Source organism: Thiomonas sp. FB-6 (assembly GCF_000377645.1).
Lineage (GTDB): Bacteria > Pseudomonadota > Gammaproteobacteria > Burkholderiales > Burkholderiaceae_C > Thiomonas_A.
The window spans coordinates 1-55,980 of the sequence record NZ_KB898478.1 but is presented as its reverse complement, the minus strand read 5'-3'; the positions used below and the strand labels follow the sequence as shown (position 1 = coordinate 55,980).

At 71.2% G+C, this 55,980-nt stretch carries 49 protein-coding genes and 2 pseudogenes; 25 read left to right on the top strand and 26 right to left on the bottom strand.

The window, feature by feature from the left end; all coding sequences use genetic code 11:
* The first annotated feature begins 79 nt into the window (after positions 1–79).
* Complete coding sequence (locus tag D466_RS0108910) at positions 80–1,153, top strand: NAD/NADP octopine/nopaline dehydrogenase family protein (protein WP_018913367.1); 1,074 nt, start codon at positions 80–82, stop codon at positions 1,151–1,153.
* Between the two features lie 7 nt (positions 1,154–1,160).
* The gene (locus D466_RS0108905; protein WP_018913366.1) at positions 1,161–2,174 is read left to right on the top strand and encodes a 3-hydroxybutyryl-CoA dehydrogenase; all 1,014 of its coding nucleotides are present in this window, start codon (positions 1,161–1,163) and stop codon (positions 2,172–2,174) included.
* Positions 2,175–2,202: 28 nt separating this feature from the next.
* On the opposite strand, the gene D466_RS0108900 is transcribed toward D466_RS0108905, so the two are convergent.
* Positions 2,203–2,667 carry a MarR family winged helix-turn-helix transcriptional regulator gene (locus D466_RS0108900; RefSeq protein WP_018913365.1) on the bottom strand — a complete coding sequence of 155 codons (465 nt, stop codon included), beginning with the start codon at positions 2,665–2,667 and terminating at the stop codon, positions 2,203–2,205.
* 119 nt (positions 2,668–2,786) lie between these two features.
* Between D466_RS0108900 and D466_RS0108895 the strand changes: the two genes are divergently transcribed.
* From D466_RS0108895 to D466_RS0108825, 15 genes are all read left to right on the top strand, one after another.
* Positions 2,787–3,761: a PDR/VanB family oxidoreductase gene (locus tag D466_RS0108895; RefSeq protein ID WP_018913364.1), complete on the top strand. Its 975-nt coding sequence runs from the start codon at positions 2,787–2,789 to the stop codon at positions 3,759–3,761.
* A gap of 23 nt (positions 3,762–3,784) precedes the next feature.
* A complete protein-coding gene (locus D466_RS0108890) occupies positions 3,785–5,113 on the top strand; it encodes an aromatic ring-hydroxylating dioxygenase subunit alpha (protein WP_018913363.1) in 1,329 nt (442 codons plus the stop codon).
* A complete protein-coding gene (locus D466_RS0108885) occupies positions 5,110–5,604 on the top strand; it encodes an aromatic-ring-hydroxylating dioxygenase subunit beta (RefSeq protein WP_018913362.1) in 495 nt (164 codons plus the stop codon). Before D466_RS0108890 ends, D466_RS0108885 begins: the two co-directional genes overlap by 4 nt.
* A gap of 6 nt (positions 5,605–5,610) precedes the next feature.
* On the top strand, positions 5,611–7,260 hold the full coding sequence (locus tag D466_RS0108880) for an ATP-dependent acyl-CoA ligase (protein ID WP_051083720.1): 1,650 nt from the start codon (positions 5,611–5,613) through the stop codon (positions 7,258–7,260).
* Complete coding sequence (locus tag D466_RS0108875) at positions 7,257–8,426, top strand: thiolase family protein (protein WP_018913360.1); 1,170 nt, start codon at positions 7,257–7,259, stop codon at positions 8,424–8,426. Before D466_RS0108880 ends, D466_RS0108875 begins: the two co-directional genes overlap by 4 nt.
* Positions 8,423–9,697, top strand: coding sequence for an SDR family NAD(P)-dependent oxidoreductase (locus D466_RS0108870; protein WP_018913359.1), 1,275 nt, complete (start codon positions 8,423–8,425; stop codon positions 9,695–9,697). The genes D466_RS0108875 and D466_RS0108870 overlap by 4 nt, the downstream gene beginning before the upstream one ends.
* Positions 9,694–10,527, top strand: a complete 834-nt coding sequence (locus D466_RS0108865) for a cyclase family protein (protein WP_018913358.1) — start codon at positions 9,694–9,696, stop codon at positions 10,525–10,527. Before D466_RS0108870 ends, D466_RS0108865 begins: the two co-directional genes overlap by 4 nt.
* Positions 10,524–11,276 carry an SDR family oxidoreductase gene (locus D466_RS0108860; RefSeq protein ID WP_018913357.1) on the top strand — a complete coding sequence of 251 codons (753 nt, stop codon included), beginning with the start codon at positions 10,524–10,526 and terminating at the stop codon, positions 11,274–11,276. The genes D466_RS0108865 and D466_RS0108860 overlap by 4 nt, the downstream gene beginning before the upstream one ends.
* Positions 11,277–11,284: 8 nt before the next feature.
* Positions 11,285–12,619, top strand: a complete 1,335-nt coding sequence (locus D466_RS0108855) for a Rieske 2Fe-2S domain-containing protein (protein WP_038165791.1) — start codon at positions 11,285–11,287, stop codon at positions 12,617–12,619.
* The gene (locus D466_RS0108850) at positions 12,616–13,095 is read left to right on the top strand and encodes an aromatic-ring-hydroxylating dioxygenase subunit beta (RefSeq protein WP_018913355.1); all 480 of its coding nucleotides are present in this window, start codon (positions 12,616–12,618) and stop codon (positions 13,093–13,095) included. The genes D466_RS0108855 and D466_RS0108850 overlap by 4 nt, the downstream gene beginning before the upstream one ends.
* 6 nt (positions 13,096–13,101) lie before the next feature.
* Positions 13,102–13,734 carry a 4-vinyl reductase gene (locus D466_RS21215; RefSeq protein ID WP_018913354.1) on the top strand — a complete coding sequence of 211 codons (633 nt, stop codon included), beginning with the start codon at positions 13,102–13,104 and terminating at the stop codon, positions 13,732–13,734.
* Positions 13,731–14,897, top strand: a complete 1,167-nt coding sequence (locus D466_RS0108840; RefSeq protein ID WP_026285058.1) for an ABC transporter substrate-binding protein — start codon at positions 13,731–13,733, stop codon at positions 14,895–14,897. The genes D466_RS21215 and D466_RS0108840 overlap by 4 nt, the downstream gene beginning before the upstream one ends.
* A 22-nt stretch (positions 14,898–14,919) precedes the next feature.
* Entirely contained in the window at positions 14,920–15,975 is a 1,056-nt protein-coding gene (locus tag D466_RS0108835) for a branched-chain amino acid ABC transporter permease (protein ID WP_018913352.1), read from the top strand.
* A 73-nt stretch (positions 15,976–16,048) separates the two neighbouring features.
* Positions 16,049–17,920 (top strand): ATP-binding cassette domain-containing protein, encoded by a 1,872-nt coding sequence (locus D466_RS21210; protein ID WP_018913351.1) that lies wholly within the window; start codon positions 16,049–16,051, stop codon positions 17,918–17,920.
* The gene (locus D466_RS0108825; protein ID WP_081629898.1) at positions 17,917–18,726 is read left to right on the top strand and encodes an ABC transporter ATP-binding protein; all 810 of its coding nucleotides are present in this window, start codon (positions 17,917–17,919) and stop codon (positions 18,724–18,726) included. The genes D466_RS21210 and D466_RS0108825 overlap by 4 nt, the downstream gene beginning before the upstream one ends.
* 67 nt (positions 18,727–18,793) lie before the next feature.
* On the opposite strand, the gene D466_RS21205 is transcribed toward D466_RS0108825, so the two are convergent.
* The 14 genes and pseudogenes from D466_RS21205 to D466_RS25125 form a co-directional block, all read right to left on the bottom strand.
* Complete coding sequence (locus D466_RS21205; protein ID WP_081629897.1) at positions 18,794–19,402, bottom strand: RES family NAD+ phosphorylase; 609 nt, start codon at positions 19,400–19,402, stop codon at positions 18,794–18,796.
* 3 nt (positions 19,403–19,405) lie between these two features.
* Positions 19,406–20,146 carry a hypothetical protein gene (locus D466_RS22760; protein WP_156004145.1) on the bottom strand — a complete coding sequence of 247 codons (741 nt, stop codon included), beginning with the start codon at positions 20,144–20,146 and terminating at the stop codon, positions 19,406–19,408.
* A 283-nt stretch (positions 20,147–20,429) separates the two neighbouring features.
* The gene (locus D466_RS0108810; RefSeq protein ID WP_156004143.1) at positions 20,430–21,245 is read right to left on the bottom strand and encodes an enoyl-CoA hydratase-related protein; all 816 of its coding nucleotides are present in this window, start codon (positions 21,243–21,245) and stop codon (positions 20,430–20,432) included.
* 19 nt (positions 21,246–21,264) lie between these two features.
* The gene (locus D466_RS0108805) at positions 21,265–21,663 is read right to left on the bottom strand and encodes a RidA family protein (RefSeq protein ID WP_018913346.1); all 399 of its coding nucleotides are present in this window, start codon (positions 21,661–21,663) and stop codon (positions 21,265–21,267) included.
* Positions 21,660–22,109, bottom strand: a complete 450-nt coding sequence (locus tag D466_RS0108800; protein WP_051083725.1) for a thioesterase family protein — start codon at positions 22,107–22,109, stop codon at positions 21,660–21,662. Before D466_RS0108800 ends, D466_RS0108805 begins: the two co-directional genes overlap by 4 nt.
* A gap of 12 nt (positions 22,110–22,121) precedes the next feature.
* The gene (locus D466_RS0108795) at positions 22,122–23,303 is read right to left on the bottom strand and encodes an acyl-CoA dehydrogenase (RefSeq protein ID WP_018913344.1); all 1,182 of its coding nucleotides are present in this window, start codon (positions 23,301–23,303) and stop codon (positions 22,122–22,124) included.
* An 18-nt stretch (positions 23,304–23,321) separates the two neighbouring features.
* Entirely contained in the window at positions 23,322–24,479 is a 1,158-nt protein-coding gene (locus D466_RS0108790; RefSeq protein WP_018913343.1) for an acyl-CoA dehydrogenase family protein, read from the bottom strand.
* Positions 24,480–24,486: 7 nt separating this feature from the next.
* Positions 24,487–25,332: an enoyl-CoA hydratase family protein gene (locus D466_RS0108785; RefSeq protein ID WP_018913342.1), complete on the bottom strand. Its 846-nt coding sequence runs from the start codon at positions 25,330–25,332 to the stop codon at positions 24,487–24,489.
* 32 nt (positions 25,333–25,364) lie between these two features.
* Positions 25,365–26,174: an SDR family NAD(P)-dependent oxidoreductase gene (locus D466_RS0108780; RefSeq protein WP_018913341.1), complete on the bottom strand. Its 810-nt coding sequence runs from the start codon at positions 26,172–26,174 to the stop codon at positions 25,365–25,367.
* Positions 26,175–26,190: 16 nt separating this feature from the next.
* The gene (locus D466_RS0108775) at positions 26,191–28,494 is read right to left on the bottom strand and encodes a bifunctional salicylyl-CoA 5-hydroxylase/oxidoreductase (RefSeq protein ID WP_018913340.1); all 2,304 of its coding nucleotides are present in this window, start codon (positions 28,492–28,494) and stop codon (positions 26,191–26,193) included.
* Positions 28,495–28,633: 139 nt separating this feature from the next.
* Positions 28,634–29,137 (bottom strand): MarR family winged helix-turn-helix transcriptional regulator, encoded by a 504-nt coding sequence (locus tag D466_RS0108770; RefSeq protein WP_051083719.1) that lies wholly within the window; start codon positions 29,135–29,137, stop codon positions 28,634–28,636.
* Between the two features lie 95 nt (positions 29,138–29,232).
* Complete coding sequence (locus D466_RS0108765) at positions 29,233–30,822, bottom strand: AMP-binding protein (RefSeq protein ID WP_018913338.1); 1,590 nt, start codon at positions 30,820–30,822, stop codon at positions 29,233–29,235.
* A 32-nt stretch (positions 30,823–30,854) separates the two neighbouring features.
* Complete coding sequence (locus D466_RS25130) at positions 30,855–31,109, bottom strand: helix-turn-helix domain-containing protein (protein ID WP_018913337.1); 255 nt, start codon at positions 31,107–31,109, stop codon at positions 30,855–30,857.
* A 79-nt stretch (positions 31,110–31,188) separates the two neighbouring features.
* Positions 31,189–31,662: pseudogene (locus D466_RS25125) on the bottom strand (AraC family transcriptional regulator); the annotation flags it as partial.
* Positions 31,663–31,958: 296 nt separating this feature from the next.
* On the opposite strand from D466_RS25125, the gene D466_RS0108750 reads away from it, so the two are divergent.
* The 5 genes from D466_RS0108750 to D466_RS0108730 all read left to right on the top strand — a co-directional run bounded on the left by D466_RS0108750 (position 31,959) and on the right by D466_RS0108730 (position 39,234).
* Positions 31,959–33,560, top strand: coding sequence for an NAD(P)/FAD-dependent oxidoreductase (locus D466_RS0108750; RefSeq protein WP_018913335.1), 1,602 nt, complete (start codon positions 31,959–31,961; stop codon positions 33,558–33,560).
* A gap of 67 nt (positions 33,561–33,627) precedes the next feature.
* Positions 33,628–34,410, top strand: coding sequence for a cyclase family protein (locus D466_RS0108745; RefSeq protein WP_018913334.1), 783 nt, complete (start codon positions 33,628–33,630; stop codon positions 34,408–34,410).
* A gap of 40 nt (positions 34,411–34,450) precedes the next feature.
* Positions 34,451–35,449, top strand: coding sequence for a transporter (locus tag D466_RS21195; protein WP_018913333.1), 999 nt, complete (start codon positions 34,451–34,453; stop codon positions 35,447–35,449).
* Between the two features lie 15 nt (positions 35,450–35,464).
* The gene (locus D466_RS0108735) at positions 35,465–37,693 is read left to right on the top strand and encodes an indolepyruvate ferredoxin oxidoreductase subunit alpha (RefSeq protein WP_018913332.1); all 2,229 of its coding nucleotides are present in this window, start codon (positions 35,465–35,467) and stop codon (positions 37,691–37,693) included.
* Complete coding sequence (locus D466_RS0108730) at positions 37,690–39,234, top strand: indolepyruvate oxidoreductase subunit beta family protein (RefSeq protein WP_018913331.1); 1,545 nt, start codon at positions 37,690–37,692, stop codon at positions 39,232–39,234. Before D466_RS0108735 ends, D466_RS0108730 begins: the two co-directional genes overlap by 4 nt.
* A 16-nt stretch (positions 39,235–39,250) precedes the next feature.
* Here the strand turns inward: D466_RS0108730 and D466_RS0108725 are convergent, their stop codons facing one another.
* The 6 genes from D466_RS0108725 to D466_RS0108700 all read right to left on the bottom strand — a co-directional run bounded on the left by D466_RS0108725 (position 39,251) and on the right by D466_RS0108700 (position 45,186).
* Positions 39,251–40,258, bottom strand: a complete 1,008-nt coding sequence (locus D466_RS0108725; protein ID WP_196803451.1) for an AraC family transcriptional regulator — start codon at positions 40,256–40,258, stop codon at positions 39,251–39,253.
* A 217-nt stretch (positions 40,259–40,475) separates the two neighbouring features.
* A complete protein-coding gene (locus D466_RS0108720) occupies positions 40,476–41,012 on the bottom strand; it encodes an aromatic-ring-hydroxylating dioxygenase subunit beta (protein ID WP_018913329.1) in 537 nt (178 codons plus the stop codon).
* Positions 40,999–42,354, bottom strand: a complete 1,356-nt coding sequence (locus tag D466_RS0108715; protein ID WP_018913328.1) for a Rieske 2Fe-2S domain-containing protein — start codon at positions 42,352–42,354, stop codon at positions 40,999–41,001. The genes D466_RS0108720 and D466_RS0108715 overlap by 14 nt, the downstream gene beginning before the upstream one ends.
* 13 nt (positions 42,355–42,367) lie before the next feature.
* Positions 42,368–43,291, bottom strand: a complete 924-nt coding sequence (locus D466_RS0108710) for an SDR family oxidoreductase (RefSeq protein ID WP_081629895.1) — start codon at positions 43,289–43,291, stop codon at positions 42,368–42,370.
* Positions 43,284–43,919, bottom strand: coding sequence for a cysteine hydrolase family protein (locus D466_RS0108705; protein ID WP_018913326.1), 636 nt, complete (start codon positions 43,917–43,919; stop codon positions 43,284–43,286). The genes D466_RS0108710 and D466_RS0108705 overlap by 8 nt, the downstream gene beginning before the upstream one ends.
* Positions 43,920–43,953: 34 nt before the next feature.
* Positions 43,954–45,186, bottom strand: a complete 1,233-nt coding sequence (locus tag D466_RS0108700) for a nitrate/nitrite transporter (protein ID WP_018913325.1) — start codon at positions 45,184–45,186, stop codon at positions 43,954–43,956.
* A 313-nt stretch (positions 45,187–45,499) separates the two neighbouring features.
* Between D466_RS0108700 and D466_RS0108695 the strand changes: the two genes are divergently transcribed.
* Positions 45,500–46,939, top strand: a complete 1,440-nt coding sequence (locus tag D466_RS0108695) for a cytosine permease (RefSeq protein WP_018913324.1) — start codon at positions 45,500–45,502, stop codon at positions 46,937–46,939.
* Between the two features lie 33 nt (positions 46,940–46,972).
* Complete coding sequence (locus D466_RS0108690) at positions 46,973–47,512, top strand: VOC family protein (RefSeq protein WP_018913323.1); 540 nt, start codon at positions 46,973–46,975, stop codon at positions 47,510–47,512.
* Between the two features lie 18 nt (positions 47,513–47,530).
* On the opposite strand, the pseudogene D466_RS23280 reads toward D466_RS0108690, so the two are convergent.
* The 5 genes and pseudogenes from D466_RS23280 to D466_RS0108665 all read right to left on the bottom strand — a co-directional run.
* Positions 47,531–48,024 (bottom strand): annotated as a pseudogene (locus tag D466_RS23280) (protocatechuate 3,4-dioxygenase); the annotation flags it as partial.
* Positions 47,961–48,323 (bottom strand): protocatechuate 4,5-dioxygenase subunit alpha, encoded by a 363-nt coding sequence (locus D466_RS0108685; RefSeq protein WP_018913322.1) that lies wholly within the window; start codon positions 48,321–48,323, stop codon positions 47,961–47,963. The pseudogene D466_RS23280 and the gene D466_RS0108685, both read right to left, overlap by 64 nt.
* Positions 48,324–48,546: 223 nt before the next feature.
* On the bottom strand, positions 48,547–53,577 hold the full coding sequence (locus D466_RS22755; protein WP_081629894.1) for an EAL domain-containing protein: 5,031 nt from the start codon (positions 53,575–53,577) through the stop codon (positions 48,547–48,549).
* Between the two features lie 152 nt (positions 53,578–53,729).
* Positions 53,730–54,110 carry a rhodanese-like domain-containing protein gene (locus D466_RS0108670; RefSeq protein ID WP_018913320.1) on the bottom strand — a complete coding sequence of 127 codons (381 nt, stop codon included), beginning with the start codon at positions 54,108–54,110 and terminating at the stop codon, positions 53,730–53,732.
* 116 nt (positions 54,111–54,226) lie between these two features.
* Positions 54,227–55,144, bottom strand: coding sequence for a LysR family transcriptional regulator (locus tag D466_RS0108665; protein ID WP_018913319.1), 918 nt, complete (start codon positions 55,142–55,144; stop codon positions 54,227–54,229).
* Between the two features lie 260 nt (positions 55,145–55,404).
* On the opposite strand from D466_RS0108665, the gene D466_RS21185 reads away from it, so the two are divergent.
* The coding region (locus tag D466_RS21185; protein ID WP_018913318.1) for a Glu/Leu/Phe/Val dehydrogenase at positions 55,405–55,980 on the top strand (576 nt) is incomplete at its 3' end.

Sequence of the window (55,980 nt, the reverse complement as noted above, 5' to 3'; positions counted from 1 at the left end):
AATTATTCGGGAGTCCACCTTCTGGCGCGCGTCCCTGCGCGCCGGGGTGGACGCTTCGGGTCGCTGCGCGAGGGATCGGATGGACATCTGCATTCTGGGCGGAGGACACGGCAGCCACGCGGCGGCCGCGGACCTCTCGGCCGCCGGGCATACGGTGCGCATGTGGCGACGTGACGCCCAGGCGCTTGCCGCCCTGGGCAAGCCGCCGTCCATCGATCTGGAGGATGCCGACGGTACGCGCCAGGTAGGTATCGAGCTGGCCACCGAGGACATCGCGTTGGCGCTGCGCGGCGCCCGGCTGGTGCTGATTGCGCTGCCGGCCACCGCGCAGGACGAGCTGGCGCGACGCATGGCGCCGCACCTGGTGGACGGGCAGGTGGTGTTCCTCGCGCCCGGCAGCTTCGGAAGCTATGCGATGGCCCGCCGCGTGCGCGAGCTCGGCAACCAGGCGGCAGTGCTGTGGGCCGAGACCGGCACTCTGCCCTACCTGGCGCGCAAGCAGGGGCCGCGCCAGGTGCGCGTGTCGGCGCGTGCGGTGCGCCTGCCGGTGGGCGTGTATCCGGCGCGTGCGGCCGACGAGGCGCTGGCCGTGATTTCCCAGGCCTACCCCTGCGTGCATGCCTGCGGCGATGCGCTCTCGGGCGCCTTGATGAACGCCGGGCCGGTGATCCACCCGCCGCTGATGGTCATGAACGCCGCACCGCTGCAGCATTTTCCCAGCTGGGACATCCATGCCGAAGGCACGCAGCCGGCCGTGCGCGCGGTCACCGACGTGCTCGACCGCGAGCGCATCGCGGTGCGCGAGGCGCTGGGCTACGGCGCGCCGCATTACCCTCTGGCCGACCACTACACCACCGACCGCTGGATGTACGGCGACGCCCACCGCGCGCTGGTGCGCTCGGGCGACTGGCGCGAGCACATCGACCTGCACGGGCATCGCTACATCGCCGAGGACACCGAGATCGGGCTGGCCTTCCTGGTCTCGGTCGCGCGCGAGGCCGGGGTCGACGCGCCGACCGCCGAGGGCCTGCTGGCCATCGTCGGCGCCTTTCTCGGGCGCGACCTGCGCCGCGGTCCGCGCACCCTGGCCGCCCTCGGCCTGCACGGCCTGGACCCGCGCGAGCTGCGCCGCAGGTTGCACGACGGAGAGTGAGTCCGCGATGACGACACCGGATCTCGATACGCAGCCGCCGCGCTACGCGACCGTCGGCGCCGGGCGCATGGGCCGGGGCATCGCGCTGGCCTTCGCGTGGGCCGGCCATTGCATCGCCCTGGTCGACCTGCGGCGGCGCGAAGCGCAGGCCCTGCAGGCCCTGCGCGCCGAGGTGGATGCCGAGCTGCGCGCCAGCCTGGCCGCGCTGGTCGAGCTTGGCGCCATCGACGCGCAGCTCACCGAGGCGGTGCTCGCGCGCATCGTCTGGACCCCCGAAGGCCGGGCCGACCAGGCGCTGGCCGGCGCCGAGCTGGTGCTCGAAGGCGTCACCGAGACCCTGGAGGCCAAGCGCGAGGCCTTCGAGCGCATCGGGCGCTGCTGCGGCGCCGACGCGCTCGTCGCCTCCACCACCAGCAGCATCTCGGTGGACCGGCTGGCCGCGATGGTGCGCGGGCCCGAGCGCTTCCTCAACATGCACTGGCTCAATCCGGCCTACCTGATGCCGGTGGTCGAGCTCAGCGTGCACGCGGGCACCGATGCAGGCGCGCTGGCGCGCACGCGCGAACTGCTCGAGTCCATCGGCAAGCTGCCCGTGGTGTGCGGCGCGGCCCCGGGCTACATCGTGCCGCGCCTGCAGGCCCTGATCATGAACGAGGCCGCGCGCATGGTCGAGGAGGGCGCGGCCAGCGCCGAGGACATCGACCGCGCCACGCGCTTCGGCCTGGGACTTCGCTTCGCGGCGCTGGGGGTGCTGGAATTCGTCGATTTCGGCGGCGTGGACATCCTCTATCACGCCAGTCGCGAACTGGGCGAGAGCGTCAGCGCGCAGCGCTACGTCACGCCCGAGGTGATCCGCGCCATGATGCAGCGCGGCGAGCTCGGCCTGAAGACCGGCCGGGGTTTCTACGACCACGCTTCACGGGACGGCCGCGCCTACCGGCTGGACGTGTTGCGCCGATCCCTGGAGATGTTGCGTCATGCCCGACTCTGGCATCCGCCGAGCCCCGACACCCTTGGCTGAAGCGGGCCCGCGGGGCGCGCTCCGCTCTTCAGTCCGCCGCTTCGTTCAGCTCGATGATCCGGCGCAGCATGGTCTTGAGCTCGGCCGCGTGGCCGGCGCCCAGCGGTTCCAGCACCCGCGCTTCGTGCGCCTTGGCCAGCGTGAGCAAACCCGCTACGACATCCTGGCCCGCGGCGGTGATGCGCACAAGGGTCACGCGGCGGTCGCTGGCGTGGGCGAAGCGCTCGACGTAGCCGCGCGCCTCCATGCGGTCGAGCATGCGCGTCACCGTGGGTTGCTTGTTCAGCGCCACGCGAGCGATCTCCCCCACGCTGCGCCCGGGGCTGTCGGTCAGCGTGGCGAGGATGCGCCATTCGCCCACGCTGAACCCGCCGGCCTGCACGATGCGATGGAACTCGGCCGAGATCAGGTGGCTGGCGCGCGCGAGCAGGGCCGCCAGGTAGTCGTCGACGAAGCTGGCTTGCGCTGCAGTCGTTTCCGCTTGTGCGCCCATGCGCGCATGATAAGGGCGAGCTTCGCGCGCGCAGCGCGGGTATCGGTCGGACGCCTGCGCGGCGCGCCCGGTGCGCCCCGGGCGGCGCAGGCAGGGGCTCGCCGCAAGGGAGACGCCCGATGATGGAGCTGCGCGTGGCCGAAGTGGAGGCCTGCAACCCGCTGGTGCGCGGGCTGCGCCTGGAGCCCGCGCCGGGCGCGCTGCTGCCGGGCTACGCCCCGGGCGCGCATGTGCGCGTGCAGGTGCGCCTGCCCGACGGCGCCGAGGACTGGCGCGCCTATTCCCTGATCGATGCCGAGGCGCCGCGCGACGCGCGGGCGGCGCGCCCGAGCTACCGCATCGCCGTGCGCCTGGAGCAGCCCGGGCGCGGCGGATCGCGGTTCATGCACGCCCTGCGCGAGGGCGACATGCTGCGCATCGAGGAGCCGCGCAACGACTTCGAGCTGCGGGCCGCGCCCGGGCAGTCCGTGCTGCTGGTGGCCGGGGGCATCGGCGTGACCCCGCTGGTGGGCATGGCCGCGCGTTGCCGCGCCTCGGGCATCGCGGTGCGCATGGTCTACGCCGGGCGCAGCCAGGGGCTCATGGCCTTCGTGCCCGAACTGCGCGCGCTGCTGGGCGACGCGCTGCAACTGCACAGCGACGAGCAGCAGGGACGGGCGCTGGACGTGCGGGGCCTGCTGGGCGACTGCGCGCCCGGCGAGCAGGTCTACCTGTGCGGCCCGGGCGCCATGCTCGACGCCGCGCGGGAAGCCGCCGAGGCGCTGGGCTGGCCGCGCGAGCGCCTGCGCTTCGAGAGCTTCGCCGCGGCCGCGCCGGGCCAGGCCGATCAGGGTTTCGAGCTGGTACTGGCCCAATCCGGGCGCAGCCTGCAGGTGCAGCCCGGGCAGACCATCCTTGAATGCCTGGAGTCGCATGGCTGTGATCCCCTGTTCGATTGCCGGCGCGGCGACTGCGGGGTCTGCGCGGTGCCGGTGCTGGAAGGCGAGGTGGATCACCGCGACCACGTGCTCAGCGCGGCCGAACGGGCATCCGGCAAGGTGATCCAGATCTGCGTCTCGCGCGCGCGCGGCGCGCGCCTGGTGCTGGACCTTTGAAGGCGACATGCGAGGAGGGCGCGATGGGCAGATATGAAAACGCGGCGGCGCTGGCCGCCCTGGTGCGCGACACCGAGGTGCACCGCGACTGCTACGCCGACGCGGAGGTGTTCGCGCTGGAGATGAAACACCTGTTCGCCAACACCTGGGTTTACGTGGGCCACGCCAGCCAGGTTCCCAATGTCGGCGACACCTACGCCACCACCGTGGGCGACCAGCCGGTGTTCATGGTGCGCCACGCGGACGGCAGCGTGCGCGTGCTGCACAACCGATGCCCGCACAAGGGGGTGCGCCTGGTGCAGGAAGGCTGCGCGCATGCCGGCAAGTTCATTCGCTGCCCCTACCACGCCTGGACCTTCCGTACCGACGGCAGCCTGCTTGCGGTGCCGCTCAAGCAGGGCTACGACCCCGCGTGCTTCGGCGCCACCGAGGCCGCCTCCGGGCTGGCGCCGGTGGGCGACGCGCGGGTGTATCGCGATTTCGTGTTCTGTCGGCTCAACCCCCGGGGGATCGGCTTCGAGGAGTTCTTCGGCGAGTCCCTGTCGACCCTGGACAACATGGTGGATCGCTCGCCCGAGGGCCGGCTCGAGGTGGCCGGCGGGGTGCTGCGCTACATGCACCGCTGCAACTGGAAGATGCTGGTGGACAACCAGACCGACACCTGCCACCCGATGGTCGCGCACGAGTCCTCCGCGGGCACCGCGGTGCAGGTGTGGAAACAGGCGCCGGAGGGGACCCCCAAGCCCATGGCGGTGGAACTGTTCGCGCCCTTCGTCAACCCCTACGACTTTTTCGAGGGCATGGGCATTCGGGTCTGGGACAACGGCCACGGGCACACGGGGGTCTCCGACTCCCTTCACGCCGCCTACTCGCCGGTGCCGGGCTACTGGGAAGGCATGGTGGCCGCCTACGGAGAGCAGCGCGCGCGCGCCATCCTGGGCGAGGTGCGGCACAACACCGTGTACTTCCCCAACATCATGGTCAAGGGGCCGGTGCAGACCCTGCGTCTGTTCAAGCCCCTGGCGGTGGAGCGCACGCTGGTGGAGAGCTGGACCTTCCGCCTGGTGGGCGCGCCGGACCTTCTGCTCGAGCGCACCCTCATGTACAACCGGCTGATCAACGCGCCCACCTCGGTGGTCGGGCACGACGACCTGGAAGTCTACGAACGCGCCCAGCAGGGGCTGGCTTCGCGCGCGCGGGACTGGATCAACCTGGCGCGCCTGTACGAGCCCGGCGAGGGCGGGCGCAGCGGCGTCGTGAGCAACGGCACCAGCGAGTCGCAGATGCGCAACCAGATGCGGGCGTGGCTGCGCTACATGACCGCGGACATGGCCGAGGGGGTGGCGGCATGAACGCGCCTGCGAGGTCCCCGAGCGACGCACGGCTGCTCGACTTCGTCTACGACGAGGCGGCGCTGCTGGACGAACAGCGCTACGACGCCTGGCTGGAGCTGTTCACCGCCGACGGGCGCTATTGGATGCCCCTGGAGGCCGGGCAGACCGATGCGCGCCTGCATTGCTCGCTGATGTACGAGGATCCGCTGCTGCTGCGCGTGCGCGTGGAGCGCCTGCATGGGCAGCGCACCTTCTCGCAGCAGCCACCCAGCCGCTGCCACCACCTGCTTCAGCAGCCGCGCGTGGTGGAGCGCGACGCCGCCGCTGGCGTCTACACCTGCCGCACCGCCTTCCACTACGTGGAGACGCGCGGCGACGAGCAGACCCTGTACGCCGGCTGGGCCACCCACACGCTGGTGCTCGAGGGCGAGGCCTTGCGCATGCGTCTCAAGCGCGTCGACCTGGTCAACAGCGACGCCGCCTTCGGCAACATCCAGCTGTTCATGTGAGGCCCCATGTCCGACGCGTCGTCTCCCGGCTTGCCGCTCGAATCCCTGCCTCGCGACTACGCGCCGGCGCAGCGCACCCTGCCCGAACTGCTGGCCCGCCAGGCCGCACGCCATGCCGGACGCCGGCTGTTCGTCGCCGGCGACACGAGCTGGAGCTACGCCGACGCGCTGGACATGGCGCGGCGCTGGGCCGGGCAACTGCGCGCCGCCGGCGTGGCGCCCGGCGACCGCGTCGCGCTGCAGTGTTCGAACCGCCCGGAATTCCTCCAGATTCTGCTCGGCTGTGCCTGGGCCGGCGCGGTGTGCGTGCCCATCAACACCGCGTCGCGCGGGGCGCAGCTGCGCCACATGCTGGAGAACTCCGGCGCCACGCTGTTCGTCACCGAACCCGACGGCCGCGATGCATTGCGGGTGATCGAGGCCGACGCCGGGCAGGCTCTGCCCGCGCTGCGCAGCCTGTGGCTGATCGACGCTGAGCCCGAGGGCGATGCGCGCGCCCGCGTCTTCCCGCGCGCCGAGGCCGGGCTCGCCGAGCCGGCGCCGCTACGCCCCGGCGACGATCTGGTGATCCTCTACACCTCCGGCACCACCGGGCTGTCCAAGGGGGTGCGCTGCCCGCATGCGCAGTTCTTCTGGTGGGGCGTGCACACGGCCGAGTTGCTCGGTATCGGCGACGGCGAGATCCTGCTGACCACGCTGCCGTTGTTCCACACGAATGCGATGAACGCCTTCTTCCAGGCCCTGCTCACCGGCTCGACCCTGGTCGTCGAGCCGCGTTTCTCGGCCTCCGGCTTCTGGCAGGCCCTGGCCGCGCACCAGGCCACCGTGACCTACGTGCTCGGCGCCATGGTGCCCATCCTGCTGTCGCGCCCGCCGGGCGAGCAGGACCGGGCGCACCGCGTGCGCATCGCGCTCGCGCCCGGCGTGCCGCGCCAGTTCCACGCGCGCTTCCAGGAACGCTTCGGATTCACCCTGCTCGACGGCTACGGCTCGACGGAGACCAATTTCGTCATCGGAGCGATGGCGCCCGAGCAACGGGCCGGCACCATGGGGCGCGTGCGCCCGGGCTTCGACGCCCGCGTGGTCGACGAGGGTGACAACCCCGTGCCCGACGACACGCCCGGCGAGCTGGTGCTGCGCGCGCAGGAACCCTTCGCCTTCGCCAACGGTTACTTCGCCATGGACGACCGCACCGTCGAGTCCTGGCGCAACCTGTGGTTCCACACCGGGGACCGCGTGCTGCGCGACGCCGACGGCTATTTCCATTTCATCGACCGCCTGAAGGACGCGATCCGTCGGCGCGGCGAGAACGTCTCGTCCTTCGAGGTCGAGCAGGTGCTGCTCAGCCATCCCGCGGTGGCCGTGGCGGCGGTTTTCCCGGTGCGCAGCGAACTCGCCGAGGACGAGGTCATGGCCACGCTGGTCGCGCGCGAAGGCGAGCGAATCGACCCCGTTGAACTGGTGGGCTTTTGCGCGCAGCGCATGGCCTATTTCGCGGTGCCCCGCTACATCGACGTGGTGCAGGCGCTTCCCGCCACCGAGAACGGCAAGATCCAGAAATTCAAGCTGCGCGAACGCGGCGTTGGCGCGGCCACCTGGGACCGCGAGCGCGCCGGCGTGGTGCTGCGCCGCCCCGGCGCCGGAGCCGGCCGATGAAGCGTCGCCTGGGCTACGAGGACGTGGCGCTGGCGCTGCCGGTGACCGTGCCCTACGTGCGCTACAGCATCCACGGCGCGCACTGGTTCATCGGCCAGGCGCTGCGTGCGCTGCTCGACGGCTCGGGCCTGCGCAAGGAGGAGATCGACGGGCTCGCGCTGAGCAGCTTCTCCCTCGCCCCCGACACCGCCGTGGGAGTCACCCAGCACCACGGCCTGTCGCCGCGCTGGCTGGACCACGTGCCCACGGGCGGCGCCAGCGGGGTCATGTGCGTGCGCAGGGCGGCGCGCGCCGTGCAATGCGGGGACGCCGAGGTGGTCGCCTGCATCGCCGCCGACACCCACCATGTGGATTCGTTCCGGCGCATGCTCGGCTCCTTCAGCGACTTCGCGCGCGACGCCACCTATCCCTACGGCGCCGGCGGGCCGAACGCCATGTTCGCCTTCATCACCGACCACTACATGCGCAGCTTCGGCGCCACGCGCGAGGACTTCGGGCGCATCGCGGTGGCGCAGCGAGCCAACGCGGCACGCAACCCGAACGCGTTGCTGCGCAAGCCGCTGAGCCTGGACGACTACCTGGGGGCGCGTCCCATCGCCGAGCCGCTGCACCTGTTCGATTGCGTGATGCCCTGCGCCGGCGCCGAGGCCTTCCTGGTGTTGTCCACGCAGCGCGCGCAGGACCTCGGACTGCCCCATGTGCGCCTGCTGGGAAGCATCGAGCGCCACAACGCCTATGCCGACGACCCGGTGATGATCCGCGGGGGCTGGGCGATGGACCGCGACGATCTGTACGCCCAGGCCGGCCTCGGCCCCGACGAGGTCGACCTGGTGCAGACCTACGACGACTATCCGGTGATCGCGATGATGCAACTGGAGGATCTGGGCTTTTGCGCCAAGGGGGAGGGCCCGACCTTCGTGCGCGAGCATGACCTGCGCGTCGATGGGGACTTCCCCTGCAACACCGGCGGCGGCCAGCTGTCGTGCGGCCAGGCGGGCGCCGCCGGCGGCTTCCTGGGCATCACCGAGACCCTGCGCCAGCTGAGCGGGGTGGCCGAGGGGCGCGCGGTGCCGGACGCCGAGGTCGGGCTGGTGTCGGGCTTCGGCATGGTCACCTACGACCGCTGCCTGTGCACCGGCGCGCTGCTGCTGGGAGCCGCGCGATGACCCGGCCGTTGCAGCCCCCGGTGCGGCGCGACCCGCTGCGGCGCACGCCCCGCATGACCCTGCCGCCGGCGCAGCGCGGGCGCGTCGCGCTGGGCATGGCCGCGGCCGCCGCCGAGGGGCGATTCGCGCTGCAGGTCTGCGCCGACTGCGCGCGCGTGCAGTACCCGCCGCGCGAGGCCTGCGTGGCCTGCTCCTCTTCGCGCCTGGCCTGGCGCGAACAAGGCGGCGAGGGCGTGCTGCTGGCGAACACCCGCCTGGCGCACAGCAACGACCCCTATTTCCGCGAGCGCCTGCCCTGGCGCGTGGGCATGGTACGCCTGGATGCCGGCCCCTGCGTGATGGTGCACCTGCACGGCGACGTCGCCGACCCGGGCCCGCCGGGTCCGGCCAGCCGCGTGCGGGTGCTTGCGCGCCTGGACCGTGCCGGCGCGCCGGTGCTGCTCGCCCTGCCCCTGGAGGAGACCCCGCATATGCACGACGATCCGATGTTGCGCGAGATGAGCAGCGACCCCAGGTACCGCAAGGTGCTGGTCACCGACGGCAAGTCGGCCACCGGGCAGGCGCTGGCGCGCGCCCTAGTCGAGGCCGGCGCCGAGCGCGTGTGGCTGGGCTGCGCCGAGCCCTGGAAGCGCGCGCCCGGCCTGGAGGCGCTGAGCGCGCTGCCCCAGGTCACGCCGGTGGAGCTGGACCTGGGAGACGAGGGCTCGGTGCGCGAGCTCGCCGCGCGCATCGGCGGCAAGGTGGACATCCTGCTCAGCAATGCCGAATACCTGCGCGGCGGCGGCATCGAGTCGCCGCGCGGCACCCTCAACGCCCGCTCGGAGATGGACCTGCACTACTTCGGCCTGCTGCGCCTGGCGCAGGCCTTCGCACCGGCCTTGCGCGCGCGCGCGGCCGACGGCGTCGCGCATGCCTGCGCCTGGGTCAACGTGCTGTCGGTGTACGCGCTGGCGAACTACCCGCCGCAGGGCACCTACTCGGCCTCCATGGCGGCGGCGCTGTCCCTGGCCCAGGGGCTGCGCGCGCAGTTGCGCGCCGGGGGCATCCGCGTGCTCAACGTATTCCCGGGCCCGATCGACCACGAGTGGAACCAGGAGCTGCCACCGCCCAAGCTGGCGCCCCGCGCGCTGGCCGCCGCCGTCGTGGCGGGGTTGCGCGACGGCGTCGAGGACCTGTACCCGGGCGACGTGGCGCAGGAATGGCGGGAGCGCTGGCGCGCCGACCCGAAGGTGATGGAACACGAACTCGCGATGCAGGGAGGCATGCCGTGAATCCGACCAGCCAGGCGGCGGGCGAAGCCGCCTCTATCCTCGGCGCCCTGGTGGGCGCGCTCGCCGGCGGCAGCATCCGCGTCATCGACCTGACCCAGACCCTGAGTCCCTCGTTTCCGCAGATCGCGCTGCCGCCCGAGTTCGGGCAGTGCCAGCCCTTTCGCATCGAGGAGATCTCGCGCTACGACGAGCGCGGCCCGGCGTGGTACTGGAACAACTTCTCCTGCGGCGAGCACACCGGCACCCATTTCGACGCCCCCATCCACTGGGTCACCGGGCGCGACCTGCCGCGCAATTCGGTGGACACCATCGACGTGCGCCACTTCGTCGCGCCGGCCTGCGTCATCGACTGCAGCGCGCAGGCGCGCGACAACCCCGACTACCTGCTGCAGGTGTCCGACATCGAGGCCTTCGAGGCCGCCCACGGGCGCATTCCGGCGGGAGCCTGGGTACTCATGCGCACCGACTGGTCCAAGCGCAGTGATCCCCGCGAGTTCCAGAACTTCGACGCCACCGGCCAGCACACTCCAGGGCCCGGGGTGGAGGCGGTGCGCTTCCTGGTGGAGCAGCGCGACGTGCTCGGCTTCGGCTCCGAGGCCATCGGCACCGACGCCGGGCAGGGCTACCACCTGCTGCCCCCGTACCCCTGCCATTCCATGATGCACGGCAGCGGGCGCTACGGCCTGCAGTGCCTGACCCGGCTCGACGAACTTCCCCCCACCGGGGCGGTGATCGTGGGCGCCCCGCTCAAGATCGAGCGCGGAAGCGGCAGCCCGCTGCGCGTGCTGGCCCTGGTGGACGCCGCCGCGGCGGGGAGGGAGCCGCGATGAACGCGACAGCGGATGCGAAGCCGGGCGGCGCCGGCATCGCGCTGGTCACCGGCGGCAGCGTCGGCATCGGCCGCGCCATCGTCGAGCAACTGCTGGCGCAGGGGCAGGAGGTCATCTCCCTGGCCGACCGCGGTCCGGGCCTGGAGCATCCCCGCGTGCGCAACATCGAGGTCGACCTCAGCGACCGCGCAGCCACCGCCCGCGTGGCGGCCGAGCTGGCCGCGCGCCACGAGGTGGGCACGCTGGTGCACAACGCAGGGGTGATCCGCGCCGCGCTACTGCCCGAGGTGCGCCTGGAGGACTTCGACGCCCTGGTCAACCTGCACCTGGGCGCGGCGCTGCAACTGGTGCAGGCCTTCCTGCCGTCGATGCGCGCACGGCGCTTCGGGCGCATCGTGCTCATCTCTTCGCGCGCCGCGCTGGGCCTGGCCAGTCGCACCAGCTACTCGGCCACCAAGTCGGGCATGCTCGGCATGGCGCGTACCTGGGCACTGGAGCTGGCCCCCGAGGGCATTACCGTGAACGTCGTGGCGCCGGGGCCGATCCGCACCGACATGTTCCACGACGTCGTGCCCGCGGGCAGCGAGCAGGAGCTGCGCCTGGCCGCGTCGCTGCCGGTGCGCCGGCTGGGCGAGCCCGAGGACGTGGCGCGCGCGGTGGGCTTTTTCGCCGATGCGCGCAACGGCTTCGTCACCGGGCAGGTGCTGTACGTGTGCGGCGGCGCCAGCGTCGGCACGCTCGCGCTGTGAGGCAGACCATGCAGCCCGTAAGCCTGCGTTCTCCCTCGCGCTGGACCCCGGAGTCCCTGCGCGCATTGGTCGAGCCCGACCGCGTGCACCGCGATCTGTACGTCGACCCGGATTTGTTCGAACTGGAGCGCGAGCGCCTGTTCGCCGGCGCCTGGCAATTCGCCGCCCACGCCAGCCAGTTGCCGCAGCCGGGCGACTACGTCACGCTGGAACTGGCCGGACGCTCGCTGCTGCTGCTGCGCCAGGCCGACGGCTCGATCCGCGGATTCCACAACCGCTGCGCCCACAAGGGCGCGCGCCTGCTGGGGCAGCCCAGCGGCTCCACCGGGCGCTTCCTGCGCTGCCCCTACCACGCCTGGTCCTACAAGCTCGACGGTTCGCCCCTGGCGCGGCCGCTGCAGGCCGGCTACGAGGGCGCGCGCCTGGGCGAATGCGAATCCGGCCGGGGCCTGCAGGAGCTGGAGGGCCTGCGCGTGTACCGCGACTTCGTGTTCGTGCGCCTGCTGGCCGGCGGCCCGGACTTCGAGTCCTGGTTCGGCGAGGGGCTGCGGGCCATCGACGACATGGTGGACCGATCGCCGGCCGGCCAGCTTCGGGTCGAGGGCGGCATCCTGCGCAGCGAGATCCGCTGCAACTGGAAGACCTACCTGGAGAACGTCAACGACACCGTGCACCCCGTCTCCACCCACGAGTCGGCGGTGCGCGCCGCGCGCACGGTGTGGCAGGGGCACGGCGAGAGCGCGCCGCAGCCCATGGCGGTGGAGCAGATCCTGCCCTTCGGCGCCGGCTACGACTTCTACGACGCGATGGGCGCGCGGGTGCATCCGCACGGCCACAGCGTGCTGGGCATTCACTTCAGCATCCACTCCGGCTACGGCATGTCCGAGGACTACCGGGCCGCGCTGGAGGCCGCGCACGGGCCCGAGCGCGCGCGCCAGGTGCTCGAGCACGCGCCGCAGAACGCTGTGCTGTACCCCGGCCTGGCGCTCAAGAGCTCGCCCCAGGTAATGCGGGTGATCCGTCCGCTGGCGGTGGACCGCACCCTGGTGGAGGCCTGGGTGCTGCGCGCGGTGGGCGCGCCGGATCTGCTGTACGAGCGCGGCCTGAGCTACACCCGCCTGGTGTTCTCGCCCATGTCGGTGGTGGCGCACGACGACATCGAGCTGTTCGAGGGCATCCAGCGCGCGTTGCACGCGGACGGCAACCCGTGGATCAGCCTGCACCGGGACTCACGCGGCGACGACGCCGGCCTGCTCGGGCAGCCGATCAACGCCACCAACGAGCTGCTGATGCGCAACCAGCACCGTGCCTGGCTCGAAGCCATGCTGGGGGATGCGCCATGAGCCTTCCCGACGACGCCGCGATGGCGGACTTCGTGCTGCACGAGGCGCGCCTGCTCGACACGGCCCGCTACCAGGATTGGCTGGAGCTGTTCGCCGCCGACGGGCGTTACTGGGTGCCGCTGCAAGGGGCCGAGCAGGACCCGGCGCGGCCCCACAACGCCTACGCCGACGAGGACCGTTTGCTGTTGCGCCTGCGCATCGAGCGCCTGCAGGACGCGCGCGCCTGGTCGCAGCAGCCGCGCAGTCGGGGCCAGCACCTGCTGCAGACCCCGCGGGTGGAGCGGCGCGAGGCGGCGCGGGCCCTGCTGTACACGCCCTTCCTGTACGTCGAGGCGCGCGGCGACGAGCAGCTGATGCTGGCCGGGCACTGGCAGCACAGCTTGTGCGTGGAGGGCGGCGCGTTGCGCATCGCGCTCAAGCGCGTGAACCTGGTCAACGCCGGCGCCAGCCTGCCGATGATCCAGCTGTTTCCCTGAGGCCCCATGCCAAGCCCCGCCCCCAGCCTCGCCGATCGCCTGCGCCATGACCTGGAGCAGGGGCAGATCCTCGACCAGGACCGGCGCTACCTGATGCTGCGCGCCGACGTGCTGATGGGCTTGTTCGCCGAGTTGGAGCCGGCGGCTCGTGCGCCGGCGCTGCGGGCGCTGGGCAGCTCGGTGCGGCGCCACGGCGCGGGCAGCGTGCAGGCCTACGCGCTGCTGCTCGCAGAACACCATGGGGCTTCCGAGGTGTCCGCGGCGCCCGCCTGGGCAGCCACGGCACCCTCGCCCGCCACGCAGGCGCTGCTGGGCGACATGGCGCGGGCCGCTGCCGCGCTGGGTTGGGGCGTCTGGGAATTCGAGCCGGACGGGCAGGGCCTGCGCCTGACGGTGCGCAACTCGCCCTTCGCCGCCGCCGCGCGCGGGCTGGGCCTGCACGGCGAGCCGGTATGCCAGGCCATCGCCGGCATGGCCGCGGCATTGGGGCAGGCGCTGTGGTCGGTGCCGGCCGATGTCAACGAGTGTTGCGCGGCGCAAGGCCCCCCGGGGGAGCCCCTGCGATGCGTGTTTCAACTGCGTCCGCGGGGGCGCGATCGAGGCTGCGGTACCAACCACCTGGAGGAGACAGAGCCATGAGAACACTAGGCATATCCCGAGCCGTCACGGCGGCCGCGGCCGCGGTACTGATGCTTGGTGCGGCGGCCGGCACGGCGGCGCACGCGGCGCAGATCAGGGTCGGTTTCATCACCTCCCTGTCCGGGCCGGTATCGTCGATCGGCATCCCGTACTCGAAAGGCATGAAGGCCGCCGAGAGCTACGTCGACAAGGTCCGCGGCATGGACATCAAGGTCTACCAGCTCGACGACGCCTCGGACCCGACCACCGCGGCGCGCGATGCGCGCAAGCTGGTCGACGACGACAAGGTGGACGTGCTGATCGGCAGCTCCGGCGTGCCCTCGGCGATGGCGGTGGCGGCGGTGGCGCGCGAGACCGGCACCCCGATGATCGGCGTCACGCCCATCGCCGGCAACGGCAACCCCTGGGTGGTGACCACCGTGCAGCCGGTGCCGCTGATGGTCGGGCAGGTGGTCGCGCACATGAAAAAGGACGGCGTGAAGACGGTGGCCTACATCGGCTTCTCCGACTCCTGGGGCGATCTCGTGTACTCCAACCTGAAGAAATACGCCGCCGAGGACGGCATCAAGGTGCTGACCGACGAACGCTACGCGCGCAGCGACAACTCGGTCACCGGCCAGGCGCTGCGCATGATGGCCACGCACCCGGACGCCGTGCTCACCGGCGGCTCGGGCACGCCGGGGGCGCTGCCCTACCTGGCGCTGTCCCAGCTGGGCTACACGGGCAAGATCTACGGCACCTATGCCTTGATCTCGCCCGACTTCGTGCGGGTCGCCGGGGCTTCGGCCGAGGGCATGTTGTCGTCCACGGGGCCGGTGATCGTGGCCGATCAGTTGCCGGCCGACTACCCGACGCGGGCGATCTCCATGGTCTACCGCGACGCGTACAAGAAGGTCAACGGCAGCTATCCCGACGATGCCTTCTCCGCCTACGCCTTCGACGCCTGGCTGGTGCTGGTGCATGCGGCCGGTACGGTCGACCCCAAGCTGCATCCGGGCACGCCGGCCTACCGCAAGGCGCTGCGCGATGCGATCTTCGGCACGCATGAGCTGGACGGCACCATGGGCGTGTTCAACTTCCATCCCGGCTCCCCCTACGGGGTCGACAAGCGTGCCTGCGTGATCGTGCGCCTCGAGCACGGCCAGTGGAAGTACGCCCCCTGAGCGGGCGCCGGCGGGAGCGACCATGAGCTGGGACATCGCGTGGATCCTGTTGGCCAACGGCCTGGCCAGCGGGGCCGTGTACCTGCTGGCCGGGCTCGGGCTGGTGCTGGTGTTCTCGGTCACCCGCGTGGTGTTCGTGCCCTTCGGCGACATCGCGGCCTTCGCGGCACTGAGCCTGGCCTCCTTCGAGACGGGGCGCCTGCCGCCGACCGTTCCGATGGTGGCCTTGCTGGCGCTGGTCGTGACCGCCGTGGAACTTGGCTCGGCGTGGCGGCGCCGGGAACTTGCGCGCTGGCCGCGCATCGTGCTGGGCTGGGGCATGGCGCCGCTGCTGCCCTGCGCGCTGGCCTGGGCGCTGGCCGGGCGGAACGCGCCACCCATGCTGCAGGTGGCCGCCGCCGTGCTGCTGGTGGTGCCGCTGGCGCCGCTGCTGGCGCGCCTGGCGCTGCAGCCTATCGCCGATGCCTCCACGCTGGTGCTGCTCATCGTCTCGCTGGCGCTGCATTTCCTGTTGGCAGGGCTGGGCCTGCTGTTCTTCGGGCCCGAGGGGGTTCGCACCCATGCACTGGTGCAGGGTGCGCTGCGCCTTACCCCCAGTTTCAGCCTCAGCGCGCAGACTCTGTTGATGATCGCCTGCGCGGCGGTGCTGTCGGGACTGCTGTACCTGCTGTTCGAGCGCACATCCACCGGCAAGGTGTTGCGCGCCACCGCGGTCAACCGCGTGGGGGCGCGCCTGGTGGGCATCCGGCCCGCGCGCACCGCCTTGCAGGCCTACGCGCTGGCCTCGGTGCTGGCCGGGCTGATCGGCGTGCTCATCGCGCCGGTGGCCACCGTCTACTACGACTCGGGTTTCCTGATCGGTCTGAAGGCCTTCGTGGCGGCCATCTTCGGCGGCCTGACCAGCTTTCCGCTGACCGCGCTGGGCGCGGTGGCGGTGGGCATCGCCGAGAGCTTCGCCTCCTTCTGGAACGGGGCGTTGAAGGACGTGCTGGTGTTCAGCCTGCTGATCCCCGTGCTGCTGGCCCGCTCCTGGCTGGGCCGGCATGTGGAGGAAGACGCCGAGGAGGTCGAGGCATGAGCGCCGCGCACGGCCGCTCCGAAGGGGCGCTCCACTCCCTCGGGGAGTCGAGCGTAGCGACGAGGGTAGTCCCATGAACGCCCCGGTGCCCGAAACGAGTCGCGGTACCGCCGCACAGCCCGCGTCCAGGCGCCTCGGGCCGGCCGCCGGCCTGGCGCTGCTGGCGGTGCTCGCGCTGGCGGCGCCGCTGCTGCTGGGCGGATTCGGCGTGTCCCTGATGAACGACATGGGCATCGGCGCGCTGGTCGCGCTGGGCCTGGTGCTGCTCACCGGGGTCGGCGGCGCCACATCCTTCGGCCAGGCCGCCTTCGTCGGCATCGGCGCCTACGCGACCGCCTGGCTGAGCACCGCCGGCGGTCTCTCACCCTGGCTGGGACTGCCCTTCGCGCTGCTGCTGACCGGCGCGGCGGCCTGCCTGATCGGCCTGCTCACGCTGCGCCTGGGCGGGCATTTCCTGCCCCTGAGCACCATCGCGTGGGGGCTGTCCATCCCGCTGATCTTCGGCAACATGGACGCGCTCGGGCGCTACAGCGGCATGGCGAATCTGCCCGCGCTGCGCCTGGGCGGGCTGCGCCTGGCCGACCCACGGGCGATGTACTACGTGATCTGGGCCTGCGTGGCCTTCGCGCTGTGGTTCAGCCACAACCTGCTGCGCTCGCGCCCGGGTCGCGCCATCCGCGGCCTGCGTGGCGGCCCGGTGCTGCTGGCCAGCGTGGGCGCCGACGCCTTCGCGGTGCGCCTGGGGCTGTTCGTGGTGGCCGCGCTGTTCGCCGGGCTGGCCGGCTGGCTGTACACCTACGCCAACCGTTTCGTGAGCCCTTCGCCCTTCGACCTGCGCGCCAGCATCGAATACCTGCTCATGGCCATCCTGGGCGGCGTGGGATACCTGTCGGGCGCGCTGGTCGGCTCGGGCCTGGTGCTGCTGCTCAAGGACCTGCTGCAGGATGTGCTGCCCATGCTGTCGGGGCGCGCCGGGCAGCTCGACGCAGTGGTGTTCAGCGCCTTGTTCATCGCCTTGCTGCACTACGCGCGCGGCGGAGCCATGAGTTTCGTGGCCCGCCGGCTGCGGCGGTGGCGCCCGGCGCGGCCGGCGCCGGTGCCCGTCGAGCAGGCCCCGGTGCTGCCCCGGCGCGCGCAGCCGACGAGGGGCGAGGCCTTGCTGGAAGTGCAGGGAGTGAGCAAGCGCTTCGGCGGCCTGCTGGCGGTGGACGCGGTGAGCTTCGAGGTGCGCGCGGGCGAGATCGTCGGGCTCATTGGCCCCAATGGCGCCGGCAAGTCCACCATGTTCAACCTGCTCACCGGCGTGCTGCCCAAGAGCGGCGGGCGCGTGCGCCTGCTGGGGCGAGACATCAGCGCCCTGAGCCAGCGCCGGATCGCCCGCATGGGCGTGGCGCGTACCTTCCAGCACGTCAAGCTGCGCCCGGCCATGAGCCTGCTGGACAATGTCGCGCTGGGCGCGCACGCGCGCACCCGCGGCGGCCTGCTGGCCGCCGGGCTGCGGCTGGATCGCGCGCAGGAGCGCCAGGCGCTGCGCGAGGCGGCCTGGCAATTGCGCCGCGTCGGCCTGGGCGGGCGCGAGCACGAGAGCGCCGGAGCGCTTCCGCTGGGCACCCAGCGGGTTCTGGAAATCGCGCGTGCACTGGCCGCCGACCCCTTGCTGCTGGTGCTCGACGAGCCGGCGGCGGGCCTGCGGCGCCAGGAGCGCGTGGCGCTGGCCGAGCTGCTGCGCCGCCTGCGCGACGAGGGGGTGACCATCCTGATCGTGGAGCACGACATGGACTTCGTGATGCGCCTGGTGGACCGCCTGGTGGTGATGAACTTCGGCGCCAAGCTGCTCGAGGGCACGCCGGCGCAGGTGCGCGCCGACGCCTCGGTGCAGGCTGCCTACCTGGGTAGCGCCGAGATCGCCGGGACGGACGCGCCGCGCGCGCCCGCCGCGCCATGAACGCCGCCATGGGCTCCACGCCCCAGGCCTTGCATGGCGACGCTGCGAGCGCCGCTTCGGCTGGCGATCGCAGCGTCAGCACTACGCCCCTGCTGCGCATCGAGGACCTGCACGTGTCCTACGGGCGGGTCGAGGCCGTGCGCGGCGTGAGCCTGGAACTGCCGGCCGGGAGCATCGTGTCGGTCATCGGCCCCAACGGCGCCGGCAAGACCACGCTGCTGGCGGCGGCGATGGGCCTGATGCCCTCGCGCGGCCGCGTGTGCTTCGACGGCGAGGACCTGGCGGGCTTGCCGGTGGAGGACCGCGTGGCGCGCGGCCTGTGCCTGGTCCCCGAGAGCCGCGAGTTGTTCGGCGCGCTCAGCGTGCACGACAACCTGCTGCTGGGCGCCTACTGCCGCGGCATGCGCGCGCCGGCCAGCCGGCGCGCGCTGGACGGGGTGTACGCGCGCTTCTCCCGTCTCGCCGAGCGCCGGCGCCAGCGCGCCGACACGCTTTCCGGGGGCGAGCGCCAGATGCTGGCGCTGGGCCGCGCGCTCATGTCCTCGCCGCGCCTGCTGATGCTCGACGAGCCCAGCCTGGGCCTGGCACCGCTGATCGTGCGCGATATTCTGGGCATCGTCGCCGGCCTGCGCGACGAGGGCGTGTCCATCCTGCTGGTCGAGCAGAACGCGCACGCCGCGCTGCGCACCTCCGTCCACGGCTACGTGCTGGAGACCGGCGAAGTGGTGCTGCAGGGCCCCGCCGCGCAACTCGCAGGCGACCCGCGGGTACAGCACACCTACCTGGGCGGCGGCACCGACGAATAGGGCCTGGCGCGCTGCCCTCCGGTCCCTCGGCCGTTTGTTCGAGGGGTCCCGACCGGGCTTCGCCGCGTCAAGGAGCGGCGTAGTCGATGTGAAGAGTGTGTCGACGTCGCCTAAGGCCTCGCCATTGCCACATGGGTTCGTAGCATGCAGTTCCAAGCTGGGCGCGCGCTCGATCAAAGACCACCACCGCCTTGCGGTCGTTGAGGTGACGCGAAACGTAGTAGATCCCGTCCACGCGGGCTGGATGCGCGTGCAACGCGGCAGCCCATTGCTGTGGCGGGTCATACGGAGACATCGTGGAAATCGAGCCGTCGCCGACCAAGGCCTTCAGCGCGGTCCCCGTGAAATTGGCAAGCCGCAGGATTCCTCCGCCAGGAAAGCGCACGATCTGTCGGCCTTCGAAATCGCGTTGCGCCACCTTGAAGCGGCCCTGCACCGGGACTTCGTCGTGCAGCACGGTCTCGGCGACCGCGGTCAGCACATCGAATCCCAGATAGCAGGTGCCGAAGCGCCGGGCCGGATCGTCGAAGCGGTTTGCAGCGCTATGCCCGAAAAAGGGCTCGCCGCTGTCGTACCGCGAAACGCGCACCAATCGATGCGCTCCGATCGTCCTGATCCTTGGCGCCAGTCTGGCAAATTCCGATTTGCCAGACGGCGCTCTCAGCAGCGTCGCCATGGCTCAGCGTTGCGCGTAGCCGATGGCCGCGGTCTTCACCCTCTCGAAATCGCCTTGCGCCAACGCTTCGAGTGGCGTTCGCGGGACGCCCTGCGATGGACGGGCCAGGGACGCCTTCGGTGTCGTGAAAAACAACCACTTGCTTCCGCCCGGGAGATCGCCCAGCAACCTGCAGACGGCCTCGACTTGCTTGCGTTGCAATGTCGGGTCCAGATAGAAGGAGGGATAGCCGCGGATCGCTCCCGCCTCGACGTAGAAGAGTCGGCCCGCACCCACGGCCTTGCTCAAGGCCTGGCGGCTGACGCCTGCGCGTTGCTGGAACCTGGCGCTATCCAGCAACGCGCTGGTGCGCAGCAGCGCCTCGAAGGCCGTCCAGGCCTCGCCGCGAGCCGATGCTTCGTCCGGCGCTGGTGATTTCCGTGCAGCCGGGCGCCTCGTCGAGCGCTTGCCGGGTCCGTCCGCCGGTTCCTGCGAGCCGGGGGGGGCGGCACCTTCCGGAGCTTCCTCCTCGACGTGGATACTTCGGAGAATCTCGTCGCGCACCATCTGGACTCGGCCGACCGCCTCCAACAGTTGGGTCATGCGGAGCCTGGCCGCCCGAAGATCGCGCTGTGGCGACTCGGCCGCGGCGCGCCGCACGATGTCCATCTGATCCGCGGCTGTCCGAAGCGCTTCCTCTGCCCTCCTTGACGCGGTTTGCAGCGCCTTGCCGGTCACGACGGGGAACTGGGTGATTGCTGACATGGACGGCGACTCCTGGAGCGACAACTCTAGGCTTCGATGTCAACCATGTCAACCACTGGGGGTGTGTCCGTTCGGACGTGAGGGGCGAGGTTGCCATATTCCATGGCGAGCGCATCGGCACCCTGGGTACTCGTGCCTGACCACCGCTGGTCCTCGACAGCGCTGGTCGTGCCCCGCCGGCCCGCGCGGGGCAGGGCCGCCGCTGTCGCACGCGCACTCGGCAGGTCGACATGCGTCGGTCACAGGCCTGCGTCAACCTGACAAGATCTCCGTCGGCCAGGCCCTAGCGCCCGCGCCAGCTCGGCGCCCGCTTGGCCAGGAAGGCCTGCACGCCTTCGTTGCGGTCCTCGGTTCCCGCCAGCAGCACGAAATTGCGCCGCTCCAGCAGCAGCCCCGCCGACAGTGGGGTCTCGAAGGCCTGCAGCACCGCCTCCTTGGCCAGGCGCGCCGCCAGCGGCGCCTTGGAGGCGATGTGCCGCGCCAGTTCGTGGGCCCGTTCCAGGCAGCGCTCGACCGGAAGCACCTCGGCGACCAGCCCGTACTGCAGCGCCTGGGGCGCGTCCAGCAGTTCGCCGGCCAGCACCATGCGCATGGCCTGGGACTTGCCCACCGCGCGGGTCAGGCGCTGGGTGCCGCCGGCGCCGGGCATGATGCCCAGGTTGATCTCCGGCTGGCCGAAGCGGGCCGATTCCCCGGCGAGCACGATGTCGGCCAGCATGGCCAGCTCGCAGCCGCCGCCCAGCGCATAGCCGCACACGGCGGCCACCAGCGGCTTGGGAAAGCGGGCGATGCGCGCGAACAGCGCAGGGCGCTCCTCCAGCAGCACCGCCTGCATGTCCTTGCGGGCCATTTCCTCCAGGTCGGCGCCGGCGGCGAACACCTGCTCGCCGCCGGTGAGCACGACGCAGCGTACCTCCGGGTCCTGCTCGGCGAGGTCCAGTGCGGCGACCACGGTGCGCAGCAGTTCGGTGGACAGCGCGTTGCGCTGGGCGGGGCGATGCAGGCGCAGCTCCTGCACGCCGTCCCGCGGGCCCGTCGTGCGCAGCGGACCGGCGTCGGCGTCGGCGTCGCCGTCGGGGCTCGCGGCGCGGGAATCCATGGAGGGCTCCTGCATGTGCTCAGTCCGGCAGTACCGCGGTGACCTCGATCTCCACCTTGGCGCGGTCCTCGACCAGGTCGGCCACCTGGATCGCGCTCATGGCCGGGAAATGGCGCCCCACCACGTCGCGGTAGGCCTGGCCGATCTCCTTCAGCCGCGCCTGGTACTCGCGCTTGTCCTTGAGGTACCAGGTCATGCGCACGATGTGCGCGGCCTCGCCGCCGGCGGCGCGCACGACGTCCACGCAGTTGCGCAGCGCCTGGCGGGTCTGCTCGACCAGGTCGTCGGTCTCGAAGCGACCCTGCGGGTTCCAGCCGATCTGCCCGCCCACGAACAGCTGGCGTCCCCGCGCCTCGATGCCGTTGGCGTAGCCCTTGGGCGTGGCCCAGCCCTCGGGCTGGATGGTTTTCAGGGTCATCGGGTCTCCTCGAAACGTTGAATGGCCTCGCGCAGGTCCTCGGGCCAGGGAATCGGGCGATGCGTGTCCAGCGAGGTGACGACGATGCGCTGCGCGAAGCGCACGCGTTCGTCGCCCGCGGGCCCCACGACGCGGTGCTCCAGTTGCAGGGAGCTGCGCCCCAGGTGCGCCACGCGCAGTTCGAAGTCCAGGCGTTCGCCCAGGAACGACGGCGCCACGAAGCGCGCGTCGAGCTGCGCCGTGGGCATGCCGATGCGCCGCTCGCCGATGAGCTCGGTCCACGGCAGGCCCAGATGGTCCCACCAATCCTCCACCACCCCGTTGAGCAACTCGTAGTAGCGCGGGAAGTACACGATGCCCGCCGGGTCGCAGTGCCCGAAGCGCACCGTGCGCGGTGCCACGAAGGGCAGGCCGGGGCTGGGCGGGGGCTGGGTGTCGCTGCTCATGGTCATGGCCCTTCAGCCGCCGAAGGCGGCGATGCCGGTGATGGCCCGTCCGAGGATCAGCGCGTGGATGTCGTGCGTGCCTTCGTAGGTGTTGACCACTTCCAGGTTGACCAGGTGGCGGGCCACGCCGAACTCGTCGGAGATGCCGTTGCCGCCCAGCATGTCGCGCGCCGTGCGCGCGATGTCCAGCGCCTTGCCGCAGGAGTTGCGCTTGACGATGGAAGTCAGGTCCGTGCTGGCGGTGCCCTCGTCCTTCATGCGCCCCACGCGCAGGCAGGCCTGCAGGCCCAGGCCGATTTCGCACAGCATGTCGGCGAGCTTTTTCTGCACCAACTGGTTGGCCGCCAGCGGACGCCCGAACTGCTTGCGCTCCAGGGTGTAGCGCCGCGCCGTCTCGAAGCAGAACTCGGCAGCTCCCAGGGCACCCCAGGCGATGCCGTAGCGCGCGCTGTTCAGGCAGGTGAAGGGGCCCTTGAGCCCGCGCACCTCGGGGAAGGCGTTCTCCTCGGGGCAGAACACCTCGTCCATGACGATCTCCCCGGTGATCGAGGTGCGCAATCCCACCTTGCCATGGATGGCCGGCGCCGACAGCCCCTTCCAGCCGCGCTCGAGCACGAAGCCGCGGATCTTCTGCTCATCGTCCTTGGCCCACACCACGAACACGTCGGCGATGGGGCTGTTGGTGATCCACATCTTGGCCCCGCTCAGGCTGTAGCCGCCGGGCACCTTGCGCGCGCGCGTGACCATGCCGCCGGGGTCGGAGCCGTAGCCGGGCTCGGTCAGCCCGAAGCAGCCCACCCATTCGCCGCTGGCCAGCCGGGGCAGGTACTTGCGCTTTTGCTCCTCGGTGCCGAAGGCCTCGATGGGCACCATCACCAGCGAGCTCTGCACGCTCATCATCGAGCGGTAGCCGGAGTCGATGCGCTCGACCTCGCGCGCCACCAGGCCGTAGCACACGTAGTTCATGCCGGCGCCGCCGTACTCCTCGGCCACCGTGGGGCCGAGCAGCCCGAGCTCGCCCATTTCGCGGAAGATCGCGCGGTCGGTGCGCTCGTGGCGGAAGGCTTCGAGCACGCGCGGGGCCAGGCGCTGCTCGCAGTAGCTGCGCGCGCTGTCGCGCACCATGCGTTCGGTCTCGCTGAGCTGCTGGTCCAGCAGGAAGGGGTCGTTCCAGACAAAGCTCGGTTGGCTCATGGGGGCTCCGACAAAGGTTCAGCGCGCGGCCTTGAGCAGCTCGCGCGCGATGATGAGTTTCTGCACTTCGGTGGCGCCCTCGTAGATGCGCAATGCGCGGATGTCGCGGTACAGGCTCTCCACCACCTGGCCGCGCTGCACGCCGCGCCCGCCGTGCAATTGCAGGGCCGAGTCGATGACCCGCTGCGCATTCTCGGTGGCCACCATCTTGGCCATCGCCGCCTCGCGCGTGGTGGGCAGGCGCTGCACGTCGCGGCGCCAGGCGGCGCGCGCGGTCAGCAGCGCGGCGGCATCGATGTCGGCGGCCATCTCGCCCAGGCGCGCCTGGGTGAGCTGCAGGTCGGCCAGGGTCTGGCCGAACATGCGCCTGGAGCGCGCGTGGCGCAGCGCCTCGTCCAGCGCGCGCCGGGCAAGGCCCAGCGCCGCCGCCGCCACCGAGGCGCGGAAGATGTCCAGCGTGCGCATGGCCAGCTTGAAGCCCTCGCCGGGCTCCCCCAGCAGGTTGCCCGCCGGCACGCGCATGCCGTCGAAGCGCAGGCGCGCCAGCGGGTGCGGCGCCATCACCTCCAGGCGCTCGGCGACCTCGAAGCCGGGCAGGTCGGGGGTCACCACGAAGGCCGAGATGCCCCGCGTTCCAGGCGCCTCGCCGGTGCGTGCGAACAGGCAGTAGACGTCGGCGATGCCCCCGTTGGAGATCCAGGTCTTCTCGCCATGCACGACCCAGGCGTCGCCATCGCGCGTGGCGCTGCACTGCATGGCTGCCACGTCCGAGCCGGCTTCCGGCTCGGTCAGCGCGAAGGCGGCGATCCATTCGCCCGCGGCCACGCGCGGAAGCACCGCGCGTTGCAGCTCCGGGCTGCCCGCCAGGGTGATGGCGCCGCTGCCCAGACCCTGCATGGCGAAGGCGAAATCGGCCAGCGCATCGTGGTAGGCCAGGCCTTCACGCGCCACGCACAGGCTGCGCGAGTCCAGTTCCGGCAGCGCGCCGCCGAAGGCGGCGGGCACGCAGTAGCGCAGCAGGCCGGCGCGGCCCAGGTCGCGTACCAGCGCGCGGCAGGCGCCGTCGGTGTCGGCGTGGTCGATGGGCCGAGCCTGCGCGCTCCAGGCGGCCACGGCGCGTGCGAGCTCGCGGTGCGCGGGCTCGAAAAAGGGCAGTTCCAGGTGGGCCTGGTCCATGGTCGGGTCAGTCACCCTGGAACTCCGGCTTGCGGCGCGCGGCGAAGGCCTCGAAGGCGCGGCGGAAGTCGCCGGTCAGCATGCACAGGGCCTGCGCCTGCGCCTCCGATTCGATCATCTCCTCGATGCCCATGGCCCATTCCTGGTTGACCATGGTCTTGGTCATGGTGTGCGCGAACCAGGGACCGTCGGCCAGCTCGCGCGCCAGTTCCTGCGCCTTGGCCGGCAGTGCCCCGGCGTCGTGCAGGGCGTTGTAGAAGCCCCAGGCCAGGCCTTCGTCGGCGCGCATCGAGCGCCCGGTCATCAGCAACTCGTTGGCGCGCCCCAGGCCGATCACCCGCGGCAGCAGGCCGCAGGCGCCCATGTCGGCGCCGGCCAGGCCCACGCGGGTGAACAGGAAGGCGGTCTTCGCCGCCGGCGTGGCCAGTCGCAGGTCGGAGGCCAGCGCGATCATCGCGCCGGCGCCGGCGCACACGCCGTCGATGGCCGCCACCACCGGCTGCGGCGCGCGGCGCATGGCCTTGACCAGGTCGCCGGTCATGCGCGTGAAGGCCAGCAGTTCCGGAGCCGCCATGCGCGTGAGCGGCTCGATGATCTCGAACACGTCGCCGCCGGAGCAGAAGTTGCCCCCCGCGCCGGTCAGCACTACGCTGCGCACGTCGCTGGCGTAGGGCAGCTCGCGGAACAGGTCGCGCAGCTCGGCGTAGGAGTCGAAGGTCAGCGGGTTCTTCTTGTCCGGGCGGTCCAGCGTGATGGTGGCCACGCGGCCGTCCTCGCTGCAGGCCCAGGCGAAATGGCGGGCGCGGTAGTCGCGCATCGGCCGCTTGTGCGCGGCCATCGGGTTGTCGTTCATCGGTGTCGTCCTCGGCTTGGTTCCACGATGGATCACATGACCTCGCCGCCTGCCACCGCGATGGCCTGGCCGTGCACCGCCTCGGAGCCGGGCAGGCACAGCCAGGCCACCGTGTTGGCCACCTGCAGCGGCGTGACCAGGCGGCCCTGCGGATTGCCGGCGGCCAGTTCCTGGCGCGCCTGCTCTAGGCTGCGCCCGGTGCGCGCGACGATGTTGCCCAAGGCCTCGTCGAGCAGAGGCGTGTCGGTGTAGCCGGGGCACACGGCGTTCACGGTGATGCCCTTGGCGGCCACCTCCAGCGCCAGCGCGCGGGTGAAGCCGACCACGCCGTGCTTGGCCGCGCAATAGGCGCTGACGTAGGCGTAGCCGGTCAGCCCGGCCGTGCTGGCGACGTTGACGATGCGCCCCCAGCGCGCGCGCAGCATGCCGTCCAGCGCCGCCTGGGTGCAGTTGTAGGTGCCGGTCAGGTTCACCGCCAGCATGTCCTGCCAGAGCTGCGGGTCGGTGCGCATCAGCGGCGCGCTGCGCGCGATGCCGGCGTTGTTGACCAGGATGTCGATGGGCCCGCGCTCCTCGGCCGCCTGGCGCAGGCAGGCCGCGACCGCGGCGTGGTCGCGCACGTCCACGCGCGCGCTGGCGTGGCCGGCGCCGGGCAGCCCGGCCTGCGCGCGCTGCAGGCGGCCGGCGTCGGTGCCCAGCAGCGTGAGCACGGCGCCGTGGCGCGCCAGCTCGGCGCAGATGGCGGCGCCGATGCCTCCGCTGGCGCCGGTGACCACCGCGTGGCGGCCGCGCAGCGGGGCCTGCTCGCCTGCGGGGGCTGAGTTGGAAGCGGGAACGGACATGGAGGGCGGCTCCGGCTCAGGCATTCAGGGCCATCTGCGCGGCGCGCTCGAGATTGCGCTCGAGCTGGGTGCGCCCGCCCGCGTAGGGGCGCGGCCAGGCGACGCCGGCGTAATGCTGCTCGGCGGCGGCGTGCAGGGTCCACGCCGGGTCCGACAGGTGGGGGCGGGCCAGCGCGCACAGGTCGGCGCGCCCGGCGGCGATGATGGTGTTCACGTGGTCGCTCTCGAAGATGTTGCCCACGGCGATGGTCGGCATGCCCAGTTCGTTGCGGATCTTGTCGGAAAAGGGGGTCTGGAACATGCGCCCGTACACCGGGCGCTCGTCCTTGCTCACCTGGCCCGAGGATACGTGCACGATGTCGGCGCCGGCCTCGCGGAACAGTGCCGAGATGCGCACGGCGTCCTCCGGCGTGGTGCCGCCGGGCACCCAGTCGTGGGCGGAGATGCGCACCGACATCGGGCGGCGCGCCGGCCAGACCCCGCGCATCGCCCGGAACACCTCCAGCGGGTAGCGACAGCGGTTCTCCAGGCTGCCGCCGTAGTCGTCGTCGCGCCGGTTGGTCAGCGGCGAGATGAAGGAGGACATGAGGTAGCCATGCGCGGCGTGGAACTCCACCATGTCGAAGCCCGCAGCCTCGGCGCGGCGCGTGGCGCCGACGAATTGGTCGAGCACGCGCTCCATGTCCTCGCGGGTCATCGCGCGCGGCACTTGCGATACGCCTGCGATCAACGGCAGGGGCGATGGCGCGACGAGCGGCCAGTTGCCCTCGGGCAGGGGCTGGTCGACGCCGTCCCAGGACAGGCGCGTCGAACCCTTGCGGCCGGCATGCCCGATCTGCAGCCCGATGCGCGCGCCGGAGGCCGCGTGCACGAAGTCCACCAGGCGGCGCCAGCCGGCGGTCTGCGCTTCGTTCCAGATCCCGGTGCATCCCGGGGTGATGCGCCCGTCGGGGGCCACGCAGGTCATCTCGGTCAACACCAGGCCGGCGCCCCCGAGGGCACGCGCGGCGTAGTGCTGGAAGTGGAAATCCCCGGGCATGCCCTCGGCGGCCGAGTAGGTGCACATGGGCGAAACCACCACGCGGTTGGCCAGATGCATGTCGCGCAGGCTGAAGGGCGTGAACATCGGCGGCACGGTGGGCGAGCCGGGGTCGTCGGGCAGGCCGGCGCGGCGCTGGAACCAGCGGTCGAAGGTCTCCACGTAGCGCGGGTCGCGCAGCTTCTGGTTGGCGTGGCCCACGCGCTGGCTGCCGGTGAGCAGCGAGAATGCGAACTGCTCCGGCTCCATGCGCGCATAGGTCTCGATGTTCTCGAACCAGGCCATGCGGTTGCGCGCCGCGCTTTGCAGCTTCAGGGCCTCGACCTCGCGCTCGGCCTGGAAGTCGGCGAGGCGCTCGGGCACCGTGCCCTCGGTGCTGCCGAGCACCCTCGCCAGCGCGATGGCGTCCTCCATCGCCAGCTTGGTGCCGGAGCCGATGGAGAAGTGCGCGGTGTGCGCGGCGTCGCCGATGAGCACGATGTTGTCCTTGAACCAGCGCTCGCACAGCACGCGGTTGAACTTCTGCCATACCGCCGATCCGCGCAGGTGGCGCGCGTTGGACACCAGCTCGTGGCCGTCCAGGCGCTCGGCGAACAACTGCTCGCAAAAGCGCAGCGACTGCTCCTTTTCCATCTGGTCCAGTCCCGCCTTGAGCCAGGTCTCCTCCGGGGTCTCGACGATGAAGGTGGACCAGTCCTCGTTGAAGCGGTAGGCGTGCAGGTTGAACCAGCCCCACTCGGTCTGCTTGAAGGCGAAGGTGAAGGCGTCCAGGCGCTTGCGCGTGCCCAGCCAGATGTAGCGGCAGCGGCGCACGTCGATGCGCGGGTTGAAGTGCGCCTCGTGGCGGGCGCGGGTGCGCGAGGCCACGCCGTCGGCGCCCACCACCAGGTCGTAGTCGCGCGCGTAGGTGTCGGGATCGCCGAACTCGTGTTCCCACACCATGCGCACGCCCAGTTCGGCGGCGCGACGCTGCAGGATCTCCAGCAGCTTGATGCGGGCAATGCCGCAGAAGCCGTGGCCGCTGGAGGTGATCCGGCGGTCCTTGAAGAACACGTCGATGTCGTCCCAGTGGTGGAAGTTGGCCTCGATCTGCTCCACCACCTGGGGGTCGGCCTCGCGGAACCCCGCCATGGTCTGGTCGGAGAACACGATGCCCCAGCCGAAGGTGTTGTCGGCCGCGTTGCGGTCGAACACGGTGATGTCGTGGGCCGGGTCGGCCTTTTTCATCAGGATGGCGAAATACAGTCCGGCGGGCCCGCCGCCCAGGCATGCGATGCGCATCGTCGTCTCTCCGCTGGCCGACCCGCTCGCGCGCCCCTTCGCGCGCCCCGGCAAGTCGTTTAGCAATAAGTAGTTGAACTATGAAGCAAAAGCCGAAAAAAAAGCCCTCGTGCTGCCTGGCCCGCCTTGCCCGGCGGGCCTACGGCATCGCGGGGGCGAGCTGGTTCTTCAGGCCGCCCAGCAATTCGTGCAGCTCCGACAGGTTTTGCTCGCCCAGCGGGGCCAGCAGGGACACCACCCATTGTTCGTGCTGCGCCGCCATGCGGGCGAACTGCGTGCGGCCCTGGCGAGTCAGGCACAGGTGGTAGGCGCGGCGGTCGGTCGGGTCGTCGCGGCGCTCCACCAGGCCTTCGGCGACCAGGCGGTCGGCAAGGCCCGTGACATTGCCCCCGGTGACCATCAGGAGCTTGGAGACCTCGCGCATGCGCAGCCCATCGGGGTAGCGGTACAGCTGGGACATGAGGTCGAAGCGTGCCAGCGAGGTATCGAACACCTCGCGCATGCGGGTACGCAGTTCGGACTCCAGCAGGTTGTGGCAGGCCAGCAGGCGCAGCCACAGGCGCAGTGCCACGTGGTCTTCGGGCACCGCGGGCTCGGAGCCGGCTTCGGCGGCGCGGGGGGATGGGGGGGGCGTCTTCGGCATGGCGGGTTCGCGGGCCGCGCGAGGCTGCAGCGCGGCTGCGTCGGCAGTGCGTAGTGTATCGGCAGCCTGCGGGGCGCTGCGGGGTCGCGGGTCGTTCATGGCGATGCCTTCAGGCGGAAGCGCTGCAGCTTGCCGGTCTCGGTGCGCGGCAGCTCGGTCACGAAACGGATCGCCCGGGGGTACTTGTACGGCGCCGCGTTGTTCTTGACGAAGTCCTGCAGTTGCGCGACCAGTCCCTGGTCGCCCACGAAGCCCCCGCGCAGCACCACGAAGGCCTTGACGATCTGGCCGCGCGCCTCGTCGGGCACGCCGATGACCGCGCAGTCGGCCACCGCGGGATGCTCGAGCAGCACCGACTCGACTTCCGGCCCCGCCACGTTGTAGCCCGAGGTGATGATGATGTCGTCCACCCGCGCCTGGTAGTAGAAGTAGCCGTCGGCATCCGCGTGGTAGGTGTCGCCGGTGAGATTCCAGCCGTCGCGCACGTAGCGGGTCTGGCGTTCGTCGGCCAGGTAGCGGCAGCCGGTGGGGCCGCGCACCGCCAGGTATCCGGTCTGGCCCACGGGCACATCGCGCATGTCGCCGTCCACCAGGCGCGCCTGGTAGCCCGGAAGCACCCGCCCCACGGCGCCCTCGCGGTAGTCCCGCGGCGAGGAGGCGACGTAGATGTGCATCATCTCCGTGCCGCCTACGCCGTCGTAGATGCCCGCGTCGCTGACCGCCTGCCACTGCTGGCGCGTGGCCAGGTTCAGCGCCTCTCCGGCGGACACGCATTTGCGCAGGCTGCGCAGGCCCTGGCGGTCGCCCAGCGCCGCCAGCTGCCGGTAGCCGGTCGGCGAGGTCACGCAGATGGTTGCGCGGTTGCGCGCGATGGCCTCCAGCAGGCGCGGCGGCGTGGGGCTTTCCAGCAGCACGGTGGCCGCGCGCGCGTGCAGCGCGAAGCACAGCAGGCCGCCGAGGCCGAAGGTGAAGGCCAGCGGCGGCGTGCCGACGAACACGTCGTCCTGCGAGGGCTCGAGGCAATGGCGGGGGAACACCTCGCACATCGCCAGCACGTCGCGGTGCGCGTGCACGCAGCCCTTGGGCACGCCGGTGGTGCCGGAGGTGAAGGCGATCAACGAGGGGTCGTCGGCGGCGCTGTCGTAGGCCTCGAAGCCGGGGGCGGCGGCCGCCAGGCGCTGCTCGAAGTCCGCGTCGCCCACCAGCAGCACCTGGCGCAGCGTCGGACAGTCGGCGGCCGCCAGCTCGAGCTCGGCGTGCAGCGAGGCCGCGCACAGCGCATGGGACACCTGCGCCTGCTGGAGGATCTGGCGAAGTTCCTTGGCGCGCAGCAGGGGCATCGAGCCCACCGCCACGCCGCCGGCCTTCCACACCGCGAGCCAGCAGGCGGCCAGCCAGGGCGAATTGGCGCCGCGCAGCAGCACGCGATTGCCCGGCACCAGCGCGAACTGCTCGCGCAACACCCGGGCCAGGCGGTCCACCCGGTCCTGCAGTTCGCGATAGCTCCAGGCCTCGGACTGCCCGTACACCGCCATGCGCTCGCCGTGGCCTTCGGCCACCGCGCGGTCGAGCAGTTCCACGCAGGCGTTGAGACGAGGCGGAAAATCCAGCCCGGGTCCGTCGAACAGCAGGCGCGGCCACTGCTCCGGCGGGGGCAGGTTGCGGCGTACGAAGTCGTCTTCCATGGCTCCCAGTGGAGCACGCGGAAGTCCTTTAGTCAAGAATGGTTGACACCTAAACGATTACTTCGCAAGGTGTCCGAGGGGCTGACGCCGAAGGCCTGGCGGTACTGGGCCGCGAAGCGGCTCATGTGCACGAAGCCGTGGGCCAGCGCGATCTGGGTCACCGACGACTCGCAGGTCGGGTCGCGCAGCGCGGCGCGCGCGGCCAGCAGGCGCTGGCGCCGCGCGTAGGCCAGGGGAGACAACTCGAAATGGCCCTTGAACGCGGTTTCCAGGGTGCGTGGGCTCACGCAGGCGTCGCGCGCGATGGCGCCCAGGCTCAGCGCCTGGTCCAGATGGGCGTGGATGTACTCGCGCGCGCGCCGCGGCGTGGCGCATCCAGGCCTCGGCGTGGCGGTCCAGGTTCAGGATCAGGTCCAGCGCGGCCTGCCACCAGGCGTCGACCTCGGCATCCTGCCGGCTGCGCGACAGCGCGAAACGCGGCGCGGCAGCGCCGGCGTGGTGGTCCGCCTCGCGCTCCACCGCGCCGCGCGGCACGCGCAGAAGGATCATCGAGCAGTCCTTGCTCCAGCGCATCAGGCTCACCGCATGCGGCTGCAGGACGCTGAGGGTGCGGTCGTCCACGCCCACGCGCTGAGCGTCGCAGTGCAGTTCGGCGCGCCCGCTGAGGGGCAGTTGCACCATGTAGAAGTCCCCGCGCGCGCCCGGATCGATCAGCACATCGGCCTCGTAGGCCAGCGCGTTCACCGAGATCTCCCCCAGCGCGAGTTGGTTGTGGCGCACGCGCAGCGCCTGCCGGCCGGGGCCGAGCGCCAGGCGATGGGGCGAGAACACGGCGCCCATGCGCAGGCTGACCTCCTCGGGGTCGCTGCTGCGCAGGAAGGGAAAGCCATCCAGCGGAAGCCCGCTGGCGGCCGTCGGTGCGGAGAGTTCCATGGGGCGCGGGCGGGGCGCCGCCGGGCGGCACCTGCGTGGGCTGAGTCTTGGGAAAGTATCCATCAGCCCTCCGGCGTCGGGCTAGGTGGTATCCCTAGTCAACGAGAAGTTCGCGATATTCCTGCGTAAATCGGATGCCGCGAGGTACCCGATGCGCGCTTTGCGGATAGTGTCTTTCTCGCCGACCCGGCAGCATTCCCGGCATGCAAACCCCAAGCTCCCGCTCCGTCGACGTGCTGCTCGTGGGCAGCGGCATCAACTCCCTGGTCTGCGCCGCGCTGCTGGCGCGCGACGGGCGGCGCGTGCACGTGCTCGAACGCGAGCAGGTGCATGGAGGCTGCATCCGCACCGACGAGCTGACCCTGCCCGGTTTCGCGCACGACACCCTGTCCACCGCGCACCCCTTGTTCGTGGTCGGCCCGGCGCACGCGGCCCTGGGCGAGGCGATGCGCCAGGCGGGGATGGAATACTGCAACAACGACACTCCGACCGGGGTGCTGCTGCCCGACGGTCGCAGCCTGGTGCTGTCCACCTCGCGCGAGCGCAACGTGCAGGCCTTCGAGGCCTGCCGGCCGGGGGCAGGCGCCGCCTACGCGGCGGCGATGGCCGAGGTGCAGGACAACGCGGAACTCGTGTTCGCCCTGCTGGGCCAGGAGCTGTGGCGCTGGCCCACCGCCAAACTGCTCGCGCGCAAGGCCTGGAAGCAGGGCGCCTTGCCGCTGTCGGGCTTTTTCGGCGCCGCCCTCGAGCCGGCGCGCGCCTGGCTGCAGCGGGCCTTCGGCGATGTCGATTCGCCGATCGCCGCACTGCTGGCGCCATGGACCCTGCACACCGGACTCGGCCCGGACTCTCCGGTGTCGGCGCTGATGGACAAGGTGGTCGCCTTCACGCTGGAGGCCGTGGGCATGCCCCTGGTCAAGGGGGGCAACGCCGGCACGGTGCGCGCGCTGCGCAGTCTGATCGAGCAGGCCGGCGGACGCCTGGAGACCGGCGCCGACGTGGAGCAGGTGCTGGTGCAGGGCGGCCGGGCGCGCGGCGTGCGCCTGCGTGACGGGCGCGAACTGCTGGCCTCCGACGTGGTGTGCAGCGTCACGCCCACCCAGCTGTACCTGCGCCTGCTGTCCGAGCAGACGCTGCCGCCCGAGGTGCTGCAACAGGCGCGCGCCTACCGCTACGGCAAGGGCAACATGCAGATCCACCTCGCCTTGTCGGAGGCGCCTCGCTGGCCCGACGCGGAACTGGGCAGCGCCACCTACCTGCACCTGAGCGGCGGGGCGAACGCCGTGTCGCGCGCCGTCAACGAAGCCGAGCGCGGGCTGCTGCCGGCGCATCCCACCATCTGCGTGGCCCAGCCCACCGCGGTGGACCCCAGCCGAGCACCCGCGGGGCGCTACATCCTGTGGATCCAGTTGCCCGAATGCCCGCGCGAGCCGCGCGGCGACGCGGCCGGCGAGATCGCCGTGGATCCCGCCGCGGGCTGGACCCCGGCGCTGCGCGAAGCCTACGCCGACCGGGTGCTCGCGGCCGTCGCCCGCCACGCGCCGAACCTGCCCGCCAGCATCCTCGGGCGCAGCGTGCTGTCCCCAGCCGACCTGGAGCGCCTGAACATCAATCTGGTCGGCGGCGATCCCTACGGCGGCGACTGCGGGCTCGACCAATCCTTCCTGTGGCGCCCGCTGCGCGGGCAGCGCAACCACGAGACGCCCATCGCGCACCTGTGGCACATAGGCGCCTCCACCCACCCCGGTCCGGGCCTGGGCGGAACCTCGGGCGTTCACGTGGCCAGCCTGCTGGGCCGGCACTGAAGCCGCGGCCCGAAGCCGCCCGAGGCCGGACCCCACGACTCTCAACCCTTCCGACGAGGAGACACGCATGCCCGAGCAACTTTCCGCCTTCGCCTCCGCCCTGGCCGCCGGCTCGATCCGCGTGGTCGACCTGACCCAGACCCTGAACGAGGAATTCCCTCCCCTGCAGCTGCCCCCGCAGTTCGGCCAGGTGTGGGGCTTCAAGCGCGAGCGCATCAGCCATTACGACGAGCAGGGTCCGGCCTGGTACTGGAACAACTTCTCCTGCGGCGAACACACCGGCACGCACTTCGACGCGCCGGCCCACTGGGTCACCGGCAAGGACCACGCGGCCAACACCGTGGACACCATCGAACCGCGGCGATTCATCGCGCCGGCCTGCGTGGTCGACGCAAGCGCCGAGGTCGCCGCCGATCCCGACTGGCTGCTCACCGTGGACTTCCTGCAGGCCTGGGAGGCCCGCCATGGGCGCATCGCCGCCGGCTCCTGGCTGGTGTTCCGCACCGACTGGTCGCGCCGGGTGAGCGACCCGGCCGCCTTCCTGAACATGCGCGAGGACGGCGCGCACACCCCGGGGCCGACCCAGCAGACCGTGGAGTGGCTGATCCGCGAGCGCGACGTGCAGGGCTTCGGCGTGGAGACCATCAACACCGACGCCGGCCAGTCCTACGCCTGGCCGCTGCCCTATCCCTGCCACACGCTGATGCACGGGGCCAACAAGTACGGCCTGCAGTGCCTGAAGAACCTGGACCAGCTGCCCCCGAAGGGCGCGCTGATCCTCAGCGCGCCCCTGAAGATCGAGCAGGGCTCGGGCTCTCCGCTGCGGGTCCTGGCGCTGGTGCAGGACTGAAGCCGCGAAACCCGACAAAACAACTCAAGGAGACAAGCCGATGACTACCAAGATTTTCCACAAGCTCGCCACCGGCGCGCTGTTCCTGGGGGCGGCCCTTGCGCTGCCCGCCGCGCATGCCGGCAACCTGGAGCCGGCGGGCATCAACACCGGCGGCACGAGCTTTTTCGACGGCTTCGGCGCCACCAAGCCGGGGCTGGCCTACCTGGGCTACTACCAGTACCAGCACTACGACCGCATCGACGACAACAACGGCAACGAGTCGCCGGGCTTCAAGAGCCCGAGCATCGACGTGTTCCTGATGCTCAACCAGCTGGCCTACACCACCGACAAGACCTTCTTCGGTGGCGACGCGCACCTGGGTTTCACCGGGCTGCTGCCGATCCTGCACTTCAACACCTCCTTCGGCGCGGGCTCGCCGACCACGCTGGACTCGCAGGACGGCGTGGGCGACCTCACGCTGGGGGCCTACCTGCAGTTCAACCCGGTGATCAGCGGCGGGCGCCCCGTGTACTCGCAGCGCGTGGAATTCGACGTAATCGTGCCCACCGGGCAGTACAGCTCGAACACCGACATCAACCCCGGCTCGGGCTTCTGGTCGCTCAACCCGTACTGGTCGGGCACCTGGCTGCCCACGCCCAAGACCGAGATCAGCTGGCGCCTGAACTACCTGTACAACCTGTCCAACAAGAACCCGCGCGACCCGGCCCACCTGGGCCTGACCAGCTCCAAGGCGGGGCAGGCGATGTGGGTGAACTTCACCGGCTCGTACGCGCTGAACCCGCAGCTGCACGTGGGGCTGAACGGCTACTACTTCCAGCAGTTGACCAACGACAGCTATGACTGGAAGACCGGCAGCACGCCGGTGGCCATGCCCTACGGCGACACCGGCAAGGCCGAGGTGCTGGCCATCGGCCCCGGCTTGTACTGGCAGGCCAACGAGCGGAACATGTGGTTCGTGAACCTGTACGACCAGGTGCAGGCCAAGAACCATGTCCGCGGCACGGTGCTCAACGTGCACTGGGTGCATCCCTTCTGAGGAGGACGGCGCGCGATGGCAGAACGTTCATTCGCCCGCGAGGTCGAGCAGCTGCGGGTTCCCGCCGGCACGACCTTCCGCGGCGAGGGTATCCTGGCGGTGACCAAGGCGCTGCTGGAGGCGGGTGTCGGCTACGTCACCGGCTACCAGGGCTCACCCATCTCCCACCTGATGGACGTGCTGTCCGACGCCCAGCCGCTGCTGGAGGAGATGGGGGTGTACTTCGAGCCCGCCGCCAGCGAGGCCGGCGCGGCCGCGGCGCTGTCCGCTTCGGTGCACTATCCGGTGCGCGGCGCGGTCACCTGGAAGTCCACCGTGGGCACCAACGTGGCCAGCGACGCGTTGGCGAACCTGGCCTCCGGCGGGGTCACCGGGGGCGCGCTGGTCATCGTCGGCGAGGACTACGGCGAGGGCTCGTCGATCATGCAGGAGCGCACCCACGGCTTCGCCATGAAGTCGCAGATGTGGTTGCTCGACCCGCGCCCGAACCTGCCGAGCATCGTGAAGGCCGTGCACGACGGCTTCGAGCTCTCCGAGGCCAGCAACACGCCGGTGTTCCTGCAACTGCGCATCCGCTCCTGTCACCTGCACGGCAGTTTCGTCACCGCCGAGAACCGGCGTCCGGCCTACAGCCTCAAGGAGGCGCTGGAGCATCCGCGGCGCGATCTGGAGCGCATCGTGCTGCCTCCGGCTTCCTTCCTGCACGAGCAGGAGAAAGTGCGCCGGCGCTGGCCGGCCGCCGTGCGCTTCATCCAGGAGCGCGGGCTCAACGAGGTCTTCGACGGCGACCTGGAGCACCTGGGCGTCATCGTGCCGGGCGGGCTGTACAACAACACCCTGCGCGCGCTGCGTCGCCTGGGTCTGGCCGACCTGTGGGGCAACAGCCGGGTACCGCTGTACGTGCTCAACGCGGTCTATCCGCTGGTCGACGACGAAGTGCTGCGCTTTTGCCGTGGCAAGCGGGCCGTGTGCCTGGTCGAGGAAGGCCAGCCCGACTACCTGGAGCAGAACCTCAACACCATCCTGCGGCGCAACGAGGTGCAGGTCGCGCTGCACGGCAAGGACCTGCTGCCGCTGGGCGGCGACTACACGGTCGCCGTGGTGGAGCAGGGCCTGCGCGGCTTCCTGGAGCGCCACCACCCGGCGGCCTTCGCCGCCGAAGTTCCCCTGGGGCTGCCGCGGCGCATGAACGGGGCCGTGGCCGCGAACTCCGAACCCGCGCCCGTCACCGCCCCCGTCGCCGACTGGAGCCTGCTGCCGCAGCGCCCGCCGGGCCTGTGCGTGGGCTGCCCGGAGCGACCCATCTTCTCGTCCTTCAAGCTGGTCGAGGGCGAGCTCGGCGAGCACCACGTGTCGGCCGACATCGGCTGCCACCTGTTCTCGATCATGCCGCCGTTTTCCATCGGCGCCACCACCATGGGCTACGGCCTGGGGGCCTCCAGCGCCTCCGCCTTCAACGCCGGCAAGCTGCTGGGCGCGGGCAAGCGCGCCGTGGCCTTCATGGGCGACGGCGGCTTCTGGCACAACGGGCTGGCCTCGGGCATCGGCAACGCCGTGTTCAACCAGCACGACAACGTGTTCGTGATCGTCGACAACAACTACTCGGCCGCCACTGGCGGCCAGGACATCCCTTCCTCGCGCGTCGAAAATCCCCATCGCAGCACCATGCACGCCATCGAGCAGGCGGTGCGCGGCGTGGGCGTGACGTGGGTGCGCACGGTGGATCGCACCTACGACGTGGCGCGCATGCGCGAGGTGCTGCGCGAAGCCCTGAGAACCGACTACGCCGGGCCCAAGGTCATCATCGCGCAAAGCGAGTGCATGCTCAACCGCCAGCGTCGCGAGCGCCCGCGCAAGGCCGCGGCCATCCGCGAGGGCCGGCGCGAGTTGCGCGAGCGCTTCGGGGTGGACGCGGCGGTGTGCAGCGGGGACCACGCCTGCATGCGCGTGTCGGGCTGCCCCAGCCTGACCCTGGCACCCAGCGGCGACGCGCTCAAGCCCGACCCGGTGGCGCGCGTGGACGAGCAATGCGTGGCCTGCGGGCATTGCGGCGAGGCGGCCGACGCCGCGGTGCTGTGCCCCTCCTTCTACAAGGCGCACAAGGTGCACAACCCCGGCGCCTGGGAAGCTGCCTGGCGGCGCGCGCAGACGGCGCTGATCGGCTGGCTGCAGCGCCGCGCCCGCGCGCGGCGCTCGCGCCTGGCCGTGTACCCGTCGACCTTCCCCTCGCAGGTGGCGCGATGAACGCCCTCGCGCGCGATGCGGTGCCGGAGCCGGCGCCGATCCACGTAGCCGTCATGGCCCTGGGCGGGCAGGGCGGCGGCGTGCTGGTCGACTGGATCGTCGCGCTGGCGGAGCGGCGGGGATGGGTGGCGCAGTCCACCTCGGTGGCCGGCGTGGCGCAGCGCACCGGGGCGACGATCTACTACATCGAACTCGTGCCGCCCGACCCGCTGGGGCGCACGCCGGTGCTGGCGCAGATGCCGGTGCCGGGGGATGTCGACGTGCTGATCGCCGCCGAGCTGATGGAGGCCGGGCGCGCCGCGCAGCGCGGCTTCATCACGCCCGCGCGCACCACCGTGATCACCAGCACCCACCGCGCCTTCGCGGTGGCCGAGAAAATGGTGCCGGGCAATGGCGTGGCCGACGGCCGGCGCGTGATCGAGCAGGTGCGCGCCAGCGCGCAACGCCTGGTCGCCGACGACATGCAGGCGCTGGCCGTGCAGGCAGGCAGCGTGATTTCCGCCAGCCTGTTCGGAGCCCTTGCCGGCAGCGGCGCGCTGCCCTTCGAGCCGGAGGACTTCGAGGCCGTGGTGCGCGACAGCGGCGTCGGCGTGGAGCCCAGCCTGCGCGCGCTGCGCGCCGGGCAGGCCTGCGCGCGCGACGTGCCGGCGCCGCAGGTGCTCGCCGCCGACGCCATGGTCACCGCGCCGCGGGCGCTGCCCGATCGCGCTGCCAGCGCCCGCATGCAGCCCCTGCTGGATCGCATCCGGCGCGACTTCCCCGCCGAGGCCTGGGACATGCTGGGCGAGGGCCTGCAGCGCACGCTGGACTTCCAGGACCTGGACCATGCCGTGCGTTACCTGGACACGGTGGCCTGCCTGGTCGCGCTCGACGCGGGCGAGGCCGCGCGGCGCGCCGGCCATGCGCTCAGCCGCGAGGCCGCGCACTGGATCGCGGTGGCCATGTCCTACGACGACGTCATCCGCGTGGCCGAGCTGAAAAGCCGCGAGGAGCGCTTCGCGCGCATCCGCGGCGAGGTCGACGCCGGCTCCGACGACGTGGTCGGGGTGGAGGAATACCTGCATCCGCGCCTGGAGGAGATCGCCGGCCTGCTGCCGCAGGCGCTGGGCCGGCGCGTGCTGGCGTCGCCGCGCATGCGGCGCATCGGCGAACGCCTGTTTCGCAAGGGCCGTCGCCTGCACACCATGCGCCTCGGGGGCTACCTGCAGCTGCGCCTGCTGGCGGGGCTGCGGCGGTGGCGCCGGGGCAGCCTGCGCCATGCCCAGGAAAGCGAGCACCTGCGCCACTGGCTGGACACGGTGCAGCGAGTGGCCCGCGAGGACTACGCGCTGGCGGTGGAGTTGCTGCGTTGCCGCCGCCTGGTCAAGGGCTATGCCGACACCCATGCGCGCGGCAGCAGCCGCTTCGACCGCCTGCTCGCCGCCGGCGCCGGCCTGCTGGGCCGTCCCGACGCGGCGCAGCGCGTGGCCGAGCTGCTCGAGCTCGCGCTGGCCGACGCCTCCGGCAAGGCCTTCGATCAGGGGCTCGAAGGCCTGGGCTGAGCCCGGTGCCGCCAGCTCAGGCGGCCCGCCGGACCCGGCCGGCCGCGGTCTCGCGCGGCAGTTCGCCGAAGCGTTCGCGGTAATAGGCCGAGAAGCGCCCCAGGTGGCCGAAGCCGCATTCCAGCGCCACGTCGGTGATGGAGGCGTCGCCGAGGCCGCGCAGGCGCTGGCGCGCGATGTCCAGGCGCAGGTTGCGCAGCCAGGCCATGGGGCCGACCCCGTACTGGCGTTTCCAGTGCAGATGCAGGGTACGCGGGCTCACGCCCGCGGCGCGCGCCAGGTCTTCCAGTGCGATGGGGGCGCAGATGCGGGCACGCACATAGCGCTCCACCGCCGGCGCCAGGTCGCCGCGCGCGCAGCCGCCGCCCAGGGGCAGGGGGGCGCACGCCGGGTGCGGCGGCGCGCTGCCCCTGCGGTCGTCGCCGCTGCGCAGAGTATGCAGGAACACCGCCATGCCCAGTTCGTGGTAATCCTGCCAGGCGGGGTGGGCCTCGGCGGGGGTTCCGCGGTCCGCCGCGACGTCGATGATCGAGCCGAGCAGGGCGTTCCAGGTGCGCGACGAAGCGCCGTCGACCAGGGTCAGCGGCGCCGGCATGTCGGCCGCCGCGCAAGCCTGTCCCGCCCAGGCTCCGGCGCCCGCGGCGGCGTGGCGCATCAGCGCGTTGGGCACGCGGATGATCAACTGCTCGCAGCCGCGGCTCCACAGCACGCGCAGGCGCTTGCGCGGGCACACCAGGGCCGACTGCCCGGGTACGAGGCGCTGGCGGTGGCCGTCGCAATCGATCTCGGTCTCGCCGCGCAGCGGGACCTGCAACAGGGAGAAGTCGTCGAAATGCAGCGGTTCGACCTCCACCTCGGGGCCGTAGCGCAGCAGCAGCAGGCGAAGCTGCCGCGCCTGCATGGCGAACAGGGCCACATCGACCTCGCCGCCGCCCCAGCGCAGTTCATGCTCGGTGATGGCCTGGCGCAGGTAGGGCTGCGAGGCGCGCAGGTCGGAGCAACGGAACACTGGGTGTCCGTACATCCTCGACGCATCCACGACGCCGGCCCCGCGGCCGACCGCACGCACGCACCCATCCATCCGCTGCTCCGGCAATCCGTCCGACGAGAACCCTGTCTCGGCGGACGCGACGTCCGCCGATTCCTTTATATCTAAAATACTTCAGGGATCGTCCCGACGCAATTAGGTATTTGCGCTAGGAGCATGGAACGTGCCAGGCACCGGCGTGGTGCGCCAAGGCTCAGAGGAACAGTTCCAGGTTGCCCAGCATGGCGTCGCAGTTCACCAGGTCCACGCGTTTGAGGCGCATGCGCCAGGCGCCGTCCTGCTGCGCCTGCAGCTTGTGGTGCACGGTGGCAGCGAACTGGCGCTGCTCCAGGCGCCATTCGGTGTAGAGCAGGCTCGAACGCACGATCAGGCAGCCCTCGGCATCCAGCCCCCGCACGCTGACGTTGCCCACCAGGTGGGAGCAGCGCGCCGGGGGCTGCTGGGACCAGTTGCGCGGGTTGGCCAGGCGTCGTACCCGCGTGTGGCGAAGCATGTGGTCCTCCCAGCACAGCGAGATCTGGCCGAAAGGGTCGGCCTGGCCCTCGAAGCGCGGAATCCAGTAGCGCCCGTCCTCGGCCCACAGATCCAGCCAGGCATCGAGCTCGCGGTCGTCGAGCAGCGCCACCTCGTGGTACAGGAACTGCTCGACCGAGCGCAGCGCCTCGGACGAAAGCCTGGAGCCCGAGGCGGGGCGGAGCTCGACGTCGAAGCTTCGGTCAAGCAGCTTCATGGCGCAACTCCTGGTTGTCCGCGCGAAGGGTGTCCTCGGGATCCAGCATGAACTGCCGCCAGGCGGCGAATTGATTGCGCATCGGCAGTTCGCTGGTGCCGTTGGTCGACACCATGCCGTCGGGCAGGGCGCGATCGCGCCCGTGGTAGCGGTGCATGCTGACCCATTCGCCGCCGCGCGTGGCGTTGCCCTGCTGGCAGCGGGCATACACCTCGACGTCGTCGGGCATCACGTTCGACGAGGGCGAGTTGATCAGGTTGGCGTAGGTCAGCGCGCGCTCGAACACGGCGTCCGGCGCGCCCTTGAGCCGGAACAGCTGGATCTCCACCAGCGTGCGGTCCACCGCCAGGGGGCGGATGACGCGGAACTGCTGGAACACGGTGTGCGGCGAGCCGCTGCCGTAGAGCACGGTGTTGTGCCGGTTCATGCCGAGGATCTCGCGTGCGCGCGGTTCGCCGTGCACGGCGGCCAGGGCCTCGAAGTGGGCCTTCGAAACCGGGTCGCGCGTGGCCGCCGAGGGGTCGAAAATGCCTTCCATGTAGCCGTGGCCGAAGGGATAGGCGCGCAGTTCGAGCTTTTCCCAGAACTCGTAAGGCTCGCCGTTGCCGTCCATGATCAGCAGCTCGAAGGGGCGCTCGCCCAGCGCCTCGCATTCCTCGCGGGCGGCGTCCACCGAGGACTGGTGGGTGACCCGCGCGTGCATGGTGTCGTGCAGGTTCTCGTAGAACACCTTCCAGTTGGAGCGCTGCAGCACCCGGAACGTTCCCCCGGCGACCTCCACCTCGCCCTGCGGCGAGCGGTCGCAGAAATTGTCCAGCGAGCTGATCGCTCCGCCCAGGAACTCGCGCAACTCCGGGCCCGAGGCGGCCTGGCTGGCGAACACGAAGCCGCGGTAGGACTCTACCCGGGCCAGCGGGGTCATGGAGAACTCCGGGCTGGTGGCGCAGAAGGACGTGCCCTCCAGCCCCTGCTTGAGCGGCGCGGCGAGATGGCTGCCGTCGAGCCGGAAGGTCCAGGCGTGGTAGGGGCAGCGGAAGAACTTGCCCACGTTTCCGCAGCCGTCGGGCACGATCTTCGCGCCCTTGTGCGGGCAGCGGTTGTACACCACGTGCACGCGGCCGTCGGCGCCGCGCACCAGCACCACGTCCTGGTCGCCCAGGCGCGTGGTGGCGAAGTCGCCGGGCCGCGGCACCTGGCTTTCGTGGCCCACGTAGATCCAGGCGCGGCCGTAGATGCGCCGCATCTCCAGTTGGAAGACGTCGGGATCGGTGTAGACCGACTTGTGCACGCTGTCCGGGCGCACCATGTCCTGCAGCGCGATGGGATCGAGGTTCATCTGCATCTCTCCTGTGGAATCAGGTCTCGTCGGCCTGTGGCTCCGGGCTCCACCATTGCGCGGGTGCTCGCCCCTGGTCGGGCCCGAGGGCGGAGAAGCCTCCGTCCACCGGCAGGTCGATTCCGGTGATGAAGCCGGCCGCGTCGGAGCCCAGGAACAACACGGCGCGGGCCACGTCGGCCAGGTCGCCCACGCGGCCCAGCGGATGCAGCCTCGCGCCCACGGCGTCGGCGCGGGCGCGGTCGCCGCCGGCCTGGCGCGCCAGCGCGGTGGACCAGGTCCAGCCGGGCGTGATGGCGTTGACCCGGATGCCCCGGGACGCCAGATCCACCGCCTGGCTGCGCGTGAGCTGCAGGATCGCCGCCTTGCAGGCGGGGTAGACCGCGCGTCCGCGCTGGCCGAACTTGCCGGCCACGCTGGACAGGTTCACCACCGCGGGCGTGGCGGAGGTCTCCAGCAGCTCCAGCGCCGACGCCAGCACCCGCGCGCCGCCCACCAGATTCACCCCCAGCGCGCGCATCCAGGTCTCGCGCGGCGAGGCGATGCCGGAGTCCAGGTAGACCACCGCGTTGTTCACCAGCAGGTCCAGGCGCCCGTGGGTGGCGGCGATGCGCCGCATGCAGCCGGCGATGCTGGCGTCGTCGGCCACGTCGGTGGCGTGGAACCAGGCGCTCGAGGCGCGGCGGGCGTTCAAGGTGTCGGCCAGCGCGTCGCCCGCGGCTTCGTCCACGTCGGCGATCCACACTGCGGCGCCGGCGGCGTGCAGCGCCTGGGCGATGGCGGCGCCCAGGCTGGTGGCGCCGCCGGTCACCAGGGTGACGGCGCCGGCATAGTCGAAGCGGGCGCGCCCGGCCGCCCCGGGGGCCGGAGCCGTGCCGGGCGACGGTGGCGGCGGCGATGGTTGCGACGGCGCCGGCGCCTCGTCGTCCGGGTCCCTAGTCATGTCCTTCGCCTGCCGCGGGCAGGCCCTCCAGTTGATCCATGCTGCACACCTCGGCCACCAGTTCCATGCTGCGCAGCGCGTAGTCGTGCAGCCCAGGGTCGGCGCTGGCGCAGGCGTCGGCTACCACGGCGACTTCATAGCCGGCGTCCGCCGCGGCAGCCACGCTGGTGGCCACCACCGAATGGGTGGACACGCCTCCCACCACCAGGCGCCGCACCTTCAGCGCGTCGAGCAGGTCGCGCAAGGGCGTGCCGTGAAAGGCGCCGACCCGTTGGTGGGTGATGGTGAATTCCCTCGGACCCTGCGCGCGCGGGGCCAGCGCCGGCAGGAATTCCGCGCCCCAGGTGCCGTCGACCGCGGCATCCAGGCGCACCACGTCGCGAAACACCTTGCAGTTGCGGATCACGTCCACGTGCCCGGGGCGGAAGGCGATGCGCACGAACACCAAGGGCAGTCCGTGCGCTCGCCCCCAGGCCAGCATGCGCGCGGCGCCGGCGATCACCGCGGCGCGGCGCGGATCCCCGGGCGCCAGGCCGACGCGGATGCGACCATCCTCGTGCAGCACCTCGTTCTGGTAGTGCAGCGCCAGCACGGCGGTGCCGCGGCGGGTCAGCAGGGCAAGGTTCATCGAGCGGCTCCGGTGGTTCGGCGCACGCCTCGCATCAGCGGGCGATCGCCAGCAGCACCACCAGCACCGCGGCCTCCACCGCCGCGAAGGCGCCGAACGCCGAGGCGAAGGAGTGGGTGGCCCCGATGATCAGGCCCATCAGCGCCGGCGCCACGAAGCTGGAGGCGATGCCGCCGAGTTCGGCGAAGCCGATGGCCGTGGGTGCCAGGGTCTCGCCGTAGGCCTCGCTCACCAGGCTGAAGATCGCCCCGCCGCTGAGCACGACGATGCCGCTGAAGGCCGCCAGCGCGAGCATCGCGCCCCAGGCCAGTTGCGTGCTCGCCGCGACGGTGAAGCCCAGGGCGGACAGCATGGCTAGCAGGGCGCCGATCTTGAGCAGGGCGGTGCGGGGCACGCGGTCGGCCAGCCAGCCGCCGACCAGCAGAACCGCCACCTGCGACAGACCCATCACCGAGCCCACCACCGCCGCGAGCGGAACCGGCATCTTCTGCACCTCGATGTACAGCGGAACCACCCAGGTGGATACGGCCGAGATGGCGAACAGGTCCCCGAAGATCGCCGCCGCGCCGACGTACACCCACTTGCTGCGCAGCACCGACCAGGTCGAGGCCTGCGCGGCGGCGTGCGCGGGCGCCAGGTCCCACTGGAAGTCCTTGTGGCCCAGGTCACGGGGGCCGCCCTTCAGCGTGGCGGCGCCGAGCAGCCCGCAGGCCACGGTGGCCGCGCCCAGCCAGCGGAAGAATTCCTGCCAGCCGTAGTGGGTGGACATGGGCACGCCGACCGCGAAGTCCAGGGTGATGGCCAGGCTGAAGGCGGCCAGCAGCGCGCCCATGGTCGCACCGTGGTGCTTCTTGGGATACCAGCCGACGATCAGCTTCATGGTGCCGACCCACACCGCGGCATCGAAAAAGCCGATGACGAAGCGCAGCGCGAGCAGGGTGCCGTAGTCGTGCGCCTGGCCCTGCAGCATCATGCCCAGGCCGGAGCCGACCAGGCCGATGGCGAACAGCGAGCGCGCCGACATGCGCCGCCCCAGCGGCGACCACAGCACCATGCCCACGGCATAGGTGATGGCGAAGGCCCCTTGCGCGAAGCCCGCCTGCGCCGGGCTCAGCGCGAGGGTCCTGGACACCAGCGGCATCACGGCCGCGAAACCGTACCAGTCGCCCGCGAGGAACACCTCGCCGAGCACGGCCATCAGCAGGGCGAAGGATTGCCAGGTGCGCACCCGGGGCGGGACGAGGACGCTCGGATCGATGGTGTTCATGCGCGGACCTCTGGGAGGATGATGCTGCGCGAAGGGGAATCGGCGCCGCGGCCGACCGGATGGCCCGACCGACTCTGCGGACCGGGTTGGCGGCCATTCTTGGAGCGCTGCGCGGGGATTTCTATCCAGCTTCGGCCCGCGGGCCCGGCTGCTTGTCCAGTTCCGGCAAGGCTCAGGGAGGACCCCGATCCGGCGTGTCGGCCGTGCCCCCGGCTATGCGCGAATCGGCTGGGCTCCTGCGCGAACTGGCTAGACCGGCCGCGCGCGCGCTGCCCACAATGCCTCGATACAACGACGAGCAAGGAGACGTGGCATGAGCGAGACGCAGCTGAGTACCGCGATCGAGGACCATGCCCTCGAGCGCGTCCCCGATCATGCGCGCCAGGGCTGGCTGGCGCTGTCGTGGAACACGGCCGGCATCGTCACCTCGTTGGTGCAGCTGTTCCTGGGGGCGCTGGTCTGCTTCGTCGCCGGCTACCGCATCGCGCTGGCCGCCGGAGTGTTCGTCACCGTGGTCGGCGCGCTGCTGGGCTGGGCCTGCGGCCATGTGGCGCACCGATCGGGACTGTCGAGCACGGTGATGTCGCGCCACTTCGGCTTCGGGCGTCAGGGCTCGATCATCTCCTCGCTGATCTTCGCCTTCATGATCATCGGCTTCCTGGCGCTGGAGAACGCCCTGCTGTACAAGGGCTTCCTGTTCTATTTCCACCTGTCCGACACCTTGACCAGCCGTATCGTCATCTACGGCCTGCTGTCGCTGGCCTGGGTGCTGCTGACGGCCTACGGCTTCGCGCTGGTTGCGCGCGTGTCCTCCATCACCCTGGTGGCCTTTCTCGCGGTGCTGGCCTACATCACCTACGTCGTGGTGTCCGCGGCCGCGCATCCGGGCGCGGAGCTGCTCGGTTTCGGCTCGCAGTTCCCGCCGCAGGCGCTGCAGGCCATGGGCGCGACCACGCCGATGGGCAAGTTCGTGTTCTGCGTCAACGTGCTCATCGGCTCGGCCGGCGCGCTGGCGCTGGTGGACGCCGATCTCGGGCGCTACGCACGCAGCTCGCGGGACATCGGCGTGGCCGCGCTGATCGGCAACGTGATGATGGACATCGTCATGCTTTCGCTGGGCGGGATCATCATGTACGCGGGCATCCCGGCGTTGATCGATTTCTACATGCACACCGACGGCATGACCCGCCAGGCCGCGGCGCAGGCCGCGCTGCACAGCCCCGACAGCATCACCGCCGCCTTCATCGTGTTCGGCGGAGCCCTGGGCGCGCTGCTCATGGTGCTGGCCCAGAGCAAGGCGCAGGTGCTCAACACCTACAGCGCTTCGCTGTCCCTGTCCAACCTGTTCGACGCCTTCGGCTGGCGTCCCGGGCGGCTGAGTTTCGTCATCCTCGGCAACGTGATCGGACTGCTGATGCTGTACGGGCGCATCCTGGCGCTGGTGAATTCCTGGATCACCATGCTCGGCGTGCTGACCACGGCTTTCGCCGGTGTGATCGTGGTGGATTATTTCCTCGTGCGCCGCCTGGTCGGAGCCGGCCGGGCCGATGCTTTCGAGCGCGTCGAGAGCGTGAATTGGGCCGGCGTGTGCACGGTGGTCGCCTCGGTGCTGCTGTCGCACTACGTGCTTAACCGCTACGTGCCGGTCGAGTTCTTCTCCACCCTCGTGCTGTGCCTGCTGCTGTACCCGGCGCTGCGCCTGACCGTGTTCCGCCCGGTCGCGGTGCTCGGCGGCGCGCGCGGCCTGTCCTGACGGGACGCTGGATCATCCACCGGAGAACCTTCCATGGCCGAGACCCTGCCCGGACTCATGCACGTCGACCACGTGGCCCTGACCCTGCCCGATCTCGAGCACGGCGTGGCTTTCTACCGCGACGTGCTGGGCGCCGTGGAACTGTACCGGCTCGGGCCCTTCGACGCGCGCGAGCTTCCGCGCATGCCCGACGGGCGCGACTGGACCCTGGCCCATCTCAACGTGGCCGGGGCGCGGCTGACCCTGGTGATGATGGCGCTGGGCACCAACCTCATGCTGGAGCTTTTCCGCTACGAGCTGCCGGCCGACGCCGCCACGCAGCCGCGGCGCAATTGCGACCTCGGCGCCAGCCACATCGCGCTGAAGGTGCGCGACCTGGACGCCGCGCTGAACTTCCTGCGCGCGCGCGGCGTGGCCGTTATGGACGGGCCCATCGTCATCGACGACGGGCCTTGCGCCGGGCTGCGCGTGAACTACTTCCTCGATCCCTTCGGCAACCAGTGGGAACTGGTCGAGTACGGGCATCTGCCCTTCATGGACGGCACCGACGTCGCCCTGTACGGACGTGCCTGAGACGGCGCCGGGGCCGGCTCAGGCGGCCGCCAGGGCCATCGCGCCGGCGGCGGTTTTGGAGATGGGGATGTGGTAGTTCCGGTGCACCAGGCGGGCCCCGTCGCCCAGTCGGGCTGTTCCACCAGGCTGCCCATGAAGCGCTGGTCGAAGTCCTTGTTGATGAATCCGGCGCGTCGGCCGTCGAGCTGGTGCGACAGCCCGCCGCTGCCCAGCACCAGCACGCGCTTGTCGCTGTCCCAGGCGCGGATGGCCTCGCCCAGGGCCTGCCCCAGCGCCCATACGCGCCGCGCACTCGGCAGGGGAAACTGCACCGTATTGATGCACAGCGGCACCGCGGGCGGAGCGCCGCCGTCGGGCCAGAGCAGTTTCATCGGCAGCGTGAAGGCATGGTCCACCAGCATTTCCTGGAAGGTGGTGAGGTCGAAGTCGGCGCCGATCAGGCGCTCGATCAGATGCCAGGAAAGATCCTGCTCCCCGCCGCGAGCAGGCGCGCCTGGAAGGCCTCCTTGCTCATGCCCGTCTGCTGGGCCCCGATGTCCTGCACGTCCAGCCCGAAGATGCCGGCGAGCTTGGCCAGGTAGTACACATTGCCCCCGGCCTCGATGAGCGCGAGCACGTCGCGCCGGCGCACCGCCTCGCGCTGCCGGGGGTCGAGTCCGAAGCGCGTGCAATAGGCGTCCTCGTCGGCCAGGAAGGCCGCGCGGTTGGCCGCGTCGTTGAAGGAAAAGCACATCTTGTTCAGCGCGTAGCCCTTGCGGGCCTGCGCGCCGTCGAACAGGGTCGTGCCCTCGATGGTCCGTGGTTTCTGCATGCTCGTTCTCCGGCTCGATCCCGTGTGGATCAGAAGGGCAGCCCGACGTAGTTCTCCGCCAGCGAGCGCATCGCCTCGCCCTCGGCCAGGTAGCGGCCCAGCCACTTGCGTGCTGTGGGCGGCGTGACGCCGTGCAAGCTCGCCGCGCGCCTTCAGGCAGCAGGTGGACGCGCGCCAGGCGCGCTGACGCACCGCCGCGCAGCGCCGACGCGGGGTCTCGGGCTCAGGCCGCAGCCTGCGCGCCTTCGAGCACGATGCGCTGCGCCATCCACTGCAGCAGCTCCTCCGTCGCGCGCTCCGCTCGCTGCGGGTCCACGGCGTCGCGGAACTCCTCGTACCAGCCGAGCACCCGGGCGTCCGCGACCGCCTGCGCGCGCAGGAAGCGTCCCAGCGCACAGTCCTCGGCGCCGGCGCCGGCGGAGCGGCGGGCACGCTGCGGGTCGCGCGCGCCCATCCACAGGCAGGCCAGCGCCCCGGGCCAGGTGCGCAACGGCGCCTCGGCGTCCTCGCCGCCCGCGCCGCGTTCGCGGCTCCAGGCCAGGAAGTCCTCCGCCGGCATCGGGCGCGACAGCGCGAAGCCCTGGCCCAGGCGCGCGCCCAGCTGGCGCGCCACCTCCACGAAACTGTCGTCCTGCAGGCCTTCGATCACCGTGTGGGGCGCGAATTCCTGGCCGATGCGCACCAGCGCGGCCAGCAGCCGGATGGTGCGCACCGGGTCCTTGGGCAGCTGGCGGATCAGCCCCTGGTCGATTTTCACCGTGTCCACCGGCAGCGAGGCCAGGCGGGTGATGCTGCTGTAGCCCGAGCCGAGGTCGTCGAGCACCAGGCGCACGCCGAGCCTGCCGATGGCGTGGATGGCCTCGTCGCTGCGCGACACGTCGAGGCCGTCGCTCTCCAGCACCTCCAGGCTCAGGTGGGTGGCGGCCACCCCCGCGCGGCGCAACGCCTCCTCGATCCACGCGGCGCACTGTTCGTGCAACAGGGTCTGCGGCGGCAGGTTCAGCGACAGCTCCACGTCCAGGCCCGCTTCGCGCCAGGCGTGCAGGTGCTCGAGGGTCTGGGCCATGCCCTGGCGGAACAGTGCGTGCAGTTCCTGCTCGCCGAAGGCGGCGAGGAACTCGCCCGGGTTGTACACGCTGCCGTCGGCGCCGCGCAGCCTGGCCAGGGCCTCCACCTTGGTGACGGCGCCGCTGTGCAGGTCGACGATGGGCTGCACCCACATGCGCAGGCCGTCGCCGTACAGCAGTTCGCGGAAGTGGCGCACCATCTCGGGGTCCACCGGCTGGTGGTTGCGCGCGGTGGCCGCGAACTGCGCGTCGATGCGCGCGCGCAGCAGCCCCAGCCAGGAGCGCGCCCAGCTGGACGAGAACTGGTGCGGAAAGGCACCGAACAGCATCAGCACGCTGTCGGTGTTGTCGCCGTGGGCGATGGGCACGGTGGCGGCGCTGCGCCAGCCGAACTCGCGCGCCAGGCCATGCCAGGGCAGCAGCCGCTGGTCGAGCAGATAGGCGTCGACTACCTGGAAGTCGCGCATGAACCAGGCCTTGGCCAGCGGGCCGCGCTCCAGGCCCGGCCGGGGGTTGAGGTTCGGATACAGCGACTTCTCGCGCAGGGCCGAGACCAGGCGCTGGCTGTGCGCTCCCGCGGCCGCCTCCTCGCGCAACACCCCGTGCTCGTCCGGCCGGAACACCACCGCGCCGAGCACGCCGGGCAGTTCGGCCAGTGCCTTCAGGGTTTCGGGCAGCACGTCCACCCAGCGCGTGCGCTCGCGCAGCGGCGGGTGCAACTGCGCGAAATAGCGCGAGGTGGTCTGGTCGATGGCCGACAGCTGGATCTGCACGTCCAGGCGCAGCCGCGAGGTGGCCACGCGCAGCACGCGGTAACGCTGGCGCGAGGAGATCAGCGCGTTTTCCAGTTGGGTGCGCAGCAGGTCCTCGTACAGCGCGAAGGCCTCCTCCATGCGCGCACCCGACACCCCGATCAGCGCATGCACCTGGCCCAGCTGCGCCGCCTTGGCTTCCAGCATCGCGCGCGTGGTGCCCGGGCCGAGCAGCAGCAGCAGGTGCTCGCCCTGGCTGCGCTTGAGGCGCTCGAGCTCCTCGGCGGACAGGCAGCGCAGGATGGCGGCCAGTTCCTCGTCGCGCGCCAGGGTGTCGTAGAAGGTGTTGCCGAAATCCGCCGCCGCCGTGCGCAGCAGTCGCTCGTCCAGCGCGGTCAGCAGGGTGCGCGATTCCGCGCCGAAGGCGTCGACCGGCGCCTCGCGGGAGAAATCGGGATCGCGTTCGACCTCCGCGGTGCCCACGCGCCACCAGCAGCTGCGGTCGTGCTTGTGGGTCTTGCAGGCGTACATCGCGGCGTCGGCCATGCGCAGCAGCCCGTCGGGCTCGCGGGCGTCGCGCGGGCACAGGGCCAGGCCCATGGTCATGCCCACCTGGGCGCTGCGCCCCTCGCCGAGGTCGAAGGGCGCCTCCACCGCCGCGTGCAGGCGCTCCAGCGCGGCTGCCAGGTCCTGCAGCGCGTGCAGGGGGTCGAGGTCCTCGGAGACGATGACGAACTCGTCGCCCCCCAGGCGCGCCAGGAAGTCGCCGCCGCGCAGGCGCAGGCGCAGCGCGCGTGCGAGCTTTTGCAGCAGCACGTCGCCCACCGCGTGGCCGTAGCGGTCGTTGACCGGCTTGAAGTTGTCCAGGTCCAGCATGCCCACGGCCAGCAGGCTTCCCCGCCGCTCGGCCCGCGCGATGGCGCCGGGCAGGAACTCGTCCAGCGCCAGCCGGTTGGGCAGGCCGGTGAGCGCATCGGTGCGGGCGCGCCGGCTTTCGGTGTCCTGCAGCAGTTGCAGCGTGTTCTTGCGGTCGAGTTCGTCCAGGCCGTGCCCCAGCAAGGCGGCCACCTGTTCGCAGGCGCCGCGGGTGGTGGCGTCGAAGATGCCGGGCGTGCGCGCCGTCAGCGTGAGCACGCCCCACAGCTGTCCGCCGCGCCGCACGGGCAGCGCCAGCAGTGCGGCCCAGGCCTGCGCCGGCTCGCCCGGTGCCTGCTCCTGGGTCACGCTGGCCTGGGCGTGCCAGGCGCGCGCCGCGGCCGCCTGCGGGTCGTCGAGGCGGGGGCGCTGGGTGTCGATCCAGGCGATGTCCCGCGCCTGCTCGCCGGCCTTGGCCAGCACCGCCATGTGCTCGTGCTCGTCCGGGCGCACCAGCCAGGCGGCGCTGAACTCGGTGCCGTCGACCAGGCTCTGGCACAGGCGCGCGATCATGCCGGCCTCGGTGGCCCCCTGCAGCAGGGAGTCGCTGGCGGCCGCCAGTGCGCGGTACACGCCCTGGGTCTGGCGCAGTTCGCGGGCCTGCTGGTGGCGTTCGCTGACGTCGATCTGGGTCCACAGGATGCGCTGCGCGCCGTCGCCCAGGTCCAGGCGCACGCCGCTGAGGTCGGTGATCACCGTGTGCCCGTCCACGTGGCGATGGCGCACGCCCTGCAGCGAGCCGCGCCCGGAGTGCAGGATCTCGCGCGCCATCCGTGCGACCCGTTCGGCCTCGGCGGCGTCGGCGTAGAACTCGGCCGCGGGGCGTGCCTGCAACTGCGCCAGGTCGGCGGTGCCCAGCATCTGCAGCAGGCGCGCGTTGGCGTGCTCCACCAAGCGCTCGGGGTAGCGCACCACGTTCACGCCCACGGTCATGTTCGACAGCAGCGCCACGTTGACGCGCGATTGCTCGCGCTCGCGGCGCACCGCGTCCAGCCGGTCCAGGCCGATGGAGATGTCCGCGGCGATCTGCTCTGCGACCTTTTGCAGCAAGGGGTCGAAGCCGCCGGGCACGTTGAGGTACAGGTTGAAATTCGCCCAGGGGCGGCCGCCGCGCAGCAGCGGCACGCTGGAGTTTCCGTACAGGCCGAAGGCCTGCATGCGCTGGGCCCACGGCGCCTGCGCCGGGTCGCCGCGCGCGTCCTGCACGTAGGTCGGATGCCCGGTGCGCCAGGAGCGCGCCGCCGGGCCCCGTCCGTAGGGGCTCGCGGTGTCCACGTCGATGCGGATGCCGTCCAGGTAGGCCTGCGCGGGCCCGGCCTTGGCGAGCACGCGAAAGCGCCCGGCGTCGTCGGGACGACCGATCCAGGCCAGGCTCACGCCCTGCAGCCCGATCATGAGTTCGCAGAATTTCTGCAGGAGCTCGACGTCGTCGTGCGCCCGCTCGATGACCTGGCCGATGGTCGACAGGATGCCCGCCAGCTCGGAGAAGCGCCGCAGCTGGCCGCGGAACTGGTCCTGCTGCTCGTCCAGGTGGCGCGCCTGTTCGCGGGTCAGCGCGTCGAGCTGCGAGGTCTGCGCCTGCAGGCGCTGCAGCGTGGCGCGATGCGCATGTTGCAGCGAGGAGGCGAATAGCACGGCGCCGCCGACCGCGAGCAGGAAGAACTCCAGGCCCACGATGGTCTGCGCCGACGAGGCCGCTTCCACGATGGGAACCCCCAGCGCGGCCGAGCCGGTGAGCAGGCAGAAGCTGAAGGCCAGCAGGCCGGCGGTGACCAGCGCGTCCAGCGCGAACACCGAGCCGATCAGGGGAAACAGCAACAGGCCGAGCAGGCCCGTGCGCTGGGCGTTGGCCAGCAACGTGCCGCCGGCCGCCAGCGCCCAGATGAGCAGCACCAGCGCGAACAGGCCTGCGATGCGCAGCGCGCGCCGGGCCGACAGCGGGGGGCGGGGCGCGGCGCGGCTGCGCAGGCCCAGTTGCAGCAGGGGCGTGAGCATGACCACGGCGCTGGCGTCGGCGATGGCCCAGTCGACGATGGTGTCCACCGCGGGGCCCTGCAGGCTGCCCAGCCAGGCCATGGCCCCCACCCCGATCAAGGCGGCCGCCAGGGATTGCAGCAGCCCCATGGACAGCAGGAAGGCCAGCACCGAGCGCGGGCTCTCCCACCACGCCTGGGCGGAGCCGCCCAGGCGGCGCAGCACCGCGCGCCCCAGCAGGGGCGCCAGCGCGTTGCCCGCCGAGGCCAGCAGCGCCGGCCCCAGGCCCAGGCGCGAGGCCAGCGCGTTGGCCATCAGCGAGGCCAGGAATACGCCGGGCATCGCCGCCGCACCCCAGCGCAGGGCGGCGAAAGCGGCCAGCGCCGCAGGCGGCCACAGCGGCGAGGCGCCCGGGAACCATGCCGCCGGCAAGGCGGCCAGGGCCAGGTAGGCCAAGGCCACGGCAACGTTGAGAAGCACGCGCGCGGCCAGCCCCCGCGCGCCTGGGTCGGCAGGCCGTGCGGGGTCCATCGGGGGGGCTGCCATGGTGTTCGGTGGGTACGCGGATGCTTAGATCATCCTAGCGTGCCGAGGCCCGGGCACTTCGCCAAAAAGTACCGGGTTTTGCCGAATGGATGACGGTTGCGTCTTTGGATTTCTGGAGAGGTGTTCGAGTCGGGCCTGGCACAGCTCGGGATTCATTCGAAGGCCGGTTGCTGCGGCCGGACCACCGGCAGCCCCGCCGCGGCCCAGGCGTCGAAGCCGCCGGCGATGGAGCGCACGTGGGTGTAGCCCATGTCGTGCATCACCGCGGCGGCCAGCGCGGCGCGTCCGCTGGTCTTGCAGTACACGACCACGTTCAGGTCGCGCGCATTCAGCTCCGGAGTGCTGCTGAGCTTGAATTCGAGCAGGCCGCGCGGCGCCAGCACGGCGCCGGGCAGATGCCCGGCCGCGAATTCGTCGGCCTCGCGCACGTCGAGCAGCACGTCGGCCTCGCGCACGGCCTGCGCGGCCTGATCCAGGGAAATTTCGGTGATGCGCGCCTTGGCTGCGCTGACCAGGTCGTGGGCGGTTTTCATGGGGGCTCCGTGGGGCAGGGGATCGGCGGCGCGCACGCTTGTGGCGCGGAACTCGGACTATACGGCGTGGTGTATCGGCGAGGGCCGCGCCCGCTTGTTCACCGGCCCGGGCCGGCTCAGGCCCGGAGCTGCCCGGCGCCTTCCGAAAGGGATTGCCAGATCGCCTTGACTTTCTCCTTGGTGTTTCTCCGGCATTCACAATAAATGCGAATCTCCATTTGCATCGAATATTCGCGTCCGGCGCAGGCCAGGAGTTTCTGTCCGATTTCCCGGCGCACCGCATTTTCCGGCAGAAAGGCCAATCCATGTCCTTCCAGCAGCATGGCCTTGAGCCCTTCGGCCATATCCGTCTCGCAGCGTATTTCCAGCAGGGGTTTCGACGCCATGCCCGCGAGAATGAAATCCACCATGCGTCGCAGGTAGGCGTTCGGCGCGTAGGACAGGAAGGGGATGGGCTGGCCGGGCGTGCCGGGAAGCTCGTAGGCCGCACGTCCCTGCTCGTCGCAGCGGGCATAGGGGTAGATCGACTCCACGCCGATGGGCAGCATGTCGAAGCGCGTGGGGTCGAGCTGCACCGGCTGGCTGGCGTGGTGGTAGACCATGGCCAGGTCGCAGCCCCCGTCGACCAGGGTCATCGCGGCATCGTGCACGTTCAGCGCGGTGACCTTGGTGCTCAAGCGCCCCACTCCCTGCTCCAGTTGCTTCACCCAGCTGGGAAAGAAGCCCAGCGACAGCGTGTGGGGCATGGCGATGCTCACCGCTTCCGCGTCCATGTGTTCGCGGCCGCGCAGCAGGGTGCGGGTCTCCGACAGATGCGCCAGCATCGACAGCGCCTCCGCGCGGAACACGTCGCCGGCGGGCGTCAGGCGCGTGGGATAGGTGGTGCGGTCGACCAGCGCCGAGCCCAGCCAGGCCTCCAGCGCCTGGATGCGCCGCGAGAAGGCCGGCTGCGTGACGTTGCGCAGCTCCGCCGCGCGCGAGAAGGAGCGCGTCTCGGCCAGCGTGATGAAGTCCTCGAGCCACTTGGTGTCCATGGTGCTCCCGTCGCGTGAGGCGCGGCGGACCGCGCGCAGGCATGCGCGAGCATTCTAGGAGCCGGGGTCGCGCCGAATCCATGCAAAACTTGCATAACGTTATCAAAAAACGGCATTTGCCCGGTTTGTTTCGCTCCCCTAGGATCTGCGGCGGTCGAATGCACGGCGGCGCGAGGGCGCCTTGTGCAAATGAATCAGGGGCCGTGGATTCCACGAGAATTCCGCCGGCCCGAAAGCGTGAAGGATACGTTATCGTGAATATGCGTGAAACCTTGAAACAACATGAATCGGCGCCTGCGAGTTCCCAGGCGCTTTCCTTTGCGCCGAGCCAGGAAGGCCCGTGGCAGACCTATCTGTCGCAGGTGGACCGTGTGGTTCCGTACCTGGGCCCGCTGGCGCGCTGGGCGGAGACGCTGCGGCGGCCCAAGCGTGCGCTGATCGTGGACGTACCGATCGAGATGGACGACGGCTCGGTGCGGCACTTCGAGGGTTTCCGGGTGCAGCACAACCTGTCGCGGGGTCCGGGCAAGGGGGGCGTGCGCTACCACCCGGACGTGACGCTGGAAGAGGTGATGGCGCTCTCAGCGTGGATGACGGTGAAGAACGCGGCGGTGGGGCTGCCCTACGGGGGAGCCAAGGGCGGGATCCGGGTGGACCCGGGGCAGCTGTCGAGGAAGGAGCTGGAGCGCATGACGCGGCGCTACACCAGCGAGATCGGGATCATCATCGGGCCGCAGCAGGACATACCGGCGCCGGACGTGAACACCAACCCGCAGATCATGGCGTGGATGATGGACACGTACTCGATGAACATCGGGGGCACGGCAACCGGAGTG

Excerpts from the sequence above, each read along its gene's own strand:
- D466_RS0108910 (WP_018913367.1), top strand. The coding sequence starts at position 80 with ATGGACATCTGCATTCTGGGCGGAGGACACGGCAGCCACGCGGCGGCC.
- D466_RS0108905 (WP_018913366.1), top strand. The coding sequence starts at position 1,161 with ATGACGACACCGGATCTCGATACGCAGCCGCCGCGCTACGCGACCGTC.
- D466_RS0108900 (WP_018913365.1), bottom strand. The coding sequence starts at position 2,667 with ATGGGCGCACAAGCGGAAACGACTGCAGCGCAAGCCAGCTTCGTCGAC.
- D466_RS0108895 (WP_018913364.1), top strand. The coding sequence starts at position 2,787 with ATGATGGAGCTGCGCGTGGCCGAAGTGGAGGCCTGCAACCCGCTGGTG.
- D466_RS0108890 (WP_018913363.1), top strand. The coding sequence starts at position 3,785 with ATGGGCAGATATGAAAACGCGGCGGCGCTGGCCGCCCTGGTGCGCGAC.
- D466_RS0108885 (WP_018913362.1), top strand. The coding sequence starts at position 5,110 with ATGAACGCGCCTGCGAGGTCCCCGAGCGACGCACGGCTGCTCGACTTC.
- D466_RS0108880 (WP_051083720.1), top strand. The coding sequence starts at position 5,611 with ATGTCCGACGCGTCGTCTCCCGGCTTGCCGCTCGAATCCCTGCCTCGC.
- D466_RS0108875 (WP_018913360.1), top strand. The coding sequence starts at position 7,257 with ATGAAGCGTCGCCTGGGCTACGAGGACGTGGCGCTGGCGCTGCCGGTG.
- D466_RS0108870 (WP_018913359.1), top strand. The coding sequence starts at position 8,423 with ATGACCCGGCCGTTGCAGCCCCCGGTGCGGCGCGACCCGCTGCGGCGC.
- D466_RS0108860 (WP_018913357.1), top strand. The coding sequence starts at position 10,524 with ATGAACGCGACAGCGGATGCGAAGCCGGGCGGCGCCGGCATCGCGCTG.
- D466_RS0108855 (WP_038165791.1), top strand. The coding sequence starts at position 11,285 with ATGCAGCCCGTAAGCCTGCGTTCTCCCTCGCGCTGGACCCCGGAGTCC.
- D466_RS0108850 (WP_018913355.1), top strand. The coding sequence starts at position 12,616 with ATGAGCCTTCCCGACGACGCCGCGATGGCGGACTTCGTGCTGCACGAG.
- D466_RS21215 (WP_018913354.1), top strand. The coding sequence starts at position 13,102 with ATGCCAAGCCCCGCCCCCAGCCTCGCCGATCGCCTGCGCCATGACCTG.
- D466_RS0108840 (WP_026285058.1), top strand. The coding sequence starts at position 13,731 with ATGAGAACACTAGGCATATCCCGAGCCGTCACGGCGGCCGCGGCCGCG.
- D466_RS0108835 (WP_018913352.1), top strand. The coding sequence starts at position 14,920 with ATGAGCTGGGACATCGCGTGGATCCTGTTGGCCAACGGCCTGGCCAGC.
- D466_RS21210 (WP_018913351.1), top strand. The coding sequence starts at position 16,049 with ATGAACGCCCCGGTGCCCGAAACGAGTCGCGGTACCGCCGCACAGCCC.
- D466_RS0108825 (WP_081629898.1), top strand. The coding sequence starts at position 17,917 with ATGAACGCCGCCATGGGCTCCACGCCCCAGGCCTTGCATGGCGACGCT.
- D466_RS21205 (WP_081629897.1), bottom strand. The coding sequence starts at position 19,402 with ATGGCGACGCTGCTGAGAGCGCCGTCTGGCAAATCGGAATTTGCCAGA.
- D466_RS22760 (WP_156004145.1), bottom strand. The coding sequence starts at position 20,146 with ATGTCAGCAATCACCCAGTTCCCCGTCGTGACCGGCAAGGCGCTGCAA.
- D466_RS0108810 (WP_156004143.1), bottom strand. The coding sequence starts at position 21,245 with ATGGATTCCCGCGCCGCGAGCCCCGACGGCGACGCCGACGCCGACGCC.
- D466_RS0108805 (WP_018913346.1), bottom strand. The coding sequence starts at position 21,663 with ATGACCCTGAAAACCATCCAGCCCGAGGGCTGGGCCACGCCCAAGGGC.
- D466_RS0108800 (WP_051083725.1), bottom strand. The coding sequence starts at position 22,109 with ATGAGCAGCGACACCCAGCCCCCGCCCAGCCCCGGCCTGCCCTTCGTG.
- D466_RS0108795 (WP_018913344.1), bottom strand. The coding sequence starts at position 23,303 with ATGAGCCAACCGAGCTTTGTCTGGAACGACCCCTTCCTGCTGGACCAG.
- D466_RS0108790 (WP_018913343.1), bottom strand. The coding sequence starts at position 24,479 with ATGGACCAGGCCCACCTGGAACTGCCCTTTTTCGAGCCCGCGCACCGC.
- D466_RS0108785 (WP_018913342.1), bottom strand. The coding sequence starts at position 25,332 with ATGAACGACAACCCGATGGCCGCGCACAAGCGGCCGATGCGCGACTAC.
- D466_RS0108780 (WP_018913341.1), bottom strand. The coding sequence starts at position 26,174 with ATGTCCGTTCCCGCTTCCAACTCAGCCCCCGCAGGCGAGCAGGCCCCG.
- D466_RS0108775 (WP_018913340.1), bottom strand. The coding sequence starts at position 28,494 with ATGCGCATCGCATGCCTGGGCGGCGGGCCCGCCGGACTGTATTTCGCC.
- D466_RS0108770 (WP_051083719.1), bottom strand. The coding sequence starts at position 29,137 with ATGCCGAAGACGCCCCCCCCATCCCCCCGCGCCGCCGAAGCCGGCTCC.
- D466_RS0108765 (WP_018913338.1), bottom strand. The coding sequence starts at position 30,822 with ATGGAAGACGACTTCGTACGCCGCAACCTGCCCCCGCCGGAGCAGTGG.
- D466_RS0108750 (WP_018913335.1), top strand. The coding sequence starts at position 31,959 with ATGCAAACCCCAAGCTCCCGCTCCGTCGACGTGCTGCTCGTGGGCAGC.
- D466_RS0108745 (WP_018913334.1), top strand. The coding sequence starts at position 33,628 with ATGCCCGAGCAACTTTCCGCCTTCGCCTCCGCCCTGGCCGCCGGCTCG.
- D466_RS21195 (WP_018913333.1), top strand. The coding sequence starts at position 34,451 with ATGACTACCAAGATTTTCCACAAGCTCGCCACCGGCGCGCTGTTCCTG.
- D466_RS0108735 (WP_018913332.1), top strand. The coding sequence starts at position 35,465 with ATGGCAGAACGTTCATTCGCCCGCGAGGTCGAGCAGCTGCGGGTTCCC.
- D466_RS0108730 (WP_018913331.1), top strand. The coding sequence starts at position 37,690 with ATGAACGCCCTCGCGCGCGATGCGGTGCCGGAGCCGGCGCCGATCCAC.
- D466_RS0108725 (WP_196803451.1), bottom strand. The coding sequence starts at position 40,258 with ATGTACGGACACCCAGTGTTCCGTTGCTCCGACCTGCGCGCCTCGCAG.
- D466_RS0108720 (WP_018913329.1), bottom strand. The coding sequence starts at position 41,012 with ATGAAGCTGCTTGACCGAAGCTTCGACGTCGAGCTCCGCCCCGCCTCG.
- D466_RS0108715 (WP_018913328.1), bottom strand. The coding sequence starts at position 42,354 with ATGCAGATGAACCTCGATCCCATCGCGCTGCAGGACATGGTGCGCCCG.
- D466_RS0108710 (WP_081629895.1), bottom strand. The coding sequence starts at position 43,291 with ATGACTAGGGACCCGGACGACGAGGCGCCGGCGCCGTCGCAACCATCG.
- D466_RS0108705 (WP_018913326.1), bottom strand. The coding sequence starts at position 43,919 with ATGAACCTTGCCCTGCTGACCCGCCGCGGCACCGCCGTGCTGGCGCTG.
- D466_RS0108700 (WP_018913325.1), bottom strand. The coding sequence starts at position 45,186 with ATGAACACCATCGATCCGAGCGTCCTCGTCCCGCCCCGGGTGCGCACC.
- D466_RS0108695 (WP_018913324.1), top strand. The coding sequence starts at position 45,500 with ATGAGCGAGACGCAGCTGAGTACCGCGATCGAGGACCATGCCCTCGAG.
- D466_RS0108690 (WP_018913323.1), top strand. The coding sequence starts at position 46,973 with ATGGCCGAGACCCTGCCCGGACTCATGCACGTCGACCACGTGGCCCTG.
- D466_RS0108685 (WP_018913322.1), bottom strand. The coding sequence starts at position 48,323 with ATGCAGAAACCACGGACCATCGAGGGCACGACCCTGTTCGACGGCGCG.
- D466_RS22755 (WP_081629894.1), bottom strand. The coding sequence starts at position 53,577 with ATGGCAGCCCCCCCGATGGACCCCGCACGGCCTGCCGACCCAGGCGCG.
- D466_RS0108670 (WP_018913320.1), bottom strand. The coding sequence starts at position 54,110 with ATGAAAACCGCCCACGACCTGGTCAGCGCAGCCAAGGCGCGCATCACC.
- D466_RS0108665 (WP_018913319.1), bottom strand. The coding sequence starts at position 55,144 with ATGGACACCAAGTGGCTCGAGGACTTCATCACGCTGGCCGAGACGCGC.